Source organism: Microbulbifer yueqingensis (assembly GCF_900100355.1).
Lineage (GTDB): Bacteria > Pseudomonadota > Gammaproteobacteria > Pseudomonadales > Cellvibrionaceae > Microbulbifer > Microbulbifer yueqingensis.
On the sequence record NZ_FNFH01000001.1, the window covers coordinates 1 to 57,671 of the forward strand.

A 57,671-nucleotide genomic window follows, 5' to 3' on the forward strand; every position below is an offset into this window, starting at 1 on the left:
CATAACGCCCAAAGCAGCGGCCGAGCTGAGCGAGGTCCAGCCCCGCAGGGGCGATGCTGCCTTTGCTTGTTAAGTGCTCGGCTATTTGCATGCTAAACACTCTGCCAGATTACTTGTTGAATACTCCGCATACCAATGCGGGTTGTTGATTTTTCGATACCCCAAAGTCCCTTTATCGTACGTACCGTGAAAACGCCGCTTTAGAATAACTAGTTTTTTGCACTTAGGCGGCCAGGCTGAATCCTCGGCGACTTCATTACCGCGAGCCAGCTCCGACTTAAGAATTTCGTTCAACTCATCTGACTCAAACAAACCATGACTCCCTTGCGCACTTAACGCCCACAGCAGGGGCGGCTTACCTTGTGCGCTTTTTGCGCGAAACTGGGAGCGAAGCGACCCGCGCAAAACGTGCGCAAGGTAAGCCGTCCCGCGGAGCCCCGAAGGGGCGTAGCTTTACTGCCTGTGATTGTTATGTTTACAACCACCGAAGTTTTTTACAAGCCCACAAGATTCCGTTAAGAGTTGTTGCCATTATCAGAGGAAAAAAAATTAAAAACCATGGATTGTTGCCGAATTGAAACCAAACCCAAAATGGTATGAAAACTAAACAGTATCCCATGAAGAGAAAAGCCCATGGGGCTTCTTCAACTGCACGACTCAGTCCAACGATTTGGATTCGGCTTACCGTCCACCAGCATGCAAGTAGGTACATAATAATTGCGCTAAAAACCAATGCGCTACTTAGCCCAGACTCATATAGCTTCCCAAAGAAAACTATAACCAGTCCACCAGCAATTACTGGATCAGTATTTTTGTAAAGGCTTTTTGGGTTCATCTTAAACATAACGCCCACAGCAGGGGCGGCTTACCTTATGCGCGTTTTGCGCGAAAATGGGAGCGAAGCGACCGCGCAAAACCTGCATAAGGTAAGCCGTCCCGCGGAGGGCCGAAGGCCCGGAGCTTCACTGCCTGTGATTGTTAAGTTTTGGCCGCGCCGGATCACTTTATGGCTGCCAATATAGCCAAGACTACAAAGGACAAAACCACCATGAGTATGGCAAGCATAGTAACTTGCATTGGAGAGATAGCCGTCAAGATTATGGCGCAAAGCCAAGCTATACCAATAACTAAAACTGATACTCCGAATGCCTTTTTATTCATGTGAAATTTCCCTATTCACTTTTTTCACGTAGTCGAACGTAAGCTTCTCAGGATGCTAGAAAACTTAACAGTTTATTCAAAGGACGCGTCTATTTATCCCAGCGTCGGCTATCTATACCTGGCTGAGACCAAGCCTTCTGGGATTTACCTTACATTTCATAGACTTAGCGCCAAGACTGAGCGCAGGGCCGCTACAAAACAAGACGCGTCGTGAGTTTCCCCCTGAATTTTCGTCAATTGATCTTAAATGTTACCCCTTGCAAGTCAACGACTTATGCCCATTTTCCCGTGGATAGAAGACGCGGCTCGTGATCCAGGTGCTTGACGACCTGAGGGAAGGCTCAATACTGTACATGTGAACAGTATTGAGGGCTTGTCATGGATGATATTCGTCACCGCATCCCCCAGGCGAAAGCCGGGGGTTTTATACAGAGGTTGCGCCTCCATATCCGAGAAGCGGGACTATCGTACCGGACTGAGCAGACCTACATACATTGGGTCAAGCGCTTCATTCACTTTCACAATCTGCGCCACCCGGAGGAGATGGGTCTAGCGGAAATCGAAGCATACCTCACGCACCTGGGCACGGAACGGGATTGTTCGGTGAACACCCAGCGTATTGCCCTCAATGCGCTGGTGTATCTCTACAAGCGGTTCCTTGGGCGGGACACCGGTGCACTGGATTTCAAACCGGCACAGCGAGCGCGGCGCCTGCCAGTTGTCTACAGCCCGGCGGAGATCACGGCAATCCTGGGCCAGCTTGAGGGTGTCTACCGGTTACAGGTGGAATTGATGTATGGCACCGGCCTCCGGAGTGCAGAGCTGCTGTCGCTGCGGGTAAAGGATATCGATTTCGGCAGCAACAATATTTATGTCCGTGCGGGCAAGGGCAACAAGGACCGCACCACCATGCTACCGCAGGCGTTGATTCCGGAGCTGCGGCGGCAGATCCGGCGTGTAGAGCTGCTGCATGCGCAGGACCTTGTGGAGGGCCTCGGCGAGGTGTACCTGCCGGACGCCCTTGCCCGTAAGTATCCCGCTGCGGCACGGGAGCTGGGCTGGCAGTACCTGTTTCCGTCGGCCGTTACTGGTATCGATCCTCGCTCGGGAACAGAGCGCCGCCACCATATGCACGCCTCGACGCTGGTAAAGCACGTGCGCCGCGCAGTTCGCAGCGCCGGCATCCGCAAGCCAGCCCGCACCCACGCCTTCCGCCACAGTTTTGCCACCCACCTGCTTGAGTCGGGCTACGACCTGCGGACTATCCAGGAGCTTCTCGGCCACGCAGATGTCGGTACCACGGAAATCTACACGCACGTGGTAAACCGGGGCGGCAAGGGAGTGCTTAGCCCTGCCGACCGCCTGAGGGCTACTACTACCGGTACCGGCAGCTGCTAGGGGCATAATCATATAGGCACAGCATCCCCGGCCGGCTGCCTATTCATTGGGCTTGTGCATGTTGAACTGTAAAACGGCGCCGTCCCCGGGCTAGAATGACCTTAAGTTCACAAGCCAGCCACCCGGAATGCCGTACGAGTTCACCAGCCTGCAGCAGCTGCTAGCCCACATCGCCCAGTCAGCCGAAGAGCGCAACCGCGTGTCGCTGGGTATGGTCCTGGACGCCGTGGGACCCCGCTCGTTTGCGCCGGTATTGTTGATGGTTGGCCTGATCGTGTTTTCGCCCCTCTCCGGCATTCCGGGCCTGCCCACGGTAATGGCGCTGCTGGTGCTACTGGTCTCCGTGCAACTGCTGATCGGCCGTCACCATTTCTGGATGCCGCAGTGGATACTGCGCCGCTCGATCTCCAAGAAGAAGCTGCTGCGGGCACTCAAGTGGCTGGACAAGCCGGCTGCCTTTATCGACCGCTGGCTGAAGCCCCGCCTGCGCTTCCTGGTGCAGCGCACCGGCACCTTTGTGATAGCACTGATCTGCACGGCCATCGCGCTCGGGATGCCGGTCATGGAGCTGGTGCCTTTCTCTGCCAGCATGGCGGGCGCGGCTCTCATGGCGTTCGGCCTGGCGCTGGTGGCGCAGGACGGCGTGCTGGCGCTGGTCGCCTTCACACTGACCGGCCTGGTCGTGTTGATGATTGTTGTCGGCCTGCTTCAGTTACCGGATGCGAAGGCCAGCGATTGGGTGAGCGCGAAGATCGCATTGGATTGCCCGCTTAGCGCAGCCCACTCTCCTTTGCCGTCCGGTCTGCACATAGCCCCAGCCACTCCGGCCGCCGGGTGATCACAGCGATGGCGAGCAGGTCGTAGACCGCGTGCCAGGTCACTACCAAGATGACACTTCCGGATAGCCAGTAGGCAGTGCCCAGAAACAGGCCAAAGACCAGGGTCACAAAAAAATACAGGGGAGTCATTGCGTGCAGGAGGGCGAACAGGACAGAGGCAATGACAATGCTCCAGGCCGGCGACGCCCACTCCGCCAGCCACCCCTGCAGCAGTACCCGGAACACCACCTCTTCGCCCAGGCCCGCCAGCAGGGACACCAGCACCAGCTGCGGCCAGGTGATACCGGCCAGCAGCGGACGCAGCATGGTGACGATACGCCGCAGCCTGCGACCTATGGGCAGCGACAGGCGTGTCAGCCACGCTGCCAGGCCATAGCTTGCCACAGCGGCGATACAGCCCCAGGAGAACGCACCGTAGCCGAGCGTTCCCAGCCACGAGAATGGCACCCCCACCCAGAGGGTCACGGCAGCACCTGCCAACAACAGCCATAACTGCAACCTGATCAGCAGGCCGGTTTTCACAGCGCCCCGCGGCTCCAGATACTCCATACTCTCTCCCTGTCGCAGGCGGCCGCCGGCGGGGTCAGTCCGATTCCGGCGCGAGCACAGCCACCAGCCTCGCCCGCCCATCGCCGTCCACCCTGAGCCGCGCTTCCGCGGCATCGCGCAACACTTTCTCCAACCGCAGGGCCTCTTGTTTCGGCGCGAAGAATGCCTCGATACCGTAGCGCACGCGGTAGGCTTCGCCGCTATCACGGAACCAGCTGCCGCTGACGCGGCCGCGCAGGAATATGCCCTCTTCCGGCTCCTCCAGACCGGCACCGGCCAGGCGGTAGAGCCCCGAACCGGTTTTCTCGAGGGAGACATACACCACTTCGCCCTGGCGCAGGGACCTGTCACCGAACAGAGACGCGTCCAGTTCGGAAAAGGGGTATTGCAGGCGGGCATAGTTGCCGCGGAACATGGAACGCGGGTCCACGGGCACGGTCTTTACGCGGATCTCCTCGCCGGTCCACAGCGGTAATTGCGCCTTCACGTACATGCCGGTCAACACCAGGAACTGGAACAGGATGGCCGCGGCCAGGGCGGCAGTGGCTTTCGGTTTCATCGCGATCCCTCCCCGTCCGACTCCCCCTGGCCGGGCTGGTAGTGCTTCCAGTAGCGGGCCGCGCCCAACAACAACAATGCGAATACGGCGAACATGGCGGCACCGCCGATATAGTCACCAATCAGGTCGATATAGCGCAGGAATGCCGTAACCAGCATGGCCGCCACTCCCAGGAAAAAGTAATGGGAAATGCCGTGGTGAATACCCCGCACCACCAGCCAGATACCGAACCCCACCATCAGGAAGTTGGCGGCCACCTGGAAATACACGGCATAGCCCTCGTCGCCGAGAGTGGAGACCGCCAGCACGGCCAGCCACAGTGACGCGGTGAGAGCCCCGGCGAGAACCAGCCTGTCCGCCGAGCGCGCCAGCCACAGGGTCGGCACTGCGAAGAGCACCAGTACCAGCCACATGCCCAGTGGGTGCTGCCAGGCCGCATCCAGTAACTCCTCCCAGGGCCCGGCAAAGCCGAGCACTACCAGCGAGACCACCGCGAAGCGCAGGCACCAGATGGAAATTACTGCGGCGTAGTCCCGGGACTTGGTGCCCTCCCGGCGATACAGCCACTGCCCAAATACCGACAATAGCAGGAACATGGCGGCGGCCACCGCCAGGTGCTCGGCGTGCAGGTCAAACAGGTAAAAGGACTCGGCCTCGCGCCACAGGGCCGCCAGGGAATACTCGACCCAGAAGCCGGTACTGGCAATCACCAGCAATAACAGCAGCACGCTCTGCGGCCCGCGCAGAAGCACGAATAACTGGGCGAGGACAAACAGCGGGAACAGCGCCGGGTAGAACCCGAAAGATACCTCTATAAAGAACCACAGCAGCGCCAGTAGCCCGGACTGCATGGCCAGCCACGGATTGCGGGTGAACACCGCGAACGGCAGGCTGCCCAGCGCCCACCAGAAGATGCCGTCGGGCATATACTCGCCCAGGTGATAGATCTGGGCGATCAGGATGATCGCGGCCCCGAAGAACAGGTTGCCCAGCAGGAACAGCCCCACCCCGCCGCTGCGGTCGCCCTGCAGGTAGCGCTTCATGCCAAGCGCCTGTGTCCCTAGGGTGATGGCGATCAGGCCCCACATACGCAGCGCCCGCGGGATTTCGTCCCAGTTGGCGCCCAGCAGGGTGATCAACGCCAGGCCGATAAACAGGAAGCCCAGCCCCACCAGCACGTTGTAACCGAAGCTGCGGTTGCGGGCCTGCTCGTAGTCCACTCCGTAACGGGTGCAGATGGCCTCCGCCTGTGCGCGGCTGATCAGTCCCTCATCTACCCACTCCGCCGATTCGCGGGCGAGGTCATTTTTCAGTAATCGGATGAGTCGCATGGGGCTTTGGCAGGTCCTTGCAGGTTTTTAGACGAATGGGAGCCAAAGCTCCGATAACGATCCCGACGTGGTGGTCACAACCAGTATCCCACACGCCGACATAGACGCAACACGCCCGGACGGTCAAACATGAGCTATTAGAGGACATCATATGATTGCGAGCAGCTATCATCGCCATTTAAATAGATTATTTTAATGAGTCACTCAAAGCCCATAGTATTTTCCTCGTTCCAGACAAACCCAAACCAACTTTCACGGCAACGAGGAGACACCCTATGTCCCGTTATATCGAATCCGAACTGAAACCCTTCCAGGCCAAGGCTTACCAGGCTGGCGACTTCTTTGACATCAGCGATGCCGACGTCAAGGGCAAGTGGTCCGTGTTCTTCTTCTACCCGGCAGACTTCACCTTCGTCTGCCCCACCGAGCTGGGCGACCTGGCCGACAACTATGAAGAGTTCCAGAAGCTGGGCGTGGAGATCTATTCCGTTTCCACCGATACCCACTTCACCCACAAGGCATGGCACGACACCTCCGAGACCATCGGCAAGATCCAGTTCCCGATGATCGGCGACCCCACCGGCACCATCACCCGCAACTTCGGCGTGATGATCGAGGAGGAAGGCATCGCCGACCGCGGCACCTTCGTGATCGATCCGGAGGGCAAGATCCAGATCGTGGAGATCACTGCCGGTGGTATCGGCCGCGATGCCAGCGAGCTGCTGCGCAAGATCAAGGCCGCCCAGTACGTTGCCGCGCATCCGGGAGAAGTCTGCCCGGCCAAGTGGCAGGAAGGCGAGGAAACCCTGGCGCCGTCCCTGGACCTGGTCGGCAAGATCTAAGCCGGCCCCGAATGTAGGAGCCTGCTCGCAGGCGAAACCCACTGAGCCTCCGGGCTTCGCCGGCGGACCGGCTCCTGCACCTACCCTCATCCCCCGAGGGACCATCCCAAGCCTGGCCCGCACCCGCGGGCCCTTTTTACCGAATTCATACAGGACACACCGATGTTGGATGCAAACCTGAAGAAACAGCTGGACACCTACCTGCAGAATATCGTCGATCCGATCGAGGTTCGTGTGTCCGGTGACAACAGCCCCAAATCCGCCGAGCTGGAGCAGCTCGCCAATGAAATTGCCGGTCTCTCACCAAAGATCGAGGCCAAACCGGGCAAAGCGAGGCGGACACCGAGCATGGCCGTGGGCCCCGCGGGCGACGAGCCCCGCGTAAGCTTTGCCGGTATTCCCCTGGGCCACGAATTCACCTCGCTGGTGCTCGCCCTGCTGCAGGCCGGCGGCCACCCGTCCAAGGCCGACCCGCAGGTGCTGGAGCAGATTCGCCAGCTGGAAGGTGAATTCCACTTCGAAACCTATATCTCGCTGTCATGCCAGAACTGTCCTGACGTGGTGCAGGCGCTGAACCTGATGGCCACCCTGAACCCGAACATCACCCACGAGATGATCGACGGCGCCCTGTTCCAGGAAGAGGTGGAGCGGCGCAATGTGATGGCGGTGCCATCGGTATACCTGAACGGCGAGCATTTCAGCCAGGGCCGCATGACCCTGCAGGAGATCGTCGACAAGATCGACACGGGCTCAGCGGAGCGCAAGGCTGCCGAACTGGACCAGCGCGAACCCTACGACATGCTGGTGGTGGGTGGTGGCCCGGCCGGCGCCGCTGCCGCCATCTACGCCGCACGCAAGGGCATCCGCACGGGACTGGTGGCCGAGCGCTTCGGCGGCCAGGTAATGGATACCGTGGGCATCGAAAACTTTATCTCCGTGCCCTATACCGAGGGCCCGAAACTTTCGGCTGGCCTCGAGCAGCACGTTAAAGAATACGGTGTGGACATCATCACCGAGCAGCGCGCGGCATCAATACAGCGCAACCAGCTGCTGGAACTGGAGCTGCAGAGCGGCGCCACCCTGGCGAGTCGCTCGGTGGTACTGGCCACCGGCGCGCGCTGGCGTGAACTGGGCGTGCCCGGCGAGGCCGAGTACCGCACTAAAGGTGTAGCCTACTGCCCGCACTGCGACGGCCCCTTCTTCAAGGGCAAGCATGTAGCGGTGATCGGGGGCGGCAACTCTGGTATCGAGGCCGCCATCGACCTGGCCGGTATCGTCAGGCATGTCACCGTGCTGGAATTCGCCGATACCCTGCGGGCCGACGAGGTACTGGTGCGCAAGGCGCGCTCCATGGGCAATGTGGACATCATCACCAATGCCCAGACCACCGCAATTGTCGGCGATGGCAAAAAGGTTTCTGGCCTGCATTACACCGACCGTGTCAGCGGCGAAAGCAAGGCGCTGGAATTGGCCGGCGTCTTCGTGCAGATCGGCCTGGTGCCCAACACCGAATTCCTGCGCGACAGCGACGTCGAACTGAACCGCATGGGTGAAATCGAGATAGACAGTCGTGGGGCCACTTCGCTACCCGGCGTGTTCGCCGCCGGCGACGCTACCACGGTGCCATACAAGCAGATCGTGATCTCCATGGGACAGGGAGCCACCGCGGCCCTGGGAGCGTTTGACTACCTGATCCGCAGTGACATAGAGACCGCGGAGGAACCTGGCCAGGCAACAGAAGCCTCTGCCGCATAAGCCCTTCCGCCACTTGCCCGGTACAGGAGTACCGGGCAAGTATCCGGTGCACCCCGGCTACGTCACAGCGCGATTGGTTAAGATTGTCTGCAGCGGTGAGGGGTTGACCGGTCCCACCTCCAACACATTGAAGCACAGCCAGCTTCCTTTGCCATGTTGAAGCAAGTTGGCTATTGTCATCCCTGCCCCGGGACCGCCGGCGTCTTTCGCGATGGCAATCCCGGCCCAAATTAACCATAACCAAAACCATAGGAGTCTCCATGCGCACCAAAACTTTTATTGCCGCACTGGCTGCCTCACTCGCGTGCCTGTCCCAGGCCGCTTTCGCAGGGTGGGAAGTCAGCGCGGAACAATCTGAGATCAGTTTTGTATCGGTCAAGAAAACCAGGGTCGCGGAGACACACAAATTCAACAGTGTGAGTGGGGATGTCACTGACAGTGGCCGGGCAACCATCAACATCGCACTTGCCAGCGTCGAGACAGGAATACCCATCCGCAACGAGCGCCTGCAGTCCATGTTATTCCATACCGAGCGCTTCCCCACCGCCACGGTCTCGGCCCAGATCGACAGCGATAAACTCGCCGGCCTGCAGGCGGGGCAGAGCTACTCCGCCGAGGTTCCTCTCAAGCTTTCCCTTGCGGGGAGCCAGCATACGGAATCTGCAAAACTGCGGGTCACCGGCCTTGAGGGCGGCCGCGCCCTGGTCACGACCGCAGAACCCATCGTAATCGATGCCGCTGACTACGGGCTGGTGCAGGGAATCGAAAAGCTTCGCGAGGTCGCAGGCCTCGACGCCATAAGCCCAATTGTGCCGGTTACTTTCCAGCTGGTCCTGGACAGGAGCTGACCGCGCCTCATGCCCGCATTACTGCAGCCGCAGTAATGCGGCTTAATTCGCTTGCCGCTCGCCAGGGCGACGCTGCGCCCCTTCGATCGTGGCAGCATTGTTGCCCCGGAAAATAATCAGTACCCTCAGTGGTAAATACCAGGTTCGCCTGCTGCACGGCAGTCGGTCATCAGGAAAACATGCGGGAGGGACTCCAGTGCGCACCCTGAAACTTTTTTTACCAAGCCTGTTTACCATTCTGGCCAGCGGCGGGCTAGCAGCAAAAACCGCATCCCCCCTTCCCGATAATCTGCTCCTTGAACGACTCGACTACGGTTATGGACTTACCGAGGGACCGCTCTGGCACCAGGGCTACCTCTACTTCTGTGATGTCGGGGGAGGAACAGCCTATCGCTGGCAGCCCAGCGGCCCCACCCAGGTGGTGGTCAGGCCCTCGGGAGACTGCAGCAGCCTGGCGCTGTCCGCAGGCCAGCAACTGGTAATGGCACAGCAAAAGGCGCGCAGGGTGGCGCATCTCAAGGGAGATGGCACACAGGAGGTGCTGGCCAGTCACTACCAAGGCAAGCGGCTGAATCGGCCCAACGACCTGGTCGTGCACGAGGACGGCTCTATCTACTTCACCGACCCGGCACTCGGCCTCTCTGAGGATAAGCAACAACTGGACTTTACCGGAATCTACCGCATAACCGGCCCGGGCCAGCTGGAACTGCTCGACAGTACAGTCTCCCAGCCAAACGGTATCGCCTTTTCCCCGGACTACCGGACCCTCTACGTGACGAACTCATTTGATCGCGAAGTGCTCGCGTTTGATGTTGACGGCCACCGACTCAGCAACAAGCGGGTCTTTGCCCGCATCAGCGCAGATACCGGCGCTGCCGACGGCCTGCTCACCGACAGCAAGGGCAACCTGTTCGTGGCAGGCCCGGGTGGGGTATGGGTTTTCTCCGCCCATGGCGACCTGCTGGACAAAATCAGGATTCCCGGTCTGCAGACTACCAACGTCGCCTGGGCCGGCAGCGGTGAGCAGGACCTGATGATCACCGCCATGGACTCTGTTTACCGGATCCAGTGGCAGCCAGTTCCAGCCAAAACCAAGTCCCTCGATTACCACAAGATCCTGAACAGCTATGCCGGCCGTTACCGCCTGGTCAGTGGGGGGAGACTGGATGTCATTCAGGAAGGTACTCAACTTTATCTGCGAGAGGCCGGTAAGGAAATCGAGCTGCTTCCAGAACCGGGCAACCTTTTTCACTCGAGAGAACTGGATATCAAATTGGAGTTCGAGCGCCACCCCAATGGTGAAACCACCGGCCTGTTACTCCACCAGGATGGGTTCAAGATACCTGCCAAAAAGTTTCCTGCGAATCACAATCCCGGCTAAGCGGGTTTACTGGCCACGGTCGCGCTCCCGGGAAAGGTATTGCCGGTGCCCGACCGGTGCACGAAAGCTGGTCGTCTGAAGCGGAGGGGGCACGGCTGCACAAGCAGGCACCATAGTCCACTTTGCGCATGACAGGCGCGGAAACACCCGCGCCACGCTCTCCATTTGCCATCCCTGCGCTGGCCAGTCCGCCCCCGCGAACAGCGGCAAAATAAGTGTTGACTTGGTAACCAGCACCTATACACTGACCACAGCTAGAAAATCAGCTCCTGTTGACCCACTCCGGTTTCGAAGCATTAGTCATAATCCTCGTTCTGTAGCACCGCAATATCAGCCAATTTTCCGGCTTCCCCGAATTCACGGGATATCAATCACCCATTTCTATAGGACGTAAATTATGTCTAATACCGTTAAAGGCACCGTAAAGTGGTTTGACGAATCCAAGGGCTTCGGTTTCATCGAGCAGCAATCCGGTCCCGACGTTTTCGCCCATTACAGCGCCATTGCTGATTCCGGCTTCAAGACCCTGGCCGATGGCCAGCAGGTAGAGTTCACCGTTACCGAAGGCCCCAAGGGCCTGCAGGCGGCGAATATCGTGGTCGTCTAAAGCCGATTGGCGCACCGCCGGCACCCCGGCGGCGCGCACTCTGCCGGTGCCCGCGGGCGCCAGGAAAAGCAAAGCAGCCGCTTTGCTTTTTTTATGAAAGGCGTATGGCGGGTTTTTCACCGCGCGCAAGGGCACCCGCTCCCCCAGCCACGTTCATCGCTTCCCCGCCTCACGCAAAAGCCATGTGTAACAGTGCGTCTGCGCCCCCTCTTCCTGAACCACTCTGGCAAGCAGCCTTTGTCGGAGGACTCTACGTCCTTCCCTCTACCCGGGACTGAAGCTCCCGAACCTCTAGAGCATTAAGCCGCGCTTTCAGAGGGCTTTGGCCCAAAAAACCGGTAGTACATAACCGGCACCACCAGCATATTCAGCGCGGTGGAGCTAAGCAGGCCACACAGGATGACGATTGCCATGGGCGCCTGTATCTCGCTACCGGGCTGGCCTGCAGCCAGGGCCAGCGGGATCAGCGCGAACGCAGTAGCCAGCGCCGTCATCAGGATCGGCACCAGCCTTTCTTCCGCCCCGCGCCGGATGGCAGTTGCCAGGTCGAAGCCCTCGTCGCGCTGCAGCCGCCCGATGTGGTCTACCAGGATCACACCATTGCGCGTGGCGATACCGAACAGGGTAATGAAGCCGATTACCGCGGCAATGGTAACAATGCCGTCGGTCAGCCAGACCCCCACCACCCCGCCGATCAGGGCCAGGGGCAGGTTCAGCATTACCAGCCAGGCTTCGCGGGTATTGCCGAAAGCCGCCACCAGCAGCAGGAAGATACCCACGATCACCAGGGCGCCGAGAAACAGTAGCCGGGTAGCGGCGGCTTCCGCGCTCTGGAACTGGCCGCCGTACTCGATGTGGTAACCGGTGGGCAGGGTGATGCTGTCGCCGAGCGCCGTGCGGATATCTTCCACCACGCTGATCAGGTCGCGCCCGGCGACATTGGCCATGACCACCAGCTTGCGCTGAACGTTTTCGCGGCTGATGGTGTTGGCGCCGCGCTCGCGGCGGATATCGGCGATGGCGGCGAAGGGCACGCGAGCACCGGAATCGAGGGTGAGCATGGTCTCGCGCAGCGTATCGATATTTTCCCGGGCGCTTTCCGGGAACCGCACCACCAGGTCAAAACTGGCCTGCCCTTCCAGGATGCGCCCCACCTCGGTACCGGTGAAGGCCGTTTCCAGCGCTTCGGCCGCCTCGGCGACCGTCATGCCGTAATTGGCCAGCGCCGGGCGATTAAAATTCACCGCGACGAACGGAATCTCGCTCTGCTGTTCCATCGCCACGTCTACCGCACCGGGAATTTCTGCCACACGGGATTCCACTTGTTTTCCCAGGCGGCGCAATTCGGACATGTCTTCGCCAAATATCTTGATGGCGATATTCGCGCGGGTACCGGACAGCATATGGTCGATCCGGTGCGAGATCGGCTGGCCGATAATCACATTGGTGCCGGGAATGGCGGCGAAGCGCTGGCGCAGGCTCGCCAGCAGCTCCGCTTTCTCACGTTCCTGCATTTCCAGGGTGACATCAATTTCGGAGGCAAACACCTGCTGGGCGTGGGGGTCCAGCTCGGCACGCCCGGTGCGGCGCGCGGTGGCCACCACTTCCGGCTGCTCCAGCAGGATCTCCTCCACCCGCTGGCCGATCCCGTCCGAGGTCTCCAGCGATGTGCCCGGCAGGGTCACCACGCTGATGGTCAGGCTGCCTTCGTTGAATTCCGGCAGGAATCCCCGGCCCGCGAATACCAGGCCGGCAATGGCTACCAGCAGCAAGGCGGTGGAACCAATCAGGACGCTGCGCCAGTAACGCATGGCGCCGGCCAGGATCGGGCGGTAGCGCATCTTCAGCCAGCGGATGAAGCGGGTGTCGTGATGGCTGTCTACCGCCTTGGTGCCCGGGAGTGCCAGCAGCGACAACACCGGCGTGACGGTGACCGCCACCAGCAGCGAGGCCGCCAGGGACACCACGTAGGCCAGGCCCAGGGGTTCCAGCAACCTGCCCTCCACGCCGGTCAGGAAAAACAGCGGCAGGAACACGAGGATGATGATCAGGGTCGCGAAAACAATGGAGCCCTCGATCTCGCGGGTCGCATCGAACACCACCCGGGTAGTATCGCGCCGTTCCGCCTCCGGCAACGCCTGGTTTTCCCGCAGGCGCCGCACAATGTTCTCCACCACGATGATGGCATCGTCTACCAGCGCCCCCAGGGCAATGGCCATGCCGCCCAGGGTCATGGTGTTGATGCTGCCGCCGAGGTGGCGGATCACCAGCACCGCCACCAGCAGCGACAGCGGGATGGCCAGCAGTGCGATACCGGTCGCCCGCGCGCTGAACAGAAAGGCGAACATGATGGCGACCACCAGGATCGCGCCGTCGCGCAGGGCCTCAGCCAGGTTGTCGATGGCCACGTTGATGAAATCCGCCTGGCGGAAGGCATCGGTCTCGATCTGCATGCCTTTCGGCAGGGAGGCCTCGATATCGGCGATCACTGTATCGAGGCGCTCGGTCAGGGCCAGCGTATTCACGTCGGGCTGCTTCTGGATACCGAGCACCACCGCCGCCTCGCCGCGGTAGGAGCCGGTACCGCGCCGCGGTGCCGGCCCCGTCTGGACACTGGCCAGGTCGCGCACCAGCACGGGCATCCCCTCGCGGGTGGTCACCACCGCCTGGCGGATATCCTCCAGCCCGCGGGCGCGACCCACGCCCTGGATCAGGAACTCCTGGTTGTTCTCAGTAACGAAGCCGGCGGACGAGTTCTGGCTGGCAGCGGCCACCGCCTGGCGCAGCTCGCCCAGGGTTACGCCGTAGGCCGCCAGGCGCTCCGGCGTGGCCACCACCTGGAACTGGCGGGTCTGGCCGCCGGTGGGTATAACTTCGGCCACGCCCGGCACGGCCAGAAGGCGCCGGCGCACTACCCAGTCGGCAGTGGTCTTCAGGGTCATCTCGTCGTGCACGTCCGAGGTCAGCGCGATAAACAGGATCTCTCCCATGATCGAGGTGACCGGGGCCAACACCGGTGGCGGCAGGTCCGGGGGCAGCGCGGTGCGCGCCGTCTGCAGCTTCTCGGACACGATCTGGCGGGCGCGATAGATATCGGTTCCCCAGTCGAATTCCACCGTCACCACGCTGATGCCGATCCCGCTGTTGGAGCGCACCCGCCTGACGCCGCTGGCGCCATTCATGGCGGTTTCCAGCGGGAAAGTGACGAGGCGTTCCACATCCTCCGGCGGCATGCCGTGGGCCTCGGCCACCACCGTGACCGAGGGTGCGGTCAGGTCGGGAAAGACATCCACCGGCGCCTTCAGCGATGACCATGTCCCCCACACGAACAGCAGGGCAGCCGCGGCCAGGACCAGCAGGCGATTGGCCAGCGACCATTGGATAACGCGATCAATCATTCATTATTCCCAGCATCAGTGTGCGTGGCCGTGGCCCACTTCCTCGCCGCCGGTGGCCGCGAGCTTGACGAAATAGGCTCCCCGGGAGGCAACCCGCTCGCCCGCTGTCACGCCGCCCAGCACCTCGACCAGCTCACCGTCGACGATGCCCAGCTCCACCGGGCGACGGGCGAAGGTCTCTCCCCCCGTCTGCACGTACACCACCGTGCGGCCACCGTCATCGATTACCGCGCTGCGCGGAATGGCGAGCCTCGGTTCCGCCACTGCCGTGAATAGGTGCGCGGGCAGGCGGGCGCCGAGGATGGCCGGTCCCAGGCCAATCGGGTACTCGATGGTGACGCTGGCCGTGCGTGTTTGTGGATCCACTGCAGAGCTGGTCTGCACCACCCGCGCACCAGTTGCCTCATCGAGTACCACCGTCTCGCCTGCGGCATTCTCGAGCCAGGCGCCCGTGGCTGCGGGAACCTCCGCCGCAAAGCGTTCCGGCACCGCCAGCTCGAGCCAGCGACGATCCCTGGAGGCGATGCGGAAAACCCGCTCGCCGGCGCGGACAAAGGCACCGGGACGGGCATTGAACTCGACCACTTCCCCCGCCACTGGCGTGCGCAGGGCAATACCGGCCTCGGCGCCGCCGCGCTGGTATTGCTCGACCCGCGCCTCCGCCGCAGCGAATTCCGCTTTCGCGACCTCGAGCTTCTCCCGGGCTTCCAGCAGGCGGCGCTCGGCGACGGCCCCCTGTTCGTAGAGTCGTGTCAGCCGCTTTACATCGCGCTGGGCCAGCGCCAGCTGCGAGCGGCTCCGCTCCAGCGACACCAGCAACTGACCGAAATCGGTCTCGCCGCCCAGGCGCGGCACCAGGTAACCCAGTACCGCGCCGGCCTCGACGGTATCCCCGGCCCGGGCCTGGCCGGCGTGGGAGAAGTAACCGTCCGAGGGCGCACGGATCTCGGCCCCGGCGTCCGCCGGGGCCTCAACGGTGGCAAATGCCGGCACCGACGGGCGCATGGGCCGCTGCCTCACCTCGGCCGAGGCAAAGGGGTTATTCCACTGCTGTTCCTTCAGGTAGGTGATATCCCCTTCCGGCTCGGGCTGGGTGACTTCGGCCTCTGTGGCCGACGGGTAGACCGTCACCATTCCCAGGTCGTGGGTCGCCTGGAGGTCTCCGTCCTGCACCTCGACCAGCAGGCGGAACTGCCCCGCCTCGCGCGGTTTGACGCCGGGAGTGAAGATGCCGGTGCGTGCGGGCTCGCGTACCCGGAAACGGGCAGCCGTGCGTTCACCCCGCTTGAGGATCACGTCCATGCGGCCGCTGTCCAGCGGCGCGGAATCGGCCAGCCGTGTCACATGCGCGGCAAATCGTGATGTCTCACCTGCGACCAGTGGCGGGAACTCCACGAACAGCTCTGTCGTGTCGGTGTAGTCAGTGAAAACCAGGGCCGGGCCCGCATCGCCGTGGCCGTGGCCCCCCTCGCCGTGAGCCTCTCCCCCGTGACCATCCCCATGACCACCGCCGGGCCCGTGGGCATGGCCGTGGCCGCCGCCTGCGGGCTCACCGCAGGCAGTCAGCCCGACCGCGAGTACCGCAAGCAGCAGCGCCCGCGCGAAGTGTTCAGTGCTCATGCGGGGACTCGTCGTCGTGGCTGTGCTCGTGGGACTCCTCGTCTGCGGGCTCGTCAGCCTCCTCGTGGTGAGTCTCTTCATCGTGGGTATGGGTTTCATCATGAGTATGCGTTGCATCGCCGTGCGTGTGCTCGCCCTCTTCGGCAGCGGCCCCGGACTCGGTGGCCGGGGCGGCACTTTCGGCCTCGTCGCCGTAATACGCCTCGGTCTCGGTTTCGTCGTGGGAATGGGCCCCGTCACCGTGGTCGTGTGCCTCGCCCTCTGCGTGGGCGTCATCGTGTGCATGCCCACCCTCTTCGTGGGAATGGGCTGCCTCGCCGTCGTGGGGATGACCGTGGTCCTCTTCCTGGCCGCAGGCGGCCAGCAGGAATGCGGAGAGCGCGATGGATAGGGTCAGGGCAAGCTTGTTCATAATTCACCTTTCATTAATTGAAGTTTGATGTAGGACTGTCTTGCAGCACGTGCGCGGCGGACCGCCTCGCGCTGTGTTGAGAGTTCGGTGCGATGGGCATCAATCAGTTCCAGGACACTGATTTCACCCGCCTCGTAGGCAGTTTCGGCAATCGCTACCAGTGACGCGCCTGAAGCGGCACTGCGGGCGGCCAGCGCCGCGCCCCGGCGGGCACGCAACTCCCGCAGCACCGCACGGGTGTCCGCCGCCAGCCGAGTCTCCAGCAGCGCCCGTTCGGCCCGCAACCGGCGGAAGCGGGCAGACTCTGCCCGCGCCTCGCCCGATCCGTTGTCGAACAGCGGTACTTCCACGCCGAGGGACAGCAGCTGGCCATCGGCGGAGATATCGGGATCCTCGAACTCGCGCCGCCCGACCCCCAGGGTCAGCTCCGGCCAGCTGCGCCGGTCGGCTGCCTCGGCGGAGAAGGACGCAGCCCGCGCCTCCGCCTCCAGCGCCTGGAGTCCCGGGTGCGCGGCAAACACCGCGGACACATCTACCGTATCCGCTGCCGGCGGGAGCAAACCGCTGACCAGTGGAGCGGGCTCGCTCCCGATGAGGCTGAACAGGCGATCGGCCGCCGATTCAGCCTCGGCGCGGCTATCCAGCGCCTCGCCGCTCACCAGGGCCAGTTCCTTCTCCAGCCGCAGGGCATCAAAACGCGAGACGTCGCCCGCCCGGGCACGGTTGGCGACGGCGCTGGCCAGCTCTGCCAGCCGGTCGCGCCAGCGGGCCATCGCATTGGCCTCGCGCTCTGCCGCCACTGCGGCGTAATACTGGCGGCGCATCTCCGCCGCGATTTCCCGACGCTTCAGGTCGACCCGGGCGTTTTCTGCCAACCGCTCACTGGCCGCCGCCTCGCGCTCCAGTCCGTGCACGCCGGCGATATTGAAACGCTGTGTCAGCCACAGGTAACGCTCTTCGGCGGTACCGTTGTCGAAATCGAGGGCCTCGTTGCTGTACTCAATTTCCGGGTTGGCCCAACGGCCCGCCGCCGCGGCGCGCCCGGCAGCGGCGTCCCGCCGCGCTTCCAGCAGCGTGTGGATATCGGGCTGGCCGAGACCGCGCTGGACCGCCTCGGCTTCGGTGAGCCCCGGCGCGGCCCGTCCGGAAACTGCAAAGAGGCAGGCGCCCATCAGGAGAATAAGTCGCATGAAATCAGTGTCCCGTGAGGAACCCCAGCAGGGTTTCCAACTGGTGGTGCGCGCCGGCAAGCACCAGCGCAAAGATGGCAATACTGGCAAGGCAAGTGCCGGCGAACAGGATCCCTGTGCCTCTGGAGTGTTCCTGGGACAGCAGTCGCTCGATGCGAGCCAGCGGGTCGGCGCCCGCCACAGACAGCCCTGGTATCGAGTGATCTCTCTGAAGGCGGAAGACCTTGAGCAGCGTGGCCGCCACCTGCTCGCGGCCAAATCGGCCTGCCACCCGGTCATCGGCGCCCTCTTCCATCGCCTGGCGCCATTCACTGCGCAGCCGGCCTGCGGTCGCCGGCCACTGCAACAGCAAGAGAGTTTCAAACACGAGGTTGTAGAGAAGGTCCCGCGCGCGAATATGGGAAAACTCGTGGCTCACCACAATCCGCCCCTCCCGCGCCTCCAGTCCCTCCAGCAACCCCCGCGACAGGATCACCCGCGGTGCGAACGCGCCCGCAGTCACTGCAAAGGGACTCGGATCCTCCACCGTGCAAAGCCTGCGCGCCGGGGTACGACTCGCGGCCAGGCGCACAAGGCTGCGAATGCGCTGTCCGGCATGGTGCTCGCGGAGCACGAAGCGCCCGACCACGACGGCCAGCGAGACAAGTACCAACGTGGCAGTAAAGAATTCGACGAGACCGAGACGAATAGCCGGCAAATGGGTGAAACAGAGATGCGGGTGGCCCGCGCCGTGGTACACGCAGTGATCGAGGATCCAGCCCGCAGACTTGCCCAGTGCCGTGGAGCCAACGGCTATTAACACCGCGCCGCTGGCCATTAGCGGAATTGCAGCAAGGATGAAGCTGCGTTGCCGGCGCTCCATGGGTGAGAGGCGCTTGCCGAATGCCACACGCGAGACCAGCTCGCTCGCGAGGCAGCCCAGCAGCCAGGCGCCCAGCGCAATAAGCAGGAAAAGCCAGGCCAGGGCCGCGATAGAAGTCATTCTTCACGCTTCCTTGCCCGGCGCTTGCGCAGCTCTTCCTCGAGTCGCGCCAGGCTGGCCTCATCGATATCTTCAGCCGCGTCCACAAAGGCCGCCAGCGAGGCCACGGCATCGCCGCCGAAACGCCCCAGCGTCTCGCGGATATAGGAGGCAATCAGGCGCTCGCGCTCGACGCACGCCGAGTATCGGTAGGCATGTCCCCGCTTGCCGCGCGCGAGCAGTTCCTTGCGGTGCAGGCGCTCCAGGGTCGACTGTACTGTATTGAGGGAAATACCCCGCTGCCGGCCAATGCGTTCATGCACCTCTTTGGCCGAGCACTCCGGTGTCTCCCAGACGATCTCCAGCACCGCCACTTCCAGGTCGCCCAGGGCGGGGGTTGGCTTCGCAGGTCCGTTCACGGTGGCTCCAGCTTTGCGACAATACCCGGCAGTCTATCGCCCCAAAAAACCGATCGTCAATCGGTTTTCCAGGAGGGGCACCTGCAGCGGGACAGACGGCCGTGGAATTCTGCGTTAGCATGTGGACCACAAGATCCATAACAGATTCAGGCCGGAGGTGTTCGTGTCCCGATTGTCCCTTGCTTCCATCTTCCTCTCCTCGCTGGCAGTCGCTGCCCCTTCCCTTGCGCAGCCCGCCACTGATTCGGAGTTGCTGGAGGAGATCCGCCAGGATGTATCTGCCGACCGTATAGAAAAGGACATCCGTACCCTGGTGGGCTTCGGCACCCGCCACACCCTGTCGGAGACAGAATCCGAAACCCGGGGCATCGGCGCCGCCCGGCGCTGGGTACACGACGAGTTCCAGCGCATCAGCGATGCATGCGGCGGCTGCCTGGAGGTGTATTACCAGTCCGACTTTATCGAGGGTGAGAAGCGGATCCCCGAGCGCACGGAAGTGGTCAACGTGATCGCCGTCCAGCGCGGCACCGTGGATCCGGGCCGCTATGTGATCATGTCCGGCGATATCGATTCGCGGGTTTCCGACGTGATGGACTACAAGTCGGACGCACCCGGGGCAAACGACAATGCCTCTGGCCTCGCCGGCGCCCTAGAGGCCGCGCGCGTACTGAGCAAGCACAAGTTTCCCGGCTCCATCGTCTATGCGGGCCTCTCCGGGGAGGAACAGGGCCTGTTCGGCGGCCGGATTATGGCAGCGAAAGCGAAGAAGGATGGCTGGCGCATTACCGGTGTGCTGAACAATGACATGATCGGCAATATCGAGGGCATCAACGGCGTCATCAACAACACCACTGCGCGGGTCTTCATGGAGGGAACCCGCATGAACGAGAGCGCCGATGAGGCACGCGCACGCCGTTTCCGCGGCGGCGAAGTGGATTCGCCCTCCCGTAACCTCGGTCGCTACGTCCACCGGATTGCCGACGAATATATTCCCAACCTGGACGTGATGATGATCTACCGCCTGGACCGGTTTGGCCGCGGCGGCCACCACCGCCCGTTCAACGACCTGGGCTATCCCGGCGTCCGCATCATGGAAACCAACGAGAACTATAACCGCCAGCACCAGGACCTGCGCACCGAAAACGGTATCCGCTATGGGGACGTCATCGAGGGGGTGAATTTCGATTATGCCGCCAAGCTGACCAGCCTCAACGCGCTCACCATGGCCGCCCTGTCAAAGGCACCCGCCCCGCCCGCCAGGGTCACCATCGAAGGTGCAGTGTCTCCCGACACCACCCTGAAATGGCAGCGGGGCAGCGCCGGGGATGACAAGGTCCTGGCCGGCTACAAGGTTTACTGGCGCCTGACCTCTGAGTCCACCTGGACCCACAGCCGCTATGTGGGGAATGTCGACGAGTACACATTGGAAGACATCGTGATCGACAACTATTTCTTCGGTGTCGCCGCGGTGAGCAAGGACGGCTTCGAGAGTCCGGTGGTCTACCCGGGCCCCGCTGGCGCCTTCTACCTGGAGGAGTCCGGCCAGGACTGACCCTCACCTCCCTGCCGGCCCCAAGCCGGCAGGGGGAGACTTCCCTACCCTACTTCAGCTCCCTTTCTGCGCTCCCTTTCTGCGCCCCCTTTCTGTAAGACGCCCTCCCTCGGAAAACCGCAGCGTTGACAGGCAGCTATCATTGCAGGGGTTGCGACGTGGCCCCGATCTGACCGGGCACGCCGCGAATTTCACCAACAAACGATTATCCGCAACGACCGGGGAAGGGAGAATTTCGCATGGTTCAACACAGGCTTGCCGCATTAGCGCGGAAACTGTTACCAGCGATCGCATGCACAGTTCTCGCACTGGCCGCAACCGGGCTTGCCGGTTGCGGGGAAAGGGATGACGGCAGCGCGGCGGGTCGCGAAGAGGGACGGCGGGCCGGCAAACCGGCACCTGATGGCAAAGCCAGTGACAGGGCGGTGCTCTCTGACGAGGAGCTCAGGGAGCTGGTCACGCGCTCCTACCAGTACGTAGCTATGTACAACGTGAACAACAAGTTCGCGGAGAGCCACGGCGGCTGGAATAACTGCTCTGCAGATACCGGGCTGAAAGATCACACCATGCGTGATATAGCGCGGCCGAATAACGACACCCTGTACATCAGCTGCATGCTGGACCTGCGCAGTGACCCGGTCATTCTCGAAGTGCCGGCCTTCGACAGCGACTACGCCTCGCTGATGATCACCGGCTACGATCATTACGTGAATATCCCCCTCACAACCAGGGCGGGGAACTTCGCCAGGCCACAGAGGATACTGGTCTACAGCGCACGATCAGACGGCTACGATGGCACCCCGGTGGAGGGTGTGGACCACATATTCGAGGCCACCGGCGACTTCGTATCCGCCATCTTCCGGGTGATGCCCCACAGTAGCGAACCGCAGCGATTCAGGAACATTACCGAACAGATGCAGGCTGTCCGCCCCATAACGCTCAGCGAATACCGCGGCGACGCGCCAAAGCCCGTGCAACCAGTCGACTTCCCGGCGACAGGCAAGACCGATGTGGCCGTGTTTGGTAACAACCTGCTTGAGGTGATGCAGTTCGTCTTCAACCACACCACTTTTGACCCGCAAAATCCCCTCGACCAGAAGCTTCTCTCAATTTACCGGTCACTCGGTGTGGAACCCGGCAGGGACTATGATCCGAAAAGGGTAAAAAAACTCGATGGGGAGCGCACGCGTGAAATGGCCAGGCGCGTGCAGCAAGAGTGGCTGAAAAAGATGAACAATGCCGAGCTGATGCAGCGACTGCAGCCGAAGATGTTCCAGCCAAAGGGCAAAACCGACCTGGAAACCCTGGTGGCGGTGTCGATCTATGGCCCCATAGGCGTGCCGCGCGAGGAGGCTGTCTATCCCACAATCGATACCGCAGATGGCGAGCCGATGAATGCCATGCACGACTATGTTGTCCGCATGGATAAAGATTCGCTGCCGCCCGCCGGCGCCTTCTGGTCTGTGACCCTCTACGATCTCGAAAGCGGCTTCTTCATTCCCAATGAGGGCAAGAAATACAGCGTGGGCAAGAACGCAGGCATGAAACTGAATGAGCAGGGCGGCATCGATATTTACATTGCGGCCAAGAAGCCCGAGGGGGTGCCAAAGGAGAACTGGTTGCCGATCGAGCGCGAGGCAGTGGACCTCAACCTCGTGATGCGAATCTACGATCCCGACCTGGAAAAACTCGAGCAGTGGTCGCCCCCGGTGGCGGAAAAACTGCCCGCAGAGTGAGACTGCGGGCAGCCCGACCGGGCTAGTACTCGGGGACAGTTTCCCGTGGCGCCTCGGCTGTTTCCCCTGTGCCGCTGCTCCCCGTCTCGATCTCGCTCGCGTCTACGCGGTGGAACACCGCGTAGAGCACCGGCACCGCGATCAGGGTGAGCACCGTGGCAAAGCCGAGCCCACCCATGATGGTCACCGCCATGTCTGCAAAGAAAGCATCGAACAACAGCGGAGACATGCCGAGGATAGTGGTGACCGCGGCAAGGAATACCGGCCGCAGGCGGCTGACACTGGCCTGCTGGATCGCAGTCAACCGCGGCAGGCCGGCATGGGTCTGCACCTGGATTTCGTCCACCAGCACCACCGCGTTCTTGATCAGCATACCCGACAGGCTCAGCACCCCCAGCAGCGACATGAAGCCGAAGGGCAGGCCCGATAGCAGCAGGCCGACCACCACGCCGACCAGGGACATGGGCACCACCAGCCAGATAATCAGCGGCTCGCGCACGGTGCCGAACAGCAGTATCGAAATCAGGATCATCACCAGGAAACCGATCGGCAGGCCCTTGCCCAGCGATTTCTGCGCGTCGGCTGAGCGCTCGTACTCGCCGCCGAACTCAAGCCGGTAACCGGGCGCCAGCTGCAACTCCTCCGCCTGTGCGCGGATGCGGCCAAAGGCCGCCATCGCGGTAAGCCCCTCGGGTGCATCACCGCTGATGGTGATGGTAGGGACACGGTTGCGGCGCTGGATCAGGCCCTCTTCCGCGGTGGTGTGAAACTCCTCTACCAGCTGTCCGGCGGGAATATATCCGCGCTCGTTGGGACTCCATACCAGCCGGTCCGGCAGTGAGCCCACCTCATTGCGGTCGCCCTGGGGCAACCGCGCAACAATGGGGATGATGCGGTCGCCGCTCTCGAAGTCTCCGACACGGTAACCGGCGGTAGCAAACTGGAGCGTACGGCTGATATCCGCGTTGCTCACCCCGGCAACCCGCGCACGCTCATCATCCAGCTGAGCACGAATCGTGGGTTCGCGATCCCGCCAGTCGTGGCGCACGTCCTCGAGTCCCTTGCTGCGGAACAACTGCTCCATCTCCGCAGCATACGCGCGCAGCGTATTGAAGTCGGAACCGGAGATGCGCACTTCCACATCGGCGCCGCCACCTGGGCCGAACACGATGCGCTTGAAAGTGACCAGCGCCTCGGGGTGTGCGCTGCGCAGCGATTCCTTCGCCCGCTCGATCAGCCCGGGAATCTGCTCGCGACTGGCAGTGCGTACGATCAGCTGCCCGTAGGAAGGGTTGGGCGGCTCCGGCGCGTAGGTAAGCATGAACCGGTCCGCACCCCGCCCGGCCACCGCCGTGACTGACACTACCTCTTCCTGTGCCGCCAGGTATTCGGTTGCTTCCCGCAGGGCGCGATCGGTGCGCTCGATATCGCTGCCCTGGGGCAGGTAGTAGTTCACGTAAAACAGCGGTGCATTCGAGTTGGGGAAGAAGCCCTGCTTCACAAAACCGAAGGCACCGTAGCTCACCACGGTTACCGCCAGCAGGATGGCGATGGTGCGGCCGCGCCGGCGCAGGGCACCGGACAGCGCCCCGGCGTAAATGCGGTAGAAGCGACCCTGGTAGGGATCCCCGGATTCGCCCAGCTTGCCCGGCTTGAACAGGTGGTAGCCGAGGTAAGGGGTAATCGTGATCGCCAGCACCCAGCTCAGCAGCAGGGAGATGCCAATCACCGCAAACAGGGAAAACAGGAACTCGCCGGTGGCGTCGTCGGACAGTCCGATCCCGGAAAACGCCATGATGCCGATGATGGTGGCACCCAGCAGCGGCCAGAAGGTCTGGCGCACAACGCGGGCGGCGGCAACCTGCGGAGACTCTTTCTTTTGTACCCCCATCAGCATGCCTTCGGCCACCACGATGGCATTGTCCACCAGCATCCCCATGGCGATGATCAACGCACCCAGCGAGATGCGCTGCAGGTTGAGGCCCAGCAGGTTCATGATCAGCACGGTACCCAGTACCGTCAGGCCGAGCACTGCACCGACCACCACGCCGGAGCGCCAGCCCATGAAGGCGCAAAGCACGAGGATCACGATGGCCACCGACGACACCAGGTTAAACAGGAAGCCATTCACGCTGTCTTCCACCACGCGGTGTTGCTCATAAACGGGATGGATCTCGATCCCCAGCGGCAGCCCCTGCTCAAGCCCGGCCAGCTTGGCCTCCACCGCCGCGCCGACGTCAACGATATTGGTGTGCTGCCCGCCGGCCACGCCGAGCAGGATGGCCGGTGCGCCGTTGTAGCGGGCAATGAAGCCCGGGTTCTGGTCGTAGCCAATGGACACATCGGCAATATCCCGCACCGCCAGCATCGCGGTGGAACCGGGCACGCCCACCAGGATATTGCGGATGCTCTCCAGGTCGTTGGCCTGGTTGTCCACCACGATCCGGGTGCGCAGGTCCTTGCCCTCGATCTCGCCTACCTGCGGCACCGCGCTCTCTGCCTGCAGCACGCGGGAAAGGTCGTCGAGGGAAAAGCCCAGCCGGGCGAGGCGCGACTCGTCGATATCCAGGTAGGCCACCTCGTCGATCACACCGGAGCGCGACACCTTGGCCACGCCCTCCACCGTCAGCAGCTCGCGGCGAATGGCCTTGGTGATATCACGCAATTCACTGAGGGAGAAACCCTCGCCGGTAACCGCGTAATAGATCCCGAACACTTCCCCGAAATCATCGTTGATTACCGGCGGCATGGCCCCGCGCGGGAGCTGCGCGTGGGCGTCATTTACCTTGCGGCGCAGCTCATCCCAGATCTGCGGCAGCTGGTCCGAATCGTAATTGTCCTTGATGCGCACGCGGATTTCCGACATGCCCGCGCGGGAAGACGAGGTCAGCCTGTCCAGCTGCCCCATCTGCTGGATAGCCACTTCCAGCTTTTCGGTGACCTCCTCCTCTACCTGGCGCGCACTGGCCCCGGGATAGGCGGTGAACACCCGCGCTTCCTTGATCGTGAAAGCAGGGTCCTCGAGGCGTCCGATATCGGCGATCCCCCACAGGCCACCCACCAGGCACACCAGCATCAACAGCCAGCTGTAGACCGGCTGCCGGATAAAAACTTCGGATATCTTCACTGTGAATCTCCCCTGCCCGCCGGCTTACTGTTCCGTCCCGGCAGCTGCCGGGGTTCCAGGGGCCGCCGCTGGTGCTGGCGCACCCGCGGCCGTGTAATCGCGTACCACTGCGCCCTCATAGAGGTGCTGGCCACCGGCGGCTACCAGCTGCACGCCCGGTTGCAGGCCCTCAGTCACCCGGACCAGCTCGCCGTCGGTGCGCCCGAGGGCCACTTCCACCCGCGACACCCTGCGGTCGTCGCCAATCTGCCATACATAGGGCGTGCCGTCGGCATTGGTCTGCACCGCCGACAGGGGCACCCGCAGCTCGCCGTCCGCCCGGGCGAGCCGCAGCCTCACCCGTGCGGTCATGCCCGGCAGTATCTGCACATTGTCCGGGCGCGGCATGCCCAGCTCGACCACATAGGTCTGGGTCACGCTATCGGCCTCCGCCTGGTGCTCGCGGTATTCCAGCGGGAATTCCTGTCCCGGCAGGAACTCAAAGCTTGCGGTAATGGAGTCGACACGGTTGGCATCAATGGTGGCCAGCAGCTTCTCCGGCACCGATACCTGCACGCGCACTTCGGATACATCCTGCAGGCGCACTATGCCCTGCCCCGGTTGCACATTGGTGAAGTTCTCCACCAGCTGGCGCGTCACCAGCGCGTCGAACGGCACCCTCAGGCGGGTGTACGCCAGTTCCTGCTCGGCATTCTCCAGCGCCACCTGCGCCAGGTCATAATTGCTTTCCGTCTCGTCGAGCTGCTGCGCCGAGATCATATTGCGCGCCTTCAGCGCCCGCTGGCGCTCCAGCGTCTTCTCCAGCAACTCCAGGTTCACCCGCGCCTGCTTTACCCGCCGCCGGAAATCCCGGTCATCGAGCGTCGCAATCAGCTGTCCCCGGGGGATGACCTCGCCCTCCTTGAATTTCACGCCCTGCAGCTTGCCACCCACCTGGAACGACAGGTCCACGGTCTGCACCGCCTTCACCCGACCGGCGAACTGGCGGGCCGCAACCTCACCGCTACTGGACACGGGGGCCACTTTTACCGGCCAGACGCGCTCGTCCTGTTGCTGCGCGGACTCGGGATCACTGCAGGCAACGAGGCCGGCGGTGGCCAGCAGCACTGCGAACAGCACACGGCGGGAATTACTCAAGAAATCCATATTCTGGTTCCACAAATACATAAAAGGGTGAGTCGATGGGGATGCGGTCAGTCGATGTCAGCGGCCATTGCCAGCAATCGCTCGCGCAGGCGCTCAAACTGCGGGTCGCCCGGCTCCATAAGCCCGAATACACGGGCGAAAAACATACCCCGCGAGGCAAACAACAGCAGCTGTGCCAGCTCCGGGTCCTTTACTGAAGCGCAGATCTCGCGGCGGACCCGCTCTTCCTTTTCACGGATGGGTTCGAGCAGCGCGGGGTCTTCCGCCACGGCGGCGATCAATGAACGCGGCAGGCTCTCGTCGTCCTGCATCAGGGAAAACATGGAGTGGATTCGTGCGGCCAACGCGGTCCCCGGGCCGTCCCCGGCGCGCGCCAGGTAATCGGCGGCGCAGCCACCCTCGCGCGCCACGGCCGATTCCAGCATCGCCTGCAACAGGGCCTGCTTGGTGCGGAAGTGGTGCAGCAGCCCGCCCTTGCTCAGGCCACACTGGGCCGCCACCGCATCCAGGGTCAGCTTGCGCGCCCCCTTCTCCCGGACCACCTCTTCGGCGGCCCGGATAATCTCGTCTTTGCCGACTTTAGACATGTGACCTCCCAGACAGCTTCGGTCAAAACCGACCGACTGGACGGTATGGTAGCAGCGCAGGGCGTCCGGTCAAGCCCCGGACCGCATCCTGGCGCCCGGCCCTTCCCCCGCACCGCACTTAAGCAGCTGCGTCACACCTGCCACCACGGCAGATCCCACGCCAGGCACAGTGATATGATCCCTACAAACCGACCGACAGCGCAGGAGCAACTCTGACGTGGACAGCAAAACTCGCCGCGAACTCGAGCGGGCTGCAGAACTCATCGAGCGCGCCGATGGCCTGCTGATCGCAGCCGGGGCCGGCATGGGGGTCGACTCGGGCCTGCCCGATTTCCGTGGCAACGAGGGCTTCTGGAAGGCCTACCCTGCCCTGCGCCAGTCGGGAGAGTCCTTCGCTGACATCGCCTCGCCGGTCACCTTCACAGCCCACCCGGAGCGCGCCTGGGGTTTTTACGGCCACCGCCTGAACCTCTACCGGTCGACCCGCCCGCACGATGGTTTCCGACTGCTGCGGCAAATGGGCGAAGCGCGCGAGCGCGGCTACTTCGTATTCACCAGCAATGTGGACGGGCAGTTTGAAAAGGCCGGCTTCGATCCCGAACGGCTCAACCAGTGTCACGGCTCGATACACCACCTGCAGTGCCTCGACGATTGCAGCGGCGAGATCTGGCCGGCGGATGGCGAGACACCGGTAGTCGACACCGAGCGCTGCCTGGCCCTGGGCGAGCTGCCAACATGCCCGCGCTGCGGCGAGGTGGCCCGGCCGAATATCCTGATGTTCTCGGACTGGGGCTGGAACATGGCACGCCAGGAGGCGCAGCAGGAGAAGTACCAGCGCTGGCTGGCCGCGGTAAAGAACCTGGTGGTGATAGAGTGTGGGGCCGGTACCGCCATACCCACGGTGCGCTGGGAATCCGAGGCCGTCGGTGGGCAGCTGGTGAGGATCAACCCGAACGAGCCCGAGTCCGACCTGGAGGACGCCATCGGCATCCGGCTCGGGGCACGGGAGGCCATCTCTGCGATCGCGGCCAGGCTGGAAGTCAGCTGACATCGCTCGCCTATCGGGATTGCGTGGCAATGCTGGCCGCCGCACAATAGCGCTCACTAGTAAATTCGATAAACAATCCCGATGCAACAGAACAGCTGTCCCTGCGGCTCCGGCAAGCCTTTCGCACAGTGCTGCGACCTCTACCTTTCCGGCAAGGCATATCCCAATACCGCGGAAGCCCTGATGCGCAGCCGCTTCTCTGCGTTTGTCACGGGCAACCTCCCCTACCTGCGCAAAACCTGGCACCCGGACACCTGCCCGGAGGTGAAGCAGGATGACCTCAATACCCGTTGGACCAGGCTGGAAGTGCTGCGTAGCAAGCAGGGACTGAAGAAATCCGTGGTGGAATTCAAGGCATTTTTCGAGGATGAAGAAGGCGAGCGGGCGATGCAGGAAATATCGCTGTTCAAGCTCCACAAGAAACGCTGGGTCTATGTGGGACCGCTGGAGACATGGCCCTGAATAATCCCGAAGTCATCTACGAGGATGCCCATCTCGTCGCCGCCTACAAACCGGAGGGTTGGCTGGTGCATCGATCGGATATCGACCGGCACGAAACCCGGTTCCTGCTTCAATACCTGCGCGACCAGGTGGGCTGCCACCTGTACCCAATCCACCGGCTCGACAAGCCGACATCGGGGGTCATCCTGTTTGCCAAGAGCGGCGAGGGGGCCGCACGGGCGCAGGCGGAACTGGCTTCGGAGAATTCGGTAAAGGCGTATATCGCGGTGTGCCGCGGTTGGTGCCCGGAGGAGGGAGTGATCGACTACCCGCTGGCGCCGGTCAGCGATTTCAAGCACCAGCGCAAGCGCCCCAAAGCCGACCTGCCCCGCCAGTCGGCGGTGACGCGCTTCCGGCGCCTGCACACTATCGAGCTGCCCTACGCGGTGGACCGCTATCCAACCAGTCGCTACTCGCTGGTTGAGATCGAACTGGAAACCGGTCGCCGCCACCAGATCCGCCGCCACTTCAAGCACATTCACCACCCGCTGGTGGGCTGTCCCAAGTACGGCAAGTCGGTACACAACCACTTCTTCGCCGAGCAGTTTGGCTGCGCCAGGTTGTTACTACATGCCCACCGACTGGAGCTGGATCACCCGGTTACCGGTGAGCGCCTGTTTATCTCCGCCCCGCCGCGGGGCTGTTTTGCCTCGCTGCTGAAGACATTTGGCTGGACGACGCCGGACTGACCAGCGGGAAAATAGTACTCTTGAACCATTGCAGATTCCCGCAATTCCGGAAAGCTTTCGCTGGCGGTCCCGCGATGGCTGACCGCCCCTCCCTCGTATAATTTGTGGCACCTGTCTCTTAATTTACTTTTCCCGACGCCTGGATCTACCTAACGACATTACAGAAGCTTACAACGGCTTACTTCCTTCGCCCCGCGCTTATAAACTCCTGCGCAGCAGCGCCACCCCTCAGCAGAATTAATTTTAATAGTGATCATTCTGCCCCAGTTTCTGTAGTCATCTGGCAACCGGGCGGGTATCAGCGCCGGTATCCCGACAGGCACTGCTTCGCAGCACATATACGAAAATTTTCTTTCATCCAGGAAGGATTGAAAGTCCCTGTGCTATCAACCTGATTTGATTCAGTAAATACTGGAGTAGACCTTATGGAACAGGGTTTGACTCACAGCGGACCCCTCTGCGGTTCATTCCATCACGCTACGCTGGTAGGTATGGGCCTGGTCGGCACTTCCGGCGCCGTGAACACCTTGCGGCAGGAAATCATCCATTACGCCAGTGCCAGGGCACCAATATTACTCGAGGGAGAAACTGGTACAGGCAAGGAGGTAGTAGCCAGGGCCCTGCACTACCTGAGCAATAATAACGACCAGCCATTCCTCCCGATAAATTGCGGCGGGCTGGTGGACTCCCTGTTCGAGAAGGAGTTTTTCGGCAGCGAGAAAGGCGCGTTCACCGATGCCAGGAGCCGCCATCCGGGCTATGTGGAACAAGCCGGCCGCGGCACTCTCTTTCTGGATGAGGTCAACAGCCTGGGCCAGAAAGCACAGTCGTCCCTCCTTCGCTTCCTGCAGGACCAGCAGTACCGTGCCGTTGGGGGACGGGAAACACGGACGGCGAAGGTGCGCCTCCTGGCCGCCAGCAATCAATCCCTTGAGGCCCTGAGCGAGGACGGGTGCTTTCGGGGCGATCTTATGTACCGACTGAACGTACTCAAGATCACCCTCCCCACCCTGCGCGAGCGCAGTGAAGACATACCCATCCTCCTCGAGCGCCACCTGCAGCAACTCAACGAGCTCTACGGCCGGCACAAGGAGCTCTCCCCAACGGCCATTGAGTGGAGCCGCGACCAGCTCTGGCCGGGAAACATCCGCCAGCTGAATAGCTGGCTGCACCGGCGATACCTGAAGACGACTGGCAGCGTGATCTTTCCGAACGCAACGACTCAGGCGCCGGAAAAGCCTATTAACGGGCCGGTGGCGATGACCGAGTTCCAGGTTGCCAAGCAGCAGGCGGTGCACAACTTCGAAAGAAGCTACCTCAGCAAGGTACTGAAGATCTGCCGCGGCAATATCAGCCGCGCCGCCCGCATGGCTGGCAAGGAACGCCGCTGCTTTGGCAGGCTGCTGAAAAAACACGGCCTGCAGCCAGCCCATTACAAATGCTAGTGGAAGTAGCCGGTCACCAGGTTTCGCGCCTCCGCCTGTAGCCGGCGCAGCGTGGCCGGGTCGGGGCTGAAGTCGGCGGTGCCGATGGAACCGGAATTCAGCGCCACCACCTGCTGGCGGTAACTGGGGTATTTATTTGCCAGCGCGTCATCCCCCATATACTGGCCGATGACCGCCCCCAGGAAATCGCCCAGGTCCCGGATACTCTGCCGCTGCCCGGCGGTATTGCCGAGAGCCAGCCCCAGGGTTGCAGGCGTACTCCCCTCGTCCGCAGCGAATACCGGCATGGGCAGGTTGTTCCAGAGCCCGCCGTCCACATACAGCCCCTCATAGGCGTTGCTGATCCGGGGCCGGTGCCTGGCTCCGAGCACGATCGCCGCGGCCTGGCGGCGGCTGATCCGCACCGGCTTGAAAAGCCCGGGCAGGCCCATTGAGATCCTCACCGCGTCTGCCACCGGCATCTGGGGCGTGTAGTCGGCCGAGAACATCATGGTACGCCCGGTCTCCAGGTTGCTGCCGGTGAGCACCAGTTTCACCCCGAAGCGGCGCTGGTGGTCAGCGAAGTTCATGTTGGCGGTGCCACCGCGCTGCCGGATCAGCTGGTCGAAGAAGGCGCGCGCCGCACAGCCACTGAAGAGCCCCAGGTCCTCCCAGAGATTTTGCGCGTAGTAGATCATGGCCGGCGAGAGCAGCTTATCGCGCAGTCCGTCTCCATGCTGAATACCACGCACTGCACGGCTGTGCAGACCAGAGCGCAGCTGGCCGACCAGTTGCCGCGATATGCTAGATGGATTCAAGCGACCCTCGAGGACGTCGGGAATAATGGCTTCCAGGCCCTCGCGCAGGATCGACTGGAGCGGGTTGAACAGGTAGTCGTTCAGCACTGAACTCGAGCTGCCATTGACACAGTTGCGCCCCAGCGCCGGCACATTGCGCGGAGAGGCGGGCAAGTCAAAAAATTCCTCGAAGTCCTTGTACCTCGGATCGGATATCCGCTCAAGCTCGGCAGAGGTCATGCCCAGGGACATGGCCAGCGCGGTAATCGCGCCCGCGGAAGCCCCGGCAACGCCGCGAATATTGCGCAGGCGCCCGTTCTCGATATGGTAAATGGGGTGGCCCGAGCTGGTGCGGATTGACTCCAGCGCGCGCACCGCACCCAGGTAGACCAGCCCCTTGCCGCCGCCACCTTCCAGCACCAGGTATTTTACTTCCTCGGCCCGCAACTTGCGGTTGGCCCCGGCCTCGGCCCACTGGCCGGAATCCGGCCAGAACTCTGCGGTGTCGACGTGCTCCAGCAGCGCCTGCCCTGGTTCTGCCGCATCTTCATGGGAGGGCGGGAGAGCTGCGGGAAGCTGCTCCTGCCAGGGTGCATCCAGGTCTTCTCCAGCCGGGGAGGCAGTGCTCAACCTCGAAAAGCTCCCCCACTGGTCGAATATCAACACAGGGAAGCGCCGTGTCACCCGTCTTCCGGTAGCCATTCCATCGCCATTGACTCCCGTGAACTGCACCAGGTCGACTCTCCGGCGCTGGAATACCGGATAGACATAGAGGGTGCGACGCTGGCCCGCGGGTGCCGGGTCCACACTCATCGTAACCTGCTTGGTGGTATTCAGGGCCTCGGTAAAAGTGTCGCTGCGCTGTAGGCTCATCGCCACTTCGCGAGTGAAGGATCGCGATATTGTCCTGGAGGTACTGGTGGAATAACTACTCTCGGAAGACACACCGAGCTCCACGATATCATCAACACCAAAACTGAGTGAGCCCCCGCTGGTCTGTTCCGTGCCTGCGGCGACGGTATCGCTGCGCTCATTCGCCTCAGCGGCGCGGTAACTGTATTCGATACCGAAACTACTGCTGCGGGAAACCGAGGTGCTGATAGAGCTCTGGACCTGCACCGCACTTCGGTCTGTATCGCTGAAGGTCTTGGTCCACACCGGCAACCAGTATTTTCGGTGATTGCGCGAGTCGGTATACAGGTTTCGCTGCTGCTCCCCGGTCCGGAACATGAATTCCACCGGGTTGACCAGGTAAAAGCTGACCGCATTGCGGTTATAGTAATAACTGCCACTCAGCCCCTCGCGCCAATGGAACTCGACCTCGAGTCGCGCCAGTGGGTACTCGGAATCATAAGCCTGCCGCAGCCGGCTTGCGGCAATCTGGATGCTCTTGGTGACACTGCTCTCGTCGGTAATGGATTCGGTATCCACCACCAGGTAGTCACTGCCTGCCCCCTGCCCCGCGAGCGGTATCGTGTGCCAGATCCGGCCCGCTCGCATGGTGCTGAAACGCAGTTTCAGCTGGGCTTGTTCCATATTGTATACGCGGTTCTTGTTGCGAATGCGCAGGCGGAACGTCACCTGCTGACGCTGGGAGTCGCCGGTAGTTAACACATACACGTGGGGCCGGCCATCGGAACCCGTGACGGTCTGCAGGTTGGTAAAGCTGATTTCTGCCTGCCGGCTGCGGGTCGGACGATCCTCCGCAAGCAGGTGTGACTCGACATGTTCCCCAAATCCTGCGTCCAGGATCTCACCGCCCGGCCCCTCGATAAATTCGCCGATATCGTCTTGCAGGCTCTCCGGCAGAGCGTCGCCTTCCCCTTCCGTATACATATCCGTATCCTCCTGATAAGCAATATTCCTGCCCGCCTCCGAATGCCCCCGATGGACGGCGTTATGTTCCTCTTCCACGTTATATTCCTGCTCCACATAGGCGATCGCCGCCCGGGCATCGAGCAGGCCGGCCCCGTAGCGCAGGTGGGGCAATAACTCCTCTGGCGCTCCGGCAGTTACCACCAGCGCCTCGCGGATTTCATCGATCGTCAGCGGCCGCCTGGCGGCCTGCAGCATCAGTGCCACTGTGCCCGCGGTATGCGGAGCGGCCATCGAGGTCCCGCTTTTCACCGTATAGGCGTCACGATGGCGGAAGCCGAGGGCGTCCACGCTACTGGACCTGGCCGCCCTGATCCGGTCACCCGGAGCAGTCAGGATCGGCACCATGCGCTGGTCACGCGTCGGCCCGGCGCTACTGAAACTGGCAATACGCCGGGGCCCGCCCCTGCCGGGTCGATACGCCGCCGTAGCAAGCGTATTACGCCCGCAACAGATGGTGCCAATAGTCATGTTCGGGTCTGCATCAGCGGGGTAAAAGCGGCTTTGCTCCCGGGCAGAGGTACGCTCTATCCACGCGTGGACCGGGAAACTTGTCCCGCTCGCACTGCGCAGCTGTAAACGCCACTGGCCGGAGGGCGCCGAGGGGTGGATAAATATGTTCACCTGGTTATCGCCGTTATTCGGGTCGCGACGACGGTGGTAGGCAGTGACGTAAAGTTCTGAATCCTTTGTCCGCCCGGCACGGATTATCCGGTTCTCCCCCAATGGCAATGTAAAAATGGCCTCGCCGTCGGGCCTTTCCAGCTTCAGGTCCAGCGCCTGCTCGCCGGCATACCAGATCTCCAGTTCTGCCGGCGAGCGCCGCGCCACCGCCGGAACCTGCCAGCGCAATGCGTGCAGCCTGCCTTCACGTGCGACACCGGAAGCGTGCAGGCGCGCGGAAAAATAGTTACCGGTACTCATGCTGATAGCGCGATTGCGCCGCTCCCGCACTATCGCATCCAATGCCTGCTCAACCGGGGAAGTGCCGTCTTTCGCGTCGCCGGTTCGCCCCAGGCTCATATTGATAACCACGGGTCGGTCGCCGGCATGCTGGAAAATAAAGTGGACCGCTTCCAACACCCGTACGGAATCACCGAGGGAATCCTCTGGCCGGGTGTCATCACTGCGCAGATGAACAAATAAGAGCTCTGCCTCCGGCGCCACCCCGGAGGGAACACCCTCGCGCCACGCACGACCGGCCGCAATCGACAGGACGTGGGTGCCGTGGGTCCCTATTCCCGCCGGATCAATCCGCGCGGGATCGTAGTCGAGGGCACGGTAAGGGTCCCTGCTCATAAGCGCCCGATCGATCTCATCACGGTCGATAAAGCGCCCGTAACCATATGGATGTGGGCTACTTGCGGACTCTGGGCCGCGTTGGTCCCAGATACCCAACAGTCGCGTCTTGCCCTTTTCATCGAGGAAAGCCCGGTGCGCAAAATCCACACCCCAGTCAATCACACCTACGATTACACCCTTGCCGGTGTAGCGATCGTGGCGGGCAAACTGGTGTCCTATGCCGATCTCGCCGGTGCTTTCCTGGAGATCACCACTGAACAGGCTGGTGGCTTTGAGGCTGGCCACGTTGGGATGCTGTCGCACCCTGACAATATCCTTGAGCCTGATACGGCCCGTGTGGATGTTCCCCATACGCGCAATCGTTCTCAGGCCTTCTACCGGGACTACGGCATCGTGCAGGCGCACGACCACAGCAACCTCTGCCTCCGCGGCCTCGCCTGCGATTGCCTCGCCATCGGGGCTGGCGCCGTTGCGAACAAGCAGCTCCTTGAGCCGGGGATCAAATTGTATCTCCCGGAGGGGCCTCGATTGGCTGCCATCTCTATTTCGATCCATGGGGGTTATCCAGCCAGAATGACCAGCGTGAAGGAGGCGCCGGCCCGGCGACCGGGCGCCCCCAGCCAAACAACCTCAGGTCGTTTCAGGTGTGGCCGCAGCCACCTTGACCAGGTCACGGACAGCAGCCTTGAACTGCGCATCGTCCAGCAACTGGGCCAGCACCGGATGGGCCTGGCTCTCCTTCTGGGTAAGCTCCGGCTTGCCCTTCTTGGCCAACAATGTCAGCCCCTGTACCAGCCGGGCCGCGATCTCTGCATCGGGCGCGGAGGACGGGCTGCCGTAGCCGTCGAAGATCAGGCCGCTGACTTCCTCACCCAACGCTACCTTCTTCAGCCGGTCGGTCAGCCCGAGGCGGTCGATATTGGCGTAGCGGGTCTTGAAATCCTCGCAACTGAAGTCAACGGTACCGGTACGGACCTCGTGCACCGCATCCAGGACCTCTGTGCCGATGACTTTCTCTGCACTTTCCACTGCACGGCGGTGCTGGGTGGCCTGCATGTTCGCCTGGGTTACAGAGAATATCGTGCGATTCTTCTGGTTCATGCTGAGACTGGAAGTGATGGCCGCATTCATCACCTCAGTCTGGTTTTCCTTCGGCGACATTGCCGCCAGCATCATGGCCCATTGGTTGCTTTTCATAGCTTGCTCCAGGGTTATTCAGTTATATGGAAATGATCAGTTCTGATTCATCATCATGAACATCATTGCCATCATCATGCCGTCATCGTCCTTGCCGTCCTGCATCATCAGCGGGAGGAACATCATCATATTGTTCTGCTCCTCGACGTTGGCGGGGGCACCAACTGAATCGTGGGTGTGATTCGCCAGCTGCGACTGCATGTTGTTGTACTGCATCATGTTCATCAACATGTTGGTGGTGGACTGGGACTCCTGCTCTTTCTTCAGCTGGCTGATCCTGCGGTTTTGCAGCTGCGACCAGCGCCGGAGTTGCGAGCGCGTGGTCTTGGTGAGCTTGGAAATAGCCTGGCTGTTAGTCGCAGCCAGTGTGGCAGCCTGGGTGGCCTTCTTGTCGGCATTCTTCAAGTCCTGCTGGGTGCGATTCACCCGATGGTTCAGGCTATTGATGCGACCGTTAATGGCACTGGTGGCCCTTTTGAATGTTGCCATCGGCACCACGGAAGCAGGCAGGCGTACGCGGGCCGAGCCCCGCGGTGTGCGCACAGTACCGCCACGCACACCACCGGACACGCGAATGGGCCGATAGGGCCGGAATTTCCGTCCCCCGAAGCGGCGCGGTGAAATCGCCCGGCCTATGCTCTTGGCTGCACCGCCCATGGCCTTGCCAATCAGTGGGGGGAGCAGCATATGCAGGAATTCGGCTTCATCGTCATAGTCATCTTCGGCATAGCTTTCGCCGTCGATGCTTTCGTCATCGTAGACGTCCTCGATTTCATCATCGTCAAAGCCATCTTCTTCGACGAACAGCGCCTCATCGTCGTAGTCGGCTTCAGCGACTGCGAACTCGGATTCGAGCGCGTCTTCCTCATACATGTTTTCCGGCAGTTCTTCCTTCTGCATGGTCGTCATCTCCTGGTGTGGTTAATCAACGTCTGTAACATCATCGCTGCTAGTCTGTGCCCGCCCCTGTGGGGCTGGGCACACAGCCAGCCCCGCCTGGGCCAGCACGGGTTCGATCAGGGGCAAGAGCCTCTCTATATCCCCCGCACGGCTGCCGATGGTTCCTTCCCCCTGGCAGTGCGGGCATTCGCTATCCTCGCCCCAGCAAAGGGAGCAGGCGCCCAGCATGTCGCCGAAGAAACGCACGGTCTCTGCCAGCCCCTTGGCATACTGCTTCCACCTTGCCCGGCTTTTTTCAAGCTGTTCCAGCCGGCGGTCTTCCACTACAGCCGGAGCCGGATCACTGCGTCGCTCGATCAGTGCCTGCATCATTGCCGATAACTGGGGATTACCCTGTAACTCCGGGCGGCTGGAAAATTGCTGTTGCAGCAGGTTAAGCATCTGTTCGTTCATAAAGATTTCCGGTTCTCATACTTGCTCTAGACTGGCAATGACTGGCGGTCAGGGCAGGTAAATGGGCTCACCCTCGAACTCGTCCTCGGGTCCACTTGCCGCGAATTCTTCGTAGTATTCTGTCTCGGCCCATTCCGACTCGCCCTCACGCACCGGCACGTTGCGACAACGGCAGACACGGCGGGTCCTGGGTTGCGCGCGGCTTGGCCCGGACTGGTTTCGCTGTGAATTGCTGCTGCGGTTGCGGGCGGAGTTCACGATATTGCGCACTACCGGGATGATCGCTGGAATCGCCGAGGCAATAGCGCCGATAATCGCCCCCCAGGCCTCACCATCCTGCTGGCCGGAATAGCGGCGATAGAGCCAGTCCTCTGTGTCTTCAGGACTGCTGATTTCCTCGCTCGCGATGGCGCGGACCAGGGAGGGAATCATCTGGATCACCGCTGACACAGCGCGCCCCACGTCCTGGCCCTGGCCCTGGCCCTGGCCCTGGCCCTGGCCCACTGCCGGCAAAGCCGCGGCGGGCGCAAAAATATCGCTACCGCCCTGCTCTTCGATCCACTCCCACGGAGCCCCGTCAGCTTCATCGAAGAACTCCCCGTCTTCGATGGTTTCCCAGACTGCTTCCTCTGATTGCTCGTAATCTGCGTAGTCACTCATGCCCCGTCTCCCTAGTACAGTTTCCTTCCGGCTCGACCTTCGACCGCCTGGCGGCGCGATACCACTGCTGGCCGTCGTTTCCGGTAACCCTGGCAACCTCACCCTCTGATTCCAGCTGTGCCAGTGCCGCCTGTAGTCCGTTCAGGCCCGCCATGACCCGGTTGCGCACCAGCCACCACTGCAGCACCCCGTCCAGCGTGTCCTGGGCCTCGGGATGCTTTTCCAGGTAGCCCAGGATTTCGGTCTTGAGCGACTCGGTGTCGACTTGGTACGGCCAGGCCATGGCAATTCCCTTGCGATTTCCCCTCCTGTTAAGGCAAGTCCAATGCCAGTTCTGTAACGGGTTGAATTCGCTGGATAATTTCGAAATCAGCGGGATTGGTGGGGTGGAATAGCCCCAATAAACTGGAGGCATTGCCGGGGCCTTTTCGCCCAGGTGGGGCGAAATCGCCCCGGTCGGGATTGGCGACCTTTTGCGCGACAGGAGAGATCAAGCCCACGCTGAATGCGCATGGGCAGTCGGGAGACAAGGAGAAGGAAAAGGAAAATGCGGAACGCCCTGGGGGGCTCCCGATTTGAGGTAACAGGCCCCGGCGTCCCATTGGAGAGACAGGTTCAGGAAACCCTGAAGGAAATGTTAACCAGTACGGAGACCAGGCTGAATCCCGGCCCGCGGTCGCGGCGCCTCAGGCGAGTTCCGCAACCGCACGGCTAACCTTTTCACTACCGGGCGGCTCCGAAATCACGCCCAACTCCGCGCCGTGCGACCGGAGCGCACCAGTGCTTAGTTCGCCCGTCTCGCACAGAGCCGCCAGCGCCGCGTAGGCAATACTGGCCGCGTCCACCCCGAAGTGGCGGCGCAGGTCGGGCCGCGACTCACTCAGGCCGAAACCGTCAGTGCCGAGCGTCACATAGTGGCCGGGCAACCAGCGCGCGATGCTGGCGGGCAGCGCGCACATGTAATCGGTGCAGGCGACAACCGGGCCGTCCGCGCCCTGCAGTACCTGCTGCAGATACGATTGCCGTTTTTCACTCGGCTGCAGGCGATTGTGGCGCTCTACCTGCTCGGCATCGCGGGCGAGTTCGGTATAGCTGGTGACACTCCACACGTCGGCGCGCACGCCCCGTTCTGCCAGCAGGTCCTGCGCGGCCAGTACCTGCTGCATGATGCTGCCGCTGCCGAACAGCTGCAGCCGCGGCGCATTGTCATCGTCCTGCCTGGATTCGCGGAAGAGGTAGATCCCCTTCACCACGCCCTCTTCCACCCGCTCATACGCGTCGTCCGGCAGCGCGGGCATGGGATAGTTCTCGTTGTAGACGGTCAGGTAATAGAACACCTGCTCGCCGCGCCCGTACATTTCCTCGATGCCCTCGCGCAGGATGATCGCCAGCTCGTAGGCAAAGGCCGGATCGTAGCTGCGCAGGTTGGGCACTGTGGACGCGAGGATATGGGAATGGCCGTCCTGGTGCTGCAGGCCCTCGCCGTTTAACGTTGTGCGCCCGGCGGTGCCGCCGAGCAGGAAGCCGCGGCACATGCTGTCGGCCGCGGCCCAGATGAGATCTCCCACCCGCTGGAAGCCGAACATGCTGTAGAAGATATATAGCGGGATCGTGGGCACACCGTGGTTGGCATAGGCGGTGCCGGCGGCCAGGAAGGAGGCCATGGCACCGGCCTCGCAGATGCCCTCCTGCAATATCTGGCCGTCCGCCGCCTCGCGGTACGGCAGCAGGCTGTCGGCGTCCACCGGCAGGTATTTCTGCCCGCCGGGAGCGTAGATACCGGCCTCGCGGAACAGCGCTTCCATGCCGAAGGTGCGCGCCTCGTCCGGCACGATGGGAACTATATATTTGCCGACATTCCTGTCCTTGATCAGCTTGGCCATCATGCGCACCACCGCCATAGTGGTGGAGATGGCGCGCTCGCCGCTGCCGCGATAGAACTCGGCAAACAGTTTTCGCTCCGGCGCCGCCAGTTCCACACAGTCCACACGCCGCGAGGGCATGGGCCCGCCGAGGGCGCGCCGCCGCTCGCGCAGGTAGCACATTTCTTCAGAGTCTTGTGGCGGGCAGTAGAAAGTGGCCCCGGCCAGCGCCTCGTCATCCAGGGGGATACCCAGCCGGCGGCCGATGGCGATCCGGTCGTCGCGGGAAAACTGTTTCTGCTGGTGCGCGGTATTCTTGCCCTGGGCCGTCTCACCCAGGCCGTCACCCTTGACGGTTTTCACCAGGATCACCGTGGGCCGCCCACTGCTCTCGGCCGCGCGGGCAAAGGCGGCGTGGATTTTTTTCGGATCCTGGCCACCGCGCTTGATCTCGCGCACCTCGTCGTCGGTCAGGCTGCTCATCAGTGCGCGCAGCTCGGGGGAGTTTTCCACCCAGTGCTCGCGCTGGGCGCCGCCCGGCCGGGTGGAATAGAGCTGGTAGTCGCCGTCCAGGGTCTCATCCATGCGCTTCTGCAACACGCCGCGGTGGTCGTTCTGCAGTAACGTGTCCCAGCCGCTGCCCCACACCACCTTGATCACCTGCCAGTCGGCGCCGCGGAAACTGCGCTCGAGTTCCTGGATGATCTTGCCGTTGCCCCGTACCGGCCCGTCCAGGCGCTGCAGGTTGCAGTTCACCACCAGCACCAGGTTGTCGAGGTTTTCCCGCGCGGCAATGTTGATAGTGCCCAGCACTTCCGGCTCGTCCGCCTCGCCGTCACCGATGAAGTTCCACACCTTGCCGCCATTGGCGGGCTTGAGACCGCGCGCCTCCAGGTACTTGGCGAAGCGCGCCTGGTAGATGGCCGACGGGGTGGAGAGACCCATGGACGCGGTGGGCGCCTGCCAGAAATCCGGCATTTGCCGCGGGTGCGGGTAGGACGAGAGGCCGCCGCCCGGCTGCAGCTGGCGGCGGAAATTTTTCAGTTGCTGCTCGGTGAGACGCCCCTCCAGGAAGGCACGGGCGTAAATGCCCGGCGCGGCGTGGGCCTGCACGTTGAGCTGGTCACCCCCATAGTGTTCACTGCGGCAGCGGAAGAAATGGTTGAACCCCACCTCGAGCAAGGTGGCGGCAGAGGCGTAGGTGGCGATATGGCCACCGACCCCGGTGCCGCTGTCGGCCGCCTGCAGCACCATGGCGATGGCATTCCAGCGGATAATGTCCTCCGCCCGGCGCTCCAGCTCCAGGTCCCCGGGATAGGCGGGCTGCGCCGCCAGGGGGATGGTGTTGCGGTAGGGGGTGTTCAGCGGCGCCTCGTCCAGTGGCACGCCGCGGTGCACCAGGCGCTCCTGCAGTTCGCGCAGGATTTCCCGGGCGCGGCCGGCGCCCTGGTGGCGCAGGATATCGTCCAGCGCCTCCCGCCACTCCTGCAGTTCCGGGTCCTGTTCCCCGACACACTCCTGCGGATCCACTTGCATGTTCACCTCGCCCTACCCCGTTTTCAGCTCCGGTCCATTCTCCAGAGGGAAAGACAGCCCGGCCCGGAACCGGGCGGGCTGTCATCACTCGTACACCGTAAATCCAGTGCCCGCTATCAGCCGATACCGGCCAGCGCCTGCTCCAGGTCGGCTACGATGTCCTCGGCGTTCTCGAGCCCCACCGCCAGGCGGATGAGGGTGCGGGAGATACCCGCCGCCGCCAGCTCCTCGGGCTCATAAGTGGAGTGGGTCATGGAAGCCGGGTGCTGGATCAGGGTCTCGGCGTCGCCGAGGCTGACCGCACGCTTGCACATCTGCAGGCCGTTGATGAAGGCCACCGCCTGCTCGAAGCCCTGCTTGAGCTCAAACGCCATCACGCCACCGGCACCGCTCATCTGCTTGCCCAGCAGCTTGTAACCGGGGTGGTCCGGCAGGCCCGGGTAGTAGACCTTCTCGACCGCCGGGTGCTTCTCCAGGTATTCGGCCACCACCTGGCCGTTCTCGCCATGGCGCTGCATGCGCAGGTGTAGCGTCTTGAGGCCGCGGATCACCAGCCAGGCATCGTGCGGGCTCATCACCGCGCCCATGTCCTTGCGGGTGGTCATCTTGATCTGGCCGATCATTTCCGCCGGCCCGCAGAGGATTCCCGCTACCACGTCGCCGTGCCCGTTCAGGTACTTGGTAGCCGAGTGCAGCACCAGGTCGATGCCGTGCTCAGCGGGGCGCTGCAGGATCGGCGACATGAAGGTGTTGTCGATCACCGTGACGATGTCGCGCTCCCTGGCAATACCGGCCAGGGCATCCAGGTCCATCACCGTCATGCACGGATTGATCGGGGTCTCGCCGTAGATGACCTTGGTGTTCGGCTTGATGGCGTCGCGTACTGCCTGCGGGTCGGCCAGGTCCACGAAGCTGACCTCGATACCGAGCGCCGGCAGCTGGTGGTTGAACAGTGCGTAGGTGCAGCCGTACAGGCGGTGGGAAGTAACCAGGTGATCGCCGGTCTTCAACAGCGCGAAGATCGCCGCGGACACCGCGCCCATGCCGGAGCCGAAGGCGGCGGCCGCCTCGGTGCCCTCGAGGATGGCCATGCGGTTCTCCAGCTCCTCCACGGTGGGGTTGCCCAGGCGGGAGTAGATGTGCCCGCTGGCCTCGCCGGCGAAGCGGTCGGCGCCCTGCTGTACGTCGTCGAAGACGAAGGTGGAAGTCTGGTAGATGGGAGTGGACAGCGGCCCGTGCTCACCCTGCGACTTCTTGCCGCCGTGGATGGCATTGGTCTCGATATTCTTGGATTCCCACATGTGTGCCTCTCTTATCGTTTTACTGCTGGCGGGACACATGTGTATAAGTGCCCCGCCCTAGGGTTCCGGCAAATCCAGCTCTGTTGTCTGCTTGAGTGCCTTCAACACGATGCTGGTATGGATCCGGGCGATGCCCGGCAGCGGTATCAGGCGCGCCGCGATGAAATGATCGAGCGCGCGGTTGTTCACGGTGCTGACCTTGATCATGTAGTCGTATTCACCGGTCACGTGGTAGCACTCCAGTACCTCGGGCATGGCCACCAGGCGGTCGAGCACCTCGGCGATCCGCTCGTGCTGGTGCAGCTCCAGGGCGATCTCGATCAGGGCCAGGTTGTCGTGCCCCAGCTTCTCCCGGTTGAGCATCGCCGCGTAGCCGCTGATATAGCCCTCCTGCTCCAGCCGCCTGACCCGGGCCAGCGTGGCCGGCGGCGACAGGTGCACCCGGTCGGACAGCTCCACATTGCTGATCCGGCCCTCGGCCTGGAGGACCCGCAGGATGGCGATATCCGTACGGTCCAGCGACGAAACAGAGGTTACCATTTGATGGCCTTTGCAGATTAAGATTAGGCAAACCGAAGGTTATTCCGAATATTATTAAGACGCAAGGCACTTTCGCTAGGGATAACGAAGAATATTCCGTTTTGGATTGGGCAGGCTTGCCGAATGTTAGGCGAGATCAGGATTCTTCCAGGGCCGACCTGCCCCCCACTTTCTAGTCCATCGAGCCTCTACTAATGTTCCTCATCAATGAGGAAGATGGACATGAAGAAACGATTTACTGAGAAGCAGATCATCCCGATCCTGACCGAGACTGAGGAAATCAGCTTCCACTGGAGATGGTTGATTCCCGTTATGCAGCTTGTGAACCTCGCACCTTATGTAAATCGCTTCGGCAGGCAGAAATTTGTAGCGACGTTGATCAATGCCAGCTTTAACGTCGAACTCGAATGGCAGCCGCGGAAGGGGTCGATTTTTATCGTTACCCAAAAGCGCGCATAAACAAAGCTACCCCCTATGGCGAGGACCTGGAATTCCGGGGTATGGCAGTTAAATAACAAACTGGTAAATTATGCGCCTGCAGTGACAGACGCCGCTGTACTACGCTGGTTTCCGGAGGGATAGTGATCCAGCACCCTCCCCTCGACGGCTGTCCTCATTACCAGCCGGCCGGAAACCTGGCTAGCATTAGAACGATTTCAGGTAGGACGCGGCCGCCGCCGCAGGCGCCTCAACCGGGAAAACCCATGCAATCCAACTTCCAGAACCTAGTCAATGCCGCCCAGAACCAGTCCCAGCCCCAGCGGCTACTGTTCCTGCTGGCAAAGGCAGAGCGCAGCAACAACCCGAAGAAGTCCACCGCCAAGGGAGAAATCACACCGGTGATGTGTGTGGACAAGCTGCCGGAGGAGCTCAACAGCTTTGCCGACTTCGTCGCCGAAGCCGATGGGATCGACAGAAGCTGGAACATGATCCTGATCGCCGGCCTGAACGGAGAAGACGGCCAGGCGCCGACCACCGAGGAGGCCGAACCGCTGTTGAACAAGATGGCGAATGACCTGATGCAGGGGCAGGATCTCTCCCGTTACCTGATTCTGGACCGGGAAGAAAACCAGATTGAAATGATGCCGCGCTAACCGCGCGCAGTCCGTCTCACCTCTGCGCGCCGGCTTGTGCAAGCCGGCGGGTGCAGTCATCGGCTCCGCATTCAGTCAGACAGGCCTGGCGACCGCCGTCCACCACTTGGCGGCCGACCTCGCCCGGCGGCGGGATTTTCGGTTGTTAGGTGGGGCGCGGTGGGCCGGAGCGCGGCGGAAGCGGATCCGGTGAGCCGGCCCGGCCGGGAGCCACGATCAAAAAAGGCCAGCCCGACATGCGAGCTGGCCTTGTCGAGATCCCCTACTGCCGGGGCCCTCTCCCGTTATCCCATCCTGTGAAACGGGTCAGGTCAATTCAGGGACTTCAGGATCTCCACGTGGTTGAGGTACATGGGGTTGATGTCCTTCAGCGTAAACATCCCGGTTACGTCTACGTGGTCCCAGCCGGACTTCTTGCCCATATGCTGCCAGACACCGGGGATGGGGAAGCCGCCGTAGTCCTGGGTGGGAGCCCCCGTGGGCGCCACCATGCTGGTGGTGTTCACCACACTGTCGTTGGCAAACCAGCTGGCATCCACCCCCAGGTTGCTGTTCTTGTACTGCCCCATGAACAGGGACTGCGGCATGAACGGCAGGAAGGTGGAGGCAATGGGGTAGTGCCTGTTGGTAAACAGTCCCTTGAAGGTGGACTGGTTCGAATACGAGAAGTAGTAAACGTCCGGGTAGGTGATGGAACCACCGTAGATGTAGGGCGCACCCTCCGCACTCAGGTCATAGAGTGACGTATCCACTGATTCGTCCCACAGCCGGTGGTCCTTGACGCGCCGGAAGTAGTCATTCCAGCTCTCACCGGCCTGGCGGGTCAGTGCCCACTGGTCGAGTTTCAGGTCATAGACCACGTTCTCGCCGCTGGCGAGGCCTGCTGCCCGGTAGATGGAGGTTACCAGTTGCTCGGTGATATCCAGCGGGTTGAAGAACTCGGTCAGCGTGGTGCCGTTGTGGGGCGTGGAAACCGTGGTGATGCTGCGCACCCAGTTCCTGCCGCCCTCGAAGACTGAACCGGCCTCGTAGTTCTCCTCTGGCGAACCATCGCGCAGCAGCTTGAGCAGCACCCGCGCGGTCTGGCCACCCTGGCTGTGGGCAATGATGTGAATCTTGTTGGATGCATCCCAGTCTGGCACCAGGGCCTCGAAGCAGCGGCCATATTGCGCGTGCCCGTGGGTGGAAGCATGGGTTGCGCCGTAGTTCACACAGCCGCCCTTCAGCTGGTAGTAGGCCTCAACCGCGCGGTCCCAGTTGGAGCTGAGAGGCCCGACCGCCAGGGTGACGGTGTCGTGGCCCTGGGATTTCAGGTACTCCTGCAGGTCCTTCTTGCCTTTCCAGCCGCCGCCCCAGTACTTGAAGCCGAACATCTCGTTGCGGCCCCAGCCGGCGAAGCCGTGCAGCAGGACGACAGTTTCATTGTTGGCGGCCTGGGCGGCAGCATAACTGGCGGGGGTTGATAAAGCCTGCAGCTCAAACACCTGGTTGTCGTCGTAGTTGCAGGTGTACTGCTCCAGGTCCTGGTAGCCGGAGCTGAACAGGCTGTTGTTCACGTCCAGGCACTGGTAGCTGGACTTCGGCCGTATCACATAGCCTGATCCGTAGGGCACGAAGCGGAACAGCTGGTTGTCACTGCCATATCCCTCACCCTGCTCGATTGCCACACCGTCGCCGTTGGCAAAATCCCGCACCGACAGCGACAGGCCGCTGTTGGTATTCTGGATCTTGTAGTAACCGTCAGCCTGGTGGATCACCTCGAACGTCTGCGCACTGGTGCCATTACAGGAGTACTGCTGCAACTGGGTGCCGGTGGAGGTGCTCGATCCCGGCACATCCAGGCACTTGCCGCTGTGGGTGGCGACAATGTTGTAGATACCGTCCAGCACCGCGGCCTCATAGACCACCGGCTCCAGCACCCACTTCTGGTTGTCACCGCCGTGCTCGTCCCAGAGGTGGATCCCGGCCCCGTCGTCCATGGAAACTCCGGAGACATCGATCGGCTTGTTGCCCGACAGGGCCGATTTTATTAAGAACTCCCCGTCCCCGGTGCCTTCAACCAGGAAACGCTGGTTGCTACCCTGGTTGCAGCTGTACTGCTGGACATCGGTTCCATTGCTGGTATAGCCCCGGTAAATATCGACGCATTTGCCGCTGTTGACATTGATGATCTCGTACCGACCGGCGCCGGCGTAGACGAAGTCAAATTGCTGCGCGGCGGTACCGTTGCAGCTCCACTGCTGCAGCTGCTTGCCGTTCGATGTGCTGGAAAAGGGAACGTCGAGGCAGAGACCCGAGTGCACTGCCCGGGCCGAGTAGCGGCCGGGCGCCAGGGTGCGCTCGCCGTCGATGGCCGGGTCGATGGCAAAGGTCTGTTCGGGCGAGCCGGTGCATTGCATCTGCACCAGACGCGCGCCGTCGCCCTGGGAACCACCCGAGAGCTCGACGCACTTGCCCGAGTTCCTGTTGCGCAGGATATAGCCGCTGCCATTCTTCTGTGGCAGGAAGTGCTGGGAACCGTAATCGTACCAGCTGTACTGGACCACCGCCGCGCCGTCAGACTTGGAGCCACCCTGCACCCGCATGGCCTTGCCGCTGTTTACATTGACGAGCTTGTAAAAGCCATCGCCAGCCGGGCTGACATCGAAGTCCTGGACGGCGGAGCCGGCGCAGCTGGCCTGCTCCAGCTGGACGTTACTGGATGTGCTGCCGCCCGGCACGCTGACGCATTTGCCGCTGTGGGCAAGCTTCAACGTATACCTGTCGGCAGGAAGATTGGAAGCGTGAGCAGCCATGGGTAGCTGCAGTACGAATAGCGAAATTACCCCGAGATAAACGGGGGTGAGTCTCTTCATCATGCGCCGAACCTCATTCTCTCTGCGAACTTGATTTGGCAACACGTCAACAATCAATTAAAGGGAGAACTCCATTCCTTTGGAGGCAGGCCACCTTATCCGAAAGCAGACTACGACATTACGATACTTTTGGACACGCGGCTGATTGCCGGGGATTGACGATGACTTGGCGTGTTGTCGCTGTTCTTATGTGAATAAATTTTATTATTTTTAAAATATATTGTTACTGACATCACAGCCATTGGGGACTACTTATCAAGGCTGGCGAGAGGATTCTAGTCACGAAAATGAAACACTGTAAACAGCAAAAAAGTGACTGTACGTCCCCTGAGAAGCAGCGCACAAAACCCAATGGCATACTGACTTACCAGTCCCATCACCACGCTGTATATTCACGTCTACAAATTTGAAGAAACTGTCCTCAAAATCAACCAGAGAAGCTGCTGAAGAAAAACATGAAGACCCTGCCCCGGACCAATCATCTCCGGTGATTTAACAGAAGAACTGGCCCAGCGGATTAAGGCAAATCACGTAGAGGGGCTCCGGGAGCATCCGGCCGGCTTACACCCGGCGACACATGGCTTTCACCAAAGTCTAATCGCCCCCAAAGGCCCGATCGCGTAGCATGGCCCCATAAAGAGAGAATAAGGGGCCATGCCCATGAATGCAGACCCGAGGCTGCCGGAAATCCAGTCGGTGGCATCCTTCCTGCGCGACTGCCTGCCCTTCGGCGAGCTGCCGGAAGACACGCGGCGGGACACGGCGCGACGGATCCAGATTACCTATCTACGCAAGGGCGAGCAGATCCGCGCCAGCTCGGCCGCCTACGCCCTGCGCATCGTACGCAGCGGGGCGGTGGAGATCCGCAGCGAAGACCGGCAGCTGCTGGACCGGCTCGGCGAGGGCGAGAGCTTCAATATCCACGGACTCGATTTGGGGTCCGAGGGCGTGGTGGCCGAAACCATCGAGGACACCCTGCTCTACCAGTTGCCCCGCCCCGCCTACGAGGCGCTGCGAGCGCAGTTCCGTGATTTCGACCGTCATTTCCACAGCCAGCGCAATCGCCGCCTGCGGCGCGCCGCCCGCTATCGCCCGGACACCAACCTGCTCACTGAGCCCCTGGCAAACCTCGTGACCCGCGACCCGCTGGCGCTGCCGCCACAGACCCACCTGCAAGAGGCGGCCCGGGCGATGAGCGAGCGGCGGGTCTCGTCGCTGCTGGTGAAGGACGGCGAGCAGCTGCTGGGCATTGTCACCGACCGCGACCTGCGCAGCCGGGCGCTCGCAAGGGGCCTGCCGGTGCATACCCCCATCCGCGACATCATGACTCGCGACCCGAAGCGCATCGAGCTGGATGCCAGCGTGTTCGACGCCGTGCTGGCGATGACCCGCGAGGGCATCCACCACCTGCCGGTACAGGAAGGTGGCAGGGTGGTGGGCATCATCACGTCCTCGGACCTGATGCTGGCACGCGAAAATGACCCGGTATACCTGGTCCAGCACCTCTCCCGCCAGCAGGACACGGAGAGCCTCGCGGCCATCACTGCCTCACTGCCTTCACTGATGGTGCAGGCGGTACGCGGTGGCATGCGCGCCCACCAACTGAGCCGCGTACTCACCGCCATCAGTGACGCTGCTACCTGCCGCCTGATTGAGCTGGCGACCGAGAAGCTGGGACCGGCACCGGTGCCCTTCTGCTGGCTGGGATTCGGCTCCCAGGGACGCGGCGAGCAGCTGATTGGCGCCGACCAGGACAATGGCCTGCTGATCGACAACCGCGCCACCACAAACGACATGGACTGGTTTCACCGGCTGGCCACCTTTGTGTGCGACGGCCTGAATGCCTGCGGCTACCCCTACTGCAACGGCAAGGTGATGGCCACCACCGAACGCTGGCGCCAGCCGCTGGGCGAATGGCGCCGCACCGTGGACGACTGGACCCATGCCCCCACGCCGGAGGCGGTGATGCGCGTGTCGATCTTCTTCGACCTGCGCAGCATCTACGGCGATGCACACCTGTGCGACCAGCTCCAGCAGCATATGCTGGCGCGCACGCGGCGGGACACCATTTTCCAGGCGGCCCTGGCTGCCAATGTGCTGGAACAGACGCCGCCACTGGGGATATTCCGACGCTTCCTGGTAGAGCGTAATGGCGAGCACCGCGACGAGTTCGATGTCAAGAAGCGCGGCGTGCTGCCCATTGTCGACCTGGCCCGCATCCACGCCCTGGCCCACGGCCTGCCCGCGGTGAATACGCGCGAGCGCCTGCAGCAGCTGGTGGACGCGCGCATCCTCACTATCGGGGACGGCCGCAACCTGCAGGACGCCTACGACACCATCCAGCAGATACGCGTGGAAAACCAGTGCCGCCAGGTCACCGCCGGCCATCATGCCAGCAATTACCTGAACCCGGACGAGCTGCCCGACCTGGAGCGCAAGCACCTGAAGGACGCCTTCACCGTGGTGCACGACGCCCAGGAAGCCATGCGCAGCCACTTCCGGCAGGGTCTCTGAGCCATGGACTGGCCCGCGCTCCTGTGGCTGGGTTTGAAGCGGCGATGGTGGCGCGGTCGCGCCCGTCACCCCGCCCTGCGCCGGGCGCTCACCGCACCGTTGCCGGCAGGCGATGCCGTGAATACTCGCTACGTGGCGGTGGACCTGGAGACCACCGGTCTCTCACCGGAGAGGGACGAGATTGCCAGCATCGGCTGGGTGGCCATCGAGCAGGGTTGCATCCTGCTGGAGACTGCACGCCACTACAGGGTGCGGCTGGAAAAAGATGTGGGGCAGAGTGCCATCTATCACCAGCTGACCGACAGCGAACTGCAGCAGGGGGAACCACTACCCATCGTGCTCGCCCGCCTGCTGGAGGCAATCGATGGCAGCGTACTGATATTCCACAACGCACAGCTGGACATGGGTTTTCTCAACCGCGCCTGCCGCTCCCTCTGGGGCGCACCTCTGCCGGTGCCCTTCGAGGACACCATGCAGCTGGAATCCCGCCGGCTGATTCGGCAACAGGAGGGCATGCCTGCTGGCGCCCTGCGCCTGTTCCAGTGCCGGCGCCGCTACGGGTTACCCGATGTGGCCGCGCATGACGCGTTGGGGGATGCGATTGCCACAGCAGAATTGTGGCTGGCCATGAATGCCGGCGGATACCGGGAATGCTCCGAGCAATAAGCAGGAAAAGCGGCCAACATATATAAAACTCAAAAAGCGCGCAGAGTCGACCTGGAACTCAAAACCGGCACATCCTTAAACACATGATTACCTGACCTTGCGCCACCCCTCAAAGCAAAATCTCGCCAGACCGCACCACTCCCAGCCAAATAACCTGCCAGATTCATTAAGTTTTCCATGCTCGGCTAATCCCCTGTTTTCCATTCCCCAATGCGTTATATTGGGAGCATCCAACATTAATAAGCATAAGAAGTTGGGCCAGTTTATGACGCAAATCGACCAGCCGCCGGAAATGCTGAGCGGCGGCCAGATCCTGGTCAGGAGCCTGCAGGCGCAGGGTGTTGACCGTGTTTTCGGCGTTCCCGGTGAGAGCTATCTCGCCGTGCTCGACGCGCTCTGTGATGCTCCGGATATCCAGATGATCACCTGCCGGCAGGAGGGTGGTGCCGCGATGATGGCGGAGGCCGATGGCCGCCTGGCCGACAGGCCGGGAGTATGCTTGGTCACCCGTGGCCCGGGCGCAACCAATGCGAGTGCCGGGGTTCATGTCGCCTACCAGGCCTCCACTCCCATGGTGCTGTTTATTGGCCAGGTGGCTCGTACCCAGCAGGACCGTGAGGCCTTCCAGGAAATTGACTACCGTCGCATGTTCGGTCAGATAGCCAAGTGGGTCGCTCAGGTCGAGTCCCCGGCGCGCCTGGCAGAATACGTTGATCGCGCCTTCGCGGTTGCCATGTCCGGTCGTCCCGGTCCGGTCGTAATCGCACTGCCCGAAGACATGCTGCGGGAATCCTGCGCGTTTCACCCGAATCAGAAAACTTCCGCCCTGCCGGCAGCGGCCCCGACTCCGCAGCACCTGGCGGCGCTACAGCGGTTACTTGAACAGAGCGAGCGACCGCTGCTGCTATGCGGGGAAAGCGGCTGGAGCGATGAGGCTCGCGCGCTGGTCGAGGCTTTCTGCGAAAAGCACGCCGTGCCTGCGGTGGCAGCATTTCGCTGCCAGGATCGCTTCGATAACACCCATCCGGCCTATATCGGTGATTGCGGGCTGGGTATCAACCCGTCACTTCGTCAGCATATCGAAGGTGCAGACCTGGTGCTGGTCATGGGCGCGCGGCTCAGCGAGATTGTCACCCAGAATTACACCATCCTGGTGGAGCCCGGCGCGCAGAAACTGGTACATGTACACCCAGGCCCCGATGAGCTGGTTACCGTAAGACAACCGGATGTCGCCATGGCGTGCGCAATAGAACCGCTCGCCGAAGCGCTGGCCGATATCCCCGTCAATCCCGGGCTATTGGAGGGACGCCGCGCAAGGCTGGAGAAGGCGCGCGCGGAATATGAAGCCTGGTCGACACCCGCCGCCATCCCCGGCGACCTCCAGTACGGGGAAATCGTCGACTACCTGCGCGAGCATTTACCGGCGGACGCCATTATCTGTAATGGCGCCGGCAACTATTCCATCTGGGTGCACCGATACTTCCGCTATCGCGCCGACCAGGCACAGCTCGCACCCATCAGCGGTTCGATGGGCTACGGGCTGCCTGCAGCGATCACTGCCAAGCTCCGCCACCCCGACCGCGATGTGCTCTGTTTCGCCGGCGACGGCTGCCTGCAAATGACGGTACAGGAGCTCGCCACCGCACGGCAGTATGGCGCCAATATTATTGTCCTGGTCATCAACAACGGCAGCTACGGCACCATCCGCACGCACCAGGAACGGAACTACCCGGGCCGGGTGATGGCGACCGACCTCGTGAACCCGGACTTCACGGCGCTGGCAACCGCTTACGGGTTTCACAGCAGCAAAATCACGTGCACGGAAGAATTCTATCCGGCATTCGAGGCGGCACGCGCGGCCAACCGGCCTGCCCTGCTGGAGCTGTGCCTGCCCCTGGAGGCACTGTCTCCATCAGTGACACTGTCGAAATTACAACGCAATAACTGATAAAAGAAGTCGAACACTATGAATCTCGATCTCACAGGAAAACGCGCCCTTGTCTGCGGTTCCAGCCAGGGCCTGGGCAAGGCCAGTGCCATCGAGCTTGCCCAACTGGGTGCATCAGTAACGCTGTTCTCGCGCAACGCGGAAAAGCTGCAGTCGGTCATGCGGGAGCTGGACACCTCAAAGGGCCAGCAGCACCACGTGCTGGTTGCGGACTTTACGAACCCGCAAGAGGTCCAGTCCGCGATCGCGCAACATATCGCCGAAACCGGCGATTTTGAGATCCTGGTAAACAATACCGGCGGCCCGCCGCCGGGGCCTGCCAACTCCGCCGATGCCCAGGAATTTATCGATGGATTCAACCTGCACCTGGTGAACAACCACAACCTGGTACAGGCACTGCTGCCTGGAATGAAAGCAGCCGGCTACGGGCGCGTGATCAACGTCATTTCCACCTCGGTGAAAGCCCCCCTGAACGGGCTCGGCGTTTCCAACACCGTGCGCGGTGCGGTGGCCAACTGGGCCAAGACCCTGGCCAACGAGCTGGGCCAGTTCAACATTACCGTGAATAACGTATTGCCGGGCGCAACCAATACCGTACGGCTCGAGGCGATCATCACCAACAAGGCGAAAAAAGCCGGAGTCAGTGAGGCGGACATGGCCGAGAAGGAAAAGTCCACCATTCCCATGGGCCGCTTCGGGGAAGCACACGAATTCGGCGCTGCAGTCGCCTTCCTGGCGTCGCCGGCGGCAAGTTATATCAATGGTGTCAATCTCCCGGTCGACGGGGGCCGGACCGGGTGCCTGTAATGGAAGCCCTCGAGAATTACATCGATGGAAAGCTGGTACCTCCCGGGGACGGGCGCTACCTGGACAATATCAATCCCGCTACCGGACAGGTGTACGGCCAGATTCCACGTTCCGGACAGGCGGACCTGGATGCCGCGGTAACTGCCGCGGAACAGGCCCGGGCCGGCTGGCAGGCCACCCCAGCCGAGCAGCGCGCCGCCCTGATGGAGCGTATCGCGGACCTGATCGACAGGAACCTGGAACTGCTTGCCGCTGCAGAGTCCGAGGACAATGGCAAGCCCATCGCCCTGGCCCGCTCCCTGGACATACCCCGCGCGGCCAGCAACTTCCGCTTTTTCGCCCACGCGATTACCCAGTTTGCGTCGGAGTCGCATGCCATGGGCGAGGCAGCAATCAATTACACCTTGCGTGACCCCATCGGGGTTGTCGGCTGCATCTCACCGTGGAACCTGCCGCTGTACCTCTTTACATGGAAAATCGCCCCGGCACTGGCCGCCGGCAACTGTGTGATTGCCAAGCCATCCGAAGTTACCCCGAAGACCGCATACCTCTTATCACAGCTGTGCATTGAAGCGGGGCTCCCGGCCGGTGTACTGAATATCCTGCACGGCCTGGGTGGCGAGATAGGCAATGCCATTGTCACCCACCCCGGCGTCAAGGCCATTTCCTTTACCGGCGGCACTGCCACCGGCGCGCAGATCGCGGCGCAGGCCGCGCCGAAGTTCAAGAAGCTGTCACTGGAGCTGGGCGGCAAGAACCCGAGCCTGGTATTTGCAGACTGCGACCTGGACAAAACCGTGGCCGGTGTTGCGCGCGCCGCCTTCGCCAACCAGGGCCAGATCTGCCTGTGTGGCTCCCGTATCTACGTGGAACGGAGCATCTATCCCGAGTTCCGCGAGCGACTGCTGGAGCGGGTAACAGCTTTGCGCGTCGGCGATCCCCTGAGTGATGTCGACCAGGGTGCCCTGGTATCGGAAGCGCATATGGGTAAAGTGCTCGGCGCCATCGAGACAGCCCGCGCAGAGGGAGGGAAAATTCTCTGCGGCGGTGAGCGCCTTGTCCCGGACGGACGCTGCGCCCAAGGCTATTTTGTCGCACCCACACTGATCGAGGGGCTGCCGCTGGCATGTGAGACCAACCAGCGGGAAATATTCGGGCCGGTGGCGACGCTGCAACCCTTTGACACCGAAGAGGATGCGATCGGAATGGCCAATGGCACGGACTATGGACTCGCCGCATCGGTCTGGACCGAGAACCTGCGCCGCAGTCACCGCGTCGCCAGGCAGCTGGACTTCGGCATTGTCTGGGTAAACTGCTGGTTACAGCGCGACCTCCGCACGCCGTTCGGCGGCATGAAGAATTCAGGCGTCGGCCGCGAGGGCGGGCTGGAGGCGCTGCGGTTCTTCACCGAGCCGAAGAACGTCTGCATCAACTACGACTAAACAGAAGAAAAATCGGGAACATCATGAGCGCAGTGAAACACTCCTCCAGGGCCCCGGCACCTGTCGGGCTCTACCCACACGCACGCAAGGTCGGCAACCTGCTGTTCCTGTCCGGCGTGGGGCCACGCAAGAAAGACAGTAAAGAGATTCCCGGCGTAACGCTGGACGATAACGGCAATATCGCCACCTACGACATTGCCGAACAATGCCACTCGGTGTTCTCCAATGTCCGCGCGATCCTCGAGGATGCCGGATCGAGCTGGGACCGGCTCGTGGATGTCACCGTGTTCCTGACCAATATGAAAGACGACTTCAAGACCTATAACGAAATCTATGCGAAATACTTCAGGGACAACCAGCCGTGCAGAACCACGGTTGAAGTTCTCTCCCTGCCAACCCCGATTGGCATCGAGCTGAAGTGTATCGCCACGATCGATTAGGTTTACTGGAGTTCAGTCAACGCCATACCCATCCCTAAACAACGTTTTGCGAGGCATATAATAATGAAAAGCATGATGCCGCCGGTCAACTTCAAACAGTGGATCGAAGACCACCGCCAGTACCTGAAGCCTCCAGTGTGTAACAAGCTGGTATTCGAGGAAAACGGCTTTTTCATCATGGTGGTCGGCGGACCCAATTCACGCAAGGATTATCACGTGGATGAGGGTCCGGAGTTCTTTTACCAGGTCGAGGGCGATATGTTGCTCAAGACCGTGCAGGACGGCAAGGTTGTTGACGTGCCGATCAGGGAGGGAGAGATCTTCCTCCTGCCACCGAAGATTCCCCACTCACCACAGCGCTTGGAGAATACCGTTGGACTCGTCATAGAACGCACCCGCCTGCCGGAGGAAAAGGATGGCCTGCAGTGGTACTGCGACAAGTGCGATAACCTCCTCTATGAAGAATATTTCCACCTGAAGAATATCGAGGAAGACTTCCCGCCGGTGTTCGACCGCTTCTTCTCTTCCGAACAGAACCGGACATGCGACGCCTGCGGGCATGTCATGGCAGTGCCGGGGGCGTGATGCTGACAATTGATATACACACCCATATCCTGCCCAAAAACTGGCCCAACCTGAAAGAGCGCTATGGTTACGGTGGTTTTATCCACCTGGACCATCACAAGTGCGGCTGCGCCCGCATGATGAAGGAAGACACCTTCTTCCGCGAGGTGGAGAGCAACTGCTGGGATCCCGGTGTACGCATGCAGGAATGCGATAACCACGGTGTGCATGTCCAGGTGCTTTCCACGGTGCCGGTAATGTTCAGTTACTGGGCCAAGCCGGAGGATACCCTCGACCTGTCGCGTATGCTGAACGACCATATTGCGGGCATTGTGGCCGAACACCCGCGTCGTTTCGTTGGCCTGGGCACCGTACCCTTGCAGGCACCGGACCTCGCCGTCCGGGAGCTGGAGCGTTGCGTCAGGGAACTCGGCATGGCCGGTATCCAGATCGGCTCCAATGTTAACGGCTGGAACCTGGATGCGCCTGAACTCTACCCGGTGTGGGAAGCGGCGCAGGAGCTCGGGGCGTCGGTCTTCGTGCACCCCTGGGAGATGATGGGGCGCGAGAAAATGCCTCGCTACTGGCTGCCCTGGCTGGTAGGCATGCCGGCGGAAACCTCGCGGGCCATCTGCTCGATGATTTTCGGTGGCATCTTCGAGAAATACCCCCGGCTCAAGGTAGCGTTTGCCCATGGCGGCGGCTCCTTCCCCTCCACCATCGGCCGCATCGAGCACGGCTTTAATGTGCGCCCGGACCTATGTGCCGTCGACAACCCGGTCAATCCCCGCAATTACCTCGACCGGATCTATTTCGACTCGCTCGTGCACGACCCGTCGATGATGAACTACCTGCTGGAGCTCGTCGGGCCGGGACGCATTGCCATGGGCAGCGATTATCCCTTCCCACTCGGTGAACTGGAGCCCGGCTCCCTGATTCGATCAATGGGATACAGCGAAGACGTGCAGGCCAAATTGCTACACGGCACGGCACTCGAATGGCTGGGACTGGAGAAGTCCCACTTTATGGAGGAGTGACCATGGCTACCTATATCGAACTGGGGTCTGTGCGGTACCGACTGTGCCACGAGCGGGCCACCAGTATTGCCATCCCGCTCAACTTCTCGGGGCCGCAACCGAACCACTTTGGCGTAGCCACCGCAACCACGACAACGGTGGAGGGTGGGGGCTTCGTCGGCGACACCTCTCGCGGGGGCAGCTGCAACGTGCGGACGCTGCAACTGACACCGCACTGCAATGGCACCCATACGGAATCCATTTCCCACATCGTCGACGACGAGGTGGCGGTGGGAGAACTGCCGCTGCCGATCCTGCAGAACTGCCTGCTGCTGTCGGTGCAGCCCGTCGAGCTGGCGGAAAGCGAGGAAAGTTACTGGCCCAACCCGGAGGCGGCCGACAGTGTGGTAACAAAAGGCGCGTTACTGGCAGCACTGCATAACACCGGCTTCCGTGAACCGCCCGGCGACTGCCCGGCACTGGCAATCCGGACGCAGCCAAACAGTCCCGAAAAGTGCGCGCTCGAATACGGGGAAGACTGCCCACCGGTGTTCCTGAGTCTGGAAGCCATGGAGTGGATCAGCGAGCATTTCGATCACCTGCTGGTGGATTTCCCCAGCGTCGACAAGATGTATGACGAGGGCCAGCTGGCGAATCACCGCCAGTTCTGGCACGTGCCCCGCGGAATCACCAGGATGGATGAGACTGCCCACACAATGCGAACCATCACCGAAATGATCTTTGTGCCCGACTTCCTGCAGGACGGCTACTACGGCCTGAACCTGCAGGTACCGGCGTTCCGCACCGATGCTGCACCCAGCC

46 protein-coding genes (1 of these 46 running past the window's edge) are annotated in these 57,671 nt (G+C 61.9%); 24 read left to right on the forward strand and 22 right to left on the reverse strand.

Going from position 1 to position 57,671, the window contains the following annotated elements:
- Window positions 1-1,539: 1,539 nt before the first annotated feature.
- On the forward strand, window positions 1,540-2,559 hold the full coding sequence (locus BLT26_RS00010) for an integron integrase (RefSeq protein ID WP_091506147.1): 1,020 nt from the start codon (window positions 1,540-1,542) through the stop codon (window positions 2,557-2,559).
- A gap of 127 nt (window positions 2,560-2,686) precedes the next feature.
- The gene (locus BLT26_RS00015) at window positions 2,687-3,397 is read left to right on the forward strand and encodes an exopolysaccharide biosynthesis protein (protein ID WP_091506150.1); all 711 of its coding nucleotides are present in this window, start codon (window positions 2,687-2,689) and stop codon (window positions 3,395-3,397) included.
- Here the strand turns inward: BLT26_RS00015 and BLT26_RS00020 are convergent.
- From BLT26_RS00020 to BLT26_RS00030, 3 genes are read right to left on the reverse strand one after another with little or no spacing between them, the layout of a single operon-like run.
- Complete coding sequence (locus BLT26_RS00020; RefSeq protein WP_175452979.1) at window positions 3,330-3,947, reverse strand: CPBP family intramembrane glutamic endopeptidase; 618 nt, start codon at window positions 3,945-3,947, stop codon at window positions 3,330-3,332. The genes BLT26_RS00015 and BLT26_RS00020 overlap by 68 nt on opposite strands.
- Before the next feature lie 34 nt (window positions 3,948-3,981).
- On the reverse strand, window positions 3,982-4,506 hold the full coding sequence (locus BLT26_RS00025) for a GDYXXLXY domain-containing protein (RefSeq protein ID WP_091506158.1): 525 nt from the start codon (window positions 4,504-4,506) through the stop codon (window positions 3,982-3,984).
- Window positions 4,503-5,837 carry a DUF2157 domain-containing protein gene (locus BLT26_RS00030; RefSeq protein ID WP_091506162.1) on the reverse strand — a complete coding sequence of 445 codons (1,335 nt, stop codon included), beginning with the start codon at window positions 5,835-5,837 and terminating at the stop codon, window positions 4,503-4,505. The genes BLT26_RS00025 and BLT26_RS00030 overlap by 4 nt, the downstream gene beginning before the upstream one ends.
- Window positions 5,838-6,112: 275 nt before the next feature.
- On the opposite strand from BLT26_RS00030, the gene ahpC reads away from it, so the two are divergent.
- The 5 genes from ahpC to BLT26_RS00055 all read left to right on the forward strand — a co-directional run bounded on the left by ahpC (window position 6,113) and on the right by BLT26_RS00055 (window position 11,270).
- Complete coding sequence (gene ahpC, locus BLT26_RS00035; protein WP_091506166.1) at window positions 6,113-6,679, forward strand: alkyl hydroperoxide reductase subunit C; 567 nt, start codon at window positions 6,113-6,115, stop codon at window positions 6,677-6,679.
- Between the two features lie 162 nt (window positions 6,680-6,841).
- Entirely contained in the window at window positions 6,842-8,434 is a 1,593-nt protein-coding gene (gene ahpF / locus BLT26_RS00040; protein WP_091506169.1) for an alkyl hydroperoxide reductase subunit F, read from the forward strand.
- Between the two features lie 260 nt (window positions 8,435-8,694).
- Window positions 8,695-9,282 carry a YceI family protein gene (locus tag BLT26_RS00045; RefSeq protein WP_091506173.1) on the forward strand — a complete coding sequence of 196 codons (588 nt, stop codon included), beginning with the start codon at window positions 8,695-8,697 and terminating at the stop codon, window positions 9,280-9,282.
- A gap of 196 nt (window positions 9,283-9,478) precedes the next feature.
- On the forward strand, window positions 9,479-10,663 hold the full coding sequence (locus BLT26_RS00050) for an SMP-30/gluconolactonase/LRE family protein (RefSeq protein WP_139169339.1): 1,185 nt from the start codon (window positions 9,479-9,481) through the stop codon (window positions 10,661-10,663).
- Between the two features lie 397 nt (window positions 10,664-11,060).
- Window positions 11,061-11,270, forward strand: a complete 210-nt coding sequence (locus BLT26_RS00055) for a cold-shock protein (RefSeq protein WP_091506181.1) — start codon at window positions 11,061-11,063, stop codon at window positions 11,268-11,270.
- A gap of 299 nt (window positions 11,271-11,569) precedes the next feature.
- Here BLT26_RS00055 and BLT26_RS00060 read toward each other — a convergent pair whose 3' ends face one another.
- Genes BLT26_RS00060 through BLT26_RS00080 form a run of 6 tightly spaced genes read right to left on the reverse strand, consistent with a single transcriptional unit; the run spans window position 11,570 to window position 19,270 of the window.
- Window positions 11,570-14,668 (reverse strand): efflux RND transporter permease subunit, encoded by a 3,099-nt coding sequence (locus BLT26_RS00060; protein WP_091506184.1) that lies wholly within the window; start codon window positions 14,666-14,668, stop codon window positions 11,570-11,572.
- Window positions 14,669-14,683: 15 nt separating this feature from the next.
- On the reverse strand, window positions 14,684-16,288 hold the full coding sequence (locus BLT26_RS00065) for an efflux RND transporter periplasmic adaptor subunit (protein ID WP_175452980.1): 1,605 nt from the start codon (window positions 16,286-16,288) through the stop codon (window positions 14,684-14,686).
- A complete protein-coding gene (locus BLT26_RS16440) occupies window positions 16,278-16,700 on the reverse strand; it encodes a lipoprotein (protein ID WP_175452981.1) in 423 nt (140 codons plus the stop codon). The genes BLT26_RS00065 and BLT26_RS16440 overlap by 11 nt, the downstream gene beginning before the upstream one ends.
- On the reverse strand, window positions 16,697-17,890 hold the full coding sequence (locus tag BLT26_RS00070) for a TolC family protein (RefSeq protein WP_175452982.1): 1,194 nt from the start codon (window positions 17,888-17,890) through the stop codon (window positions 16,697-16,699). Before BLT26_RS00070 ends, BLT26_RS16440 begins: the two co-directional genes overlap by 4 nt.
- Before the next feature lie 4 nt (window positions 17,891-17,894).
- The gene (locus BLT26_RS00075) at window positions 17,895-18,872 is read right to left on the reverse strand and encodes a M56 family metallopeptidase (protein ID WP_091506196.1); all 978 of its coding nucleotides are present in this window, start codon (window positions 18,870-18,872) and stop codon (window positions 17,895-17,897) included.
- Window positions 18,869-19,270 carry a BlaI/MecI/CopY family transcriptional regulator gene (locus BLT26_RS00080; RefSeq protein ID WP_091506200.1) on the reverse strand — a complete coding sequence of 134 codons (402 nt, stop codon included), beginning with the start codon at window positions 19,268-19,270 and terminating at the stop codon, window positions 18,869-18,871. The genes BLT26_RS00075 and BLT26_RS00080 overlap by 4 nt, the downstream gene beginning before the upstream one ends.
- A gap of 163 nt (window positions 19,271-19,433) precedes the next feature.
- On the opposite strand from BLT26_RS00080, the gene BLT26_RS00085 reads away from it, so the two are divergent.
- Window positions 19,434-20,822 carry a M28 family peptidase gene (locus BLT26_RS00085; protein ID WP_091508601.1) on the forward strand — a complete coding sequence of 463 codons (1,389 nt, stop codon included), beginning with the start codon at window positions 19,434-19,436 and terminating at the stop codon, window positions 20,820-20,822.
- Window positions 20,823-21,061: 239 nt separating this feature from the next.
- Complete coding sequence (locus tag BLT26_RS00090) at window positions 21,062-22,558, forward strand: DUF1214 domain-containing protein (RefSeq protein ID WP_217631348.1); 1,497 nt, start codon at window positions 21,062-21,064, stop codon at window positions 22,556-22,558.
- Between the two features lie 22 nt (window positions 22,559-22,580).
- Here the strand turns inward: BLT26_RS00090 and BLT26_RS00095 are convergent, their stop codons facing one another.
- From BLT26_RS00095 to BLT26_RS00105, 3 genes are read right to left on the reverse strand one after another with little or no spacing between them, the layout of a single operon-like run.
- Window positions 22,581-25,685, reverse strand: a complete 3,105-nt coding sequence (locus BLT26_RS00095) for an efflux RND transporter permease subunit (RefSeq protein WP_091506207.1) — start codon at window positions 25,683-25,685, stop codon at window positions 22,581-22,583.
- A gap of 24 nt (window positions 25,686-25,709) precedes the next feature.
- Window positions 25,710-26,831, reverse strand: a complete 1,122-nt coding sequence (locus BLT26_RS00100) for an efflux RND transporter periplasmic adaptor subunit (RefSeq protein WP_175452983.1) — start codon at window positions 26,829-26,831, stop codon at window positions 25,710-25,712.
- 47 nt (window positions 26,832-26,878) lie between these two features.
- Window positions 26,879-27,418: a TetR/AcrR family transcriptional regulator gene (locus tag BLT26_RS00105; RefSeq protein ID WP_091506214.1), complete on the reverse strand. Its 540-nt coding sequence runs from the start codon at window positions 27,416-27,418 to the stop codon at window positions 26,879-26,881.
- Between the two features lie 217 nt (window positions 27,419-27,635).
- Between BLT26_RS00105 and BLT26_RS00110 the strand changes: the two genes are divergently transcribed.
- The 4 genes from BLT26_RS00110 (at window position 27,636) to BLT26_RS00125 (ending at window position 31,101) form a co-directional block, all read left to right on the forward strand.
- A complete protein-coding gene (locus BLT26_RS00110; RefSeq protein ID WP_217631349.1) occupies window positions 27,636-28,466 on the forward strand; it encodes an SIR2 family NAD-dependent protein deacylase in 831 nt (276 codons plus the stop codon).
- A gap of 81 nt (window positions 28,467-28,547) precedes the next feature.
- Window positions 28,548-28,928: a YchJ family protein gene (locus BLT26_RS00115; protein WP_091506218.1), complete on the forward strand. Its 381-nt coding sequence runs from the start codon at window positions 28,548-28,550 to the stop codon at window positions 28,926-28,928.
- Window positions 28,919-29,656 (forward strand): pseudouridine synthase, encoded by a 738-nt coding sequence (locus BLT26_RS00120; RefSeq protein WP_091506222.1) that lies wholly within the window; start codon window positions 28,919-28,921, stop codon window positions 29,654-29,656. The genes BLT26_RS00115 and BLT26_RS00120 overlap by 10 nt, the downstream gene beginning before the upstream one ends.
- 425 nt (window positions 29,657-30,081) lie before the next feature.
- Entirely contained in the window at window positions 30,082-31,101 is a 1,020-nt protein-coding gene (locus BLT26_RS00125; RefSeq protein ID WP_091506226.1) for a sigma-54-dependent transcriptional regulator, read from the forward strand.
- Here BLT26_RS00125 and BLT26_RS00130 read toward each other — a convergent pair.
- From BLT26_RS00130 to BLT26_RS00170, 9 genes are all read right to left on the reverse strand, one after another.
- Window positions 31,098-35,609 (reverse strand): S8 family serine peptidase, encoded by a 4,512-nt coding sequence (locus BLT26_RS00130; RefSeq protein WP_091506230.1) that lies wholly within the window; start codon window positions 35,607-35,609, stop codon window positions 31,098-31,100. The genes BLT26_RS00125 and BLT26_RS00130 overlap by 4 nt on opposite strands.
- A gap of 75 nt (window positions 35,610-35,684) precedes the next feature.
- Window positions 35,685-36,251 (reverse strand): hypothetical protein, encoded by a 567-nt coding sequence (locus BLT26_RS00135; protein WP_091506235.1) that lies wholly within the window; start codon window positions 36,249-36,251, stop codon window positions 35,685-35,687.
- A 36-nt stretch (window positions 36,252-36,287) separates the two neighbouring features.
- The gene (locus BLT26_RS00140; protein WP_091506240.1) at window positions 36,288-37,151 is read right to left on the reverse strand and encodes a hypothetical protein; all 864 of its coding nucleotides are present in this window, start codon (window positions 37,149-37,151) and stop codon (window positions 36,288-36,290) included.
- 21 nt (window positions 37,152-37,172) lie between these two features.
- Window positions 37,173-37,604 (reverse strand): hypothetical protein, encoded by a 432-nt coding sequence (locus tag BLT26_RS00145; protein WP_091506242.1) that lies wholly within the window; start codon window positions 37,602-37,604, stop codon window positions 37,173-37,175.
- A 48-nt stretch (window positions 37,605-37,652) separates the two neighbouring features.
- Window positions 37,653-38,264, reverse strand: coding sequence for a hypothetical protein (locus BLT26_RS00150; RefSeq protein ID WP_091506245.1), 612 nt, complete (start codon window positions 38,262-38,264; stop codon window positions 37,653-37,655).
- Window positions 38,257-38,547: a hypothetical protein gene (locus tag BLT26_RS00155; RefSeq protein ID WP_091506247.1), complete on the reverse strand. Its 291-nt coding sequence runs from the start codon at window positions 38,545-38,547 to the stop codon at window positions 38,257-38,259. The genes BLT26_RS00150 and BLT26_RS00155 overlap by 8 nt, the downstream gene beginning before the upstream one ends.
- Window positions 38,548-38,950: 403 nt before the next feature.
- Window positions 38,951-41,662: a pyruvate dehydrogenase (acetyl-transferring), homodimeric type gene (gene aceE / locus BLT26_RS00160; RefSeq protein ID WP_091506250.1), complete on the reverse strand. Its 2,712-nt coding sequence runs from the start codon at window positions 41,660-41,662 to the stop codon at window positions 38,951-38,953.
- 116 nt (window positions 41,663-41,778) lie between these two features.
- Window positions 41,779-42,963, reverse strand: coding sequence for a methionine gamma-lyase (gene megL, locus BLT26_RS00165; protein WP_091506253.1), 1,185 nt, complete (start codon window positions 42,961-42,963; stop codon window positions 41,779-41,781).
- Window positions 42,964-43,020: 57 nt separating this feature from the next.
- Window positions 43,021-43,503 (reverse strand): Lrp/AsnC family transcriptional regulator, encoded by a 483-nt coding sequence (locus BLT26_RS00170; protein ID WP_091506257.1) that lies wholly within the window; start codon window positions 43,501-43,503, stop codon window positions 43,021-43,023.
- Window positions 43,504-43,725: 222 nt separating this feature from the next.
- On the opposite strand from BLT26_RS00170, the gene BLT26_RS00175 reads away from it, so the two are divergent.
- The gene (locus BLT26_RS00175) at window positions 43,726-43,962 is read left to right on the forward strand and encodes a hypothetical protein (RefSeq protein ID WP_091506259.1); all 237 of its coding nucleotides are present in this window, start codon (window positions 43,726-43,728) and stop codon (window positions 43,960-43,962) included.
- A gap of 245 nt (window positions 43,963-44,207) precedes the next feature.
- Window positions 44,208-44,597, forward strand: a complete 390-nt coding sequence (locus BLT26_RS00180) for a ribonucleotide reductase subunit alpha (protein WP_091506262.1) — start codon at window positions 44,208-44,210, stop codon at window positions 44,595-44,597.
- A 311-nt stretch (window positions 44,598-44,908) separates the two neighbouring features.
- Here BLT26_RS00180 and BLT26_RS00185 read toward each other — a convergent pair whose 3' ends face one another.
- A complete protein-coding gene (locus BLT26_RS00185) occupies window positions 44,909-47,455 on the reverse strand; it encodes a lipase-like domain-containing protein (RefSeq protein ID WP_091506265.1) in 2,547 nt (848 codons plus the stop codon).
- Between the two features lie 657 nt (window positions 47,456-48,112).
- Here BLT26_RS00185 and BLT26_RS00190 point away from each other — a divergent pair.
- From BLT26_RS00190 to BLT26_RS00230, 9 genes are all read left to right on the forward strand, one after another.
- On the forward strand, window positions 48,113-49,966 hold the full coding sequence (locus tag BLT26_RS00190) for a putative nucleotidyltransferase substrate binding domain-containing protein (RefSeq protein WP_091506269.1): 1,854 nt from the start codon (window positions 48,113-48,115) through the stop codon (window positions 49,964-49,966).
- Between the two features lie 3 nt (window positions 49,967-49,969).
- Window positions 49,970-50,632, forward strand: a complete 663-nt coding sequence (locus BLT26_RS00195) for an exonuclease domain-containing protein (protein ID WP_091506271.1) — start codon at window positions 49,970-49,972, stop codon at window positions 50,630-50,632.
- A 265-nt stretch (window positions 50,633-50,897) separates the two neighbouring features.
- Window positions 50,898-52,580, forward strand: a complete 1,683-nt coding sequence (locus tag BLT26_RS00200) for a thiamine pyrophosphate-binding protein (RefSeq protein WP_217631350.1) — start codon at window positions 50,898-50,900, stop codon at window positions 52,578-52,580.
- Window positions 52,581-52,598: 18 nt separating this feature from the next.
- Complete coding sequence (locus tag BLT26_RS00205) at window positions 52,599-53,387, forward strand: SDR family oxidoreductase (RefSeq protein ID WP_091506273.1); 789 nt, start codon at window positions 52,599-52,601, stop codon at window positions 53,385-53,387.
- The gene (locus BLT26_RS00210) at window positions 53,387-54,829 is read left to right on the forward strand and encodes an aldehyde dehydrogenase (protein ID WP_091506276.1); all 1,443 of its coding nucleotides are present in this window, start codon (window positions 53,387-53,389) and stop codon (window positions 54,827-54,829) included. The genes BLT26_RS00205 and BLT26_RS00210 overlap by 1 nt, the downstream gene beginning before the upstream one ends.
- Before the next feature lie 23 nt (window positions 54,830-54,852).
- A complete protein-coding gene (locus BLT26_RS00215; RefSeq protein WP_091506280.1) occupies window positions 54,853-55,269 on the forward strand; it encodes a RidA family protein in 417 nt (138 codons plus the stop codon).
- A gap of 63 nt (window positions 55,270-55,332) precedes the next feature.
- Window positions 55,333-55,854, forward strand: a complete 522-nt coding sequence (locus tag BLT26_RS00220) for a 3-hydroxyanthranilate 3,4-dioxygenase (RefSeq protein WP_217631351.1) — start codon at window positions 55,333-55,335, stop codon at window positions 55,852-55,854.
- A complete protein-coding gene (locus BLT26_RS00225) occupies window positions 55,854-56,870 on the forward strand; it encodes an amidohydrolase family protein (protein WP_175452984.1) in 1,017 nt (338 codons plus the stop codon). Before BLT26_RS00220 ends, BLT26_RS00225 begins: the two co-directional genes overlap by 1 nt.
- A gap of 2 nt (window positions 56,871-56,872) precedes the next feature.
- Window positions 56,873-57,671 carry the 5' portion of a cyclase family protein gene (locus BLT26_RS00230; RefSeq protein WP_175452985.1) on the forward strand. The gene runs 32 nt beyond the window's last position, so 799 of the gene's 831 nt are visible here — the first part of the coding sequence; its start codon is at window positions 56,873-56,875; its stop codon lies beyond the right edge, outside the window.

Excerpts from the sequence above, each read along its gene's own strand:
- BLT26_RS00010 (WP_091506147.1), top strand. The coding sequence starts at position 1,540 with ATGGATGATATTCGTCACCGCATCCCCCAGGCGAAAGCCGGGGGTTTT.
- BLT26_RS00015 (WP_091506150.1), top strand. The coding sequence starts at position 2,687 with ATGCCGTACGAGTTCACCAGCCTGCAGCAGCTGCTAGCCCACATCGCC.
- BLT26_RS00020 (WP_175452979.1), bottom strand. The coding sequence starts at position 3,947 with ATGGAGTATCTGGAGCCGCGGGGCGCTGTGAAAACCGGCCTGCTGATC.
- BLT26_RS00025 (WP_091506158.1), bottom strand. The coding sequence starts at position 4,506 with ATGAAACCGAAAGCCACTGCCGCCCTGGCCGCGGCCATCCTGTTCCAG.
- BLT26_RS00030 (WP_091506162.1), bottom strand. The coding sequence starts at position 5,837 with ATGCGACTCATCCGATTACTGAAAAATGACCTCGCCCGCGAATCGGCG.
- ahpC (WP_091506166.1), top strand. The coding sequence starts at position 6,113 with ATGTCCCGTTATATCGAATCCGAACTGAAACCCTTCCAGGCCAAGGCT.
- ahpF (WP_091506169.1), top strand. The coding sequence starts at position 6,842 with ATGTTGGATGCAAACCTGAAGAAACAGCTGGACACCTACCTGCAGAAT.
- BLT26_RS00045 (WP_091506173.1), top strand. The coding sequence starts at position 8,695 with ATGCGCACCAAAACTTTTATTGCCGCACTGGCTGCCTCACTCGCGTGC.
- BLT26_RS00055 (WP_091506181.1), top strand. The coding sequence starts at position 11,061 with ATGTCTAATACCGTTAAAGGCACCGTAAAGTGGTTTGACGAATCCAAG.
- BLT26_RS00060 (WP_091506184.1), bottom strand. The coding sequence starts at position 14,668 with ATGATTGATCGCGTTATCCAATGGTCGCTGGCCAATCGCCTGCTGGTC.
- BLT26_RS00065 (WP_175452980.1), bottom strand. The coding sequence starts at position 16,288 with ATGAGCACTGAACACTTCGCGCGGGCGCTGCTGCTTGCGGTACTCGCG.
- BLT26_RS16440 (WP_175452981.1), bottom strand. The coding sequence starts at position 16,700 with ATGAACAAGCTTGCCCTGACCCTATCCATCGCGCTCTCCGCATTCCTG.
- BLT26_RS00070 (WP_175452982.1), bottom strand. The coding sequence starts at position 17,890 with ATGCGACTTATTCTCCTGATGGGCGCCTGCCTCTTTGCAGTTTCCGGA.
- BLT26_RS00075 (WP_091506196.1), bottom strand. The coding sequence starts at position 18,872 with ATGACTTCTATCGCGGCCCTGGCCTGGCTTTTCCTGCTTATTGCGCTG.
- BLT26_RS00090 (WP_217631348.1), top strand. The coding sequence starts at position 21,062 with ATGGTTCAACACAGGCTTGCCGCATTAGCGCGGAAACTGTTACCAGCG.
- BLT26_RS00100 (WP_175452983.1), bottom strand. The coding sequence starts at position 26,831 with ATGGATTTCTTGAGTAATTCCCGCCGTGTGCTGTTCGCAGTGCTGCTG.
- BLT26_RS00105 (WP_091506214.1), bottom strand. The coding sequence starts at position 27,418 with ATGTCTAAAGTCGGCAAAGACGAGATTATCCGGGCCGCCGAAGAGGTG.
- BLT26_RS00115 (WP_091506218.1), top strand. The coding sequence starts at position 28,548 with ATGCAACAGAACAGCTGTCCCTGCGGCTCCGGCAAGCCTTTCGCACAG.
- BLT26_RS00120 (WP_091506222.1), top strand. The coding sequence starts at position 28,919 with ATGGCCCTGAATAATCCCGAAGTCATCTACGAGGATGCCCATCTCGTC.
- BLT26_RS00125 (WP_091506226.1), top strand. The coding sequence starts at position 30,082 with ATGGAACAGGGTTTGACTCACAGCGGACCCCTCTGCGGTTCATTCCAT.
- BLT26_RS00130 (WP_091506230.1), bottom strand. The coding sequence starts at position 35,609 with ATGGATCGAAATAGAGATGGCAGCCAATCGAGGCCCCTCCGGGAGATA.
- BLT26_RS00135 (WP_091506235.1), bottom strand. The coding sequence starts at position 36,251 with ATGAAAAGCAACCAATGGGCCATGATGCTGGCGGCAATGTCGCCGAAG.
- BLT26_RS00140 (WP_091506240.1), bottom strand. The coding sequence starts at position 37,151 with ATGCAGAAGGAAGAACTGCCGGAAAACATGTATGAGGAAGACGCGCTC.
- BLT26_RS00145 (WP_091506242.1), bottom strand. The coding sequence starts at position 37,604 with ATGAACGAACAGATGCTTAACCTGCTGCAACAGCAATTTTCCAGCCGC.
- BLT26_RS00150 (WP_091506245.1), bottom strand. The coding sequence starts at position 38,264 with ATGAGTGACTACGCAGATTACGAGCAATCAGAGGAAGCAGTCTGGGAA.
- BLT26_RS00155 (WP_091506247.1), bottom strand. The coding sequence starts at position 38,547 with ATGGCCTGGCCGTACCAAGTCGACACCGAGTCGCTCAAGACCGAAATC.
- aceE (WP_091506250.1), bottom strand. The coding sequence starts at position 41,662 with ATGCAAGTGGATCCGCAGGAGTGTGTCGGGGAACAGGACCCGGAACTG.
- megL (WP_091506253.1), bottom strand. The coding sequence starts at position 42,963 with ATGTGGGAATCCAAGAATATCGAGACCAATGCCATCCACGGCGGCAAG.
- BLT26_RS00170 (WP_091506257.1), bottom strand. The coding sequence starts at position 43,503 with ATGGTAACCTCTGTTTCGTCGCTGGACCGTACGGATATCGCCATCCTG.
- BLT26_RS00175 (WP_091506259.1), top strand. The coding sequence starts at position 43,726 with ATGAAGAAACGATTTACTGAGAAGCAGATCATCCCGATCCTGACCGAG.
- BLT26_RS00180 (WP_091506262.1), top strand. The coding sequence starts at position 44,208 with ATGCAATCCAACTTCCAGAACCTAGTCAATGCCGCCCAGAACCAGTCC.
- BLT26_RS00185 (WP_091506265.1), bottom strand. The coding sequence starts at position 47,455 with ATGATGAAGAGACTCACCCCCGTTTATCTCGGGGTAATTTCGCTATTC.
- BLT26_RS00190 (WP_091506269.1), top strand. The coding sequence starts at position 48,113 with ATGAATGCAGACCCGAGGCTGCCGGAAATCCAGTCGGTGGCATCCTTC.
- BLT26_RS00195 (WP_091506271.1), top strand. The coding sequence starts at position 49,970 with ATGGACTGGCCCGCGCTCCTGTGGCTGGGTTTGAAGCGGCGATGGTGG.
- BLT26_RS00200 (WP_217631350.1), top strand. The coding sequence starts at position 50,898 with ATGACGCAAATCGACCAGCCGCCGGAAATGCTGAGCGGCGGCCAGATC.
- BLT26_RS00205 (WP_091506273.1), top strand. The coding sequence starts at position 52,599 with ATGAATCTCGATCTCACAGGAAAACGCGCCCTTGTCTGCGGTTCCAGC.
- BLT26_RS00210 (WP_091506276.1), top strand. The coding sequence starts at position 53,387 with ATGGAAGCCCTCGAGAATTACATCGATGGAAAGCTGGTACCTCCCGGG.
- BLT26_RS00215 (WP_091506280.1), top strand. The coding sequence starts at position 54,853 with ATGAGCGCAGTGAAACACTCCTCCAGGGCCCCGGCACCTGTCGGGCTC.
- BLT26_RS00220 (WP_217631351.1), top strand. The coding sequence starts at position 55,333 with ATGAAAAGCATGATGCCGCCGGTCAACTTCAAACAGTGGATCGAAGAC.
- BLT26_RS00225 (WP_175452984.1), top strand. The coding sequence starts at position 55,854 with ATGCTGACAATTGATATACACACCCATATCCTGCCCAAAAACTGGCCC.